This window comes from Sedimenticola selenatireducens DSM 17993, from assembly GCF_000428045.1.
Taxonomy (GTDB): Bacteria; Pseudomonadota; Gammaproteobacteria; order Chromatiales; family Chromatiaceae; genus Sedimenticola; species Sedimenticola selenatireducens.
The window spans coordinates 285,958-342,455 of record NZ_ATZE01000001.1; the positions used below are offsets into that span (position 1 = coordinate 285,958).

The following is a 56,498-nucleotide window of genomic DNA, read 5'->3' on the forward strand; positions in this document are numbered from 1 at the left end:
CCACCAGCGGAATAGTCACCTTCGTGATCTGAGGATCACTATCAAATAGAGAGCGGCAGATTCAAGTATTGTGCCATCAATGAAGGTGCCCCTGCACTAGCCCAATGAGATAGCGCGCCATGCTGACATATCCAAGTATAAATCATGAGGTGATCTCCCTCGGTCCGCTAAGCGTTCACTGGTACGGTATTATGTACCTGGTGGGCTTTACCGGCGGCTGGTGGCTGGCTCGCCGGCGCGCAGCGCTTCCCGAGTCAGGATGGTCCCGTCAGCAGGTGGATGACTTGCTATTTTATGTTGTGCTAGGTGTGATACTGGGTGGCCGAATCGGCTATGCCCTGTTCTACGGTATGGAGTATTTTTTAGCTGACCCCCTCTCCTTGTTCCGTATCTGGGAAGGGGGGATGTCGTTCCATGGAGGACTGCTGGGTGTATTGGTCGCGATGTGGTTCTATGCCCGGCGTCTGTCCCGCCCTTTTTTCCAATTGACGGATTTTCTGGCACCACTGATCCCGGTAGGCCTTGGTACCGGCCGTCTGGGTAACTTCATTAACGGCGAGCTATGGGGTGCGCCAGGTGATGTACCCTGGGCGATGAGAGTCTCCTGCGAACGTTTCTCCGCGCTCTGCCAGAGTAAGCTGCAACTCTCCCCGACTGCAGAGTTCACTCCACCGCTGCACCCCACTCAGTTGTACGAGTCGCTGCTGGAGGGCGCTGTGTTGTTCGCGCTGTTGTGGCTGTACTCTTCCCGGCCACGGCCGTTGATGGCGGTATCAGGACTGTTCCTGGTCGGCTACGGGATGTTCCGTTTCGGCGTGGAGTTCTTGCGTCTGCCCGATGCACATATTGGGTATCTCGCATTTGACTGGTTTACAATGGGGCAACTGCTCACACTGCCTATGCTGGCAGGTGGGTTGTTGCTGCTGTTCATGGCTTATCGCAATCCAGGATCGGTAAACTGATATGTACCAATTTCTTACGCTTTTGCGCCAGGTACACGATCACTCACCCTGAAGAAAGACTGGACTGGTACCTGGCCTCTCAGCTTGTTCGGCATATCAGATGCGAATTGGTTTGGTCCAGGGCTTTCCTATGGTTATTGCTAACAAAGTTCGTTTGCGCTCGATTATTCACGAACTGCTTTCCATGATGGATCCGGTAGAGATGCTGAATTTCAATTATAGGGAAGCAGCTTGAGAGCGTACGTTCGATTTATTCCACCTTACGGGCAGATAGTTGGAATCGGTCTATCTTAATTAAGCAAGGAATTAATCCTTCTAATCTGTTAGGCGATAATAGAGTGTATGAAATTTTAACAATTGTGATACTTACCGTGGCCGCTGGAATCTGTATTCCCTTAGGTGGACTAATAGCCAGTTTCGAGCGTTTTCATCCCAATTGGCTCGAGTTGGAATTCAGACATTTTATAATTGCGTTTGGTGGCGGCATTCTTTTAGGCGCTGTTGCTATAGTGCTGGTTCCTGAGGGTGTGTCCGGCATGAATGGTTCAGCGGTTGCCATTCTTATCATATTGGCAGGTGGGTTCACGTTTTTTCTTATTGAACGAGCTTTGGGATTACGGCGCCGAGAAACGCCACAACTAATGGGCATGTTGTTGGACTATGTGCCTGAGGCCATCGCTTTGGGTGGTTTAGTGGCCTCAAGTTCTCCCATTGCTCCATTATTAGCTTTACTTATAAGTCTGCAAAATCTTCCCGAGGGCTTTAATTCCTATAGAGAAATTATTTGTACTAAAGAATGCAGTCCAAAGAAGACTCTGTTTTTCATGAGCAAGTTGGTAATAATCGGACCGATTGCAGGCCTCATTGGGTATTACTTTCTTTCAGAATATCAAGCTGTATTGTCAGCGATAATGTTATTTGCATCAGGTGGCATTCTCTATCTTATTTTTCAGGATATCGCGCCTCAATCACGACTAAATAAGCATTGGATGCCACCTCTTGGTGCTGTTGTAGGATTTTGCGTTGCTTTGTTCAGTAAAATGATGGTTATAAATGCCTAACTTGGGTGTACAAAAAGTTTGATCGCGTCAGCCTGTCCTGGTTTATGTGGAGAGCCATTGTGTGGCTAGAATGGGAGGAATCAGCGAGCAATTGATCTAGGCTCTATTTCTCAAGGGATACGGGCGTTCAAACTGTACCGAATATCTTTATTGAGTGACTGGAATATGACTTCTGAGGAGCGTGAATTGACTAAGGACAAGAGTGCAATTCAAACACAACAATCGGTCGAAGAAGTATTTGAATACATTATTAGAACCGACCTGGATTACATAAATAAATGGGCTCCTGTGGCCTTTTCAGGAAAGGATACCGAAGGTGTGCACCAAATGCGTGTGGGTCTTCGGCGCATGCGATCAGCTTTGACCCTGTTTACTCCGGCCATACCGCGCAAGAATACGAAAAAACTGGCGGGAGAGATGCGCTGGGCTGCAAGGCAACTCGATCGCGCCAGAGATCTGGATGTCTACATCGCGGACAATCTCTCGTCTAAAAAAGCCACGAAGGATAAACAGACAAAGAAATTAAGGAATGTTGCACTTAGGCACCGGCAAAAAGAATACAAAAAGGTCAGAGGTTTTCTTAGAGGTCAGCGTTTTCGTGCATTCAACGACAAACTCATTCGCTGGCTGAACAAGAAGGGATGGCGGCAAGGTCTTTCCAAGGCGGAAAAAAATGATCTATCCTGTGAGATTACCTATTTTGCTAATCTGGTATTGGATGATCATCGTTGCAAAGTGTTGGGTACCGGAAGAGATATCCGACGAATGGATGATGAAGATCTCCACCGATTGCGGATTGAATGCAAGAAACTACGCTATGCCACCGAATTCTTTGCGCCTCTTTATGGAACAAAGATGACCGCCTTTTCGAAAAAACTCAAACAACTCCAAGATGTATTGGGGGTGCTTCATGACTGCTATGTCATGGGAGGACTGCAAAGCAGTCTGCTTAAAGGAAAAAGATCCAAAAAACTTGTTGTGGTTGCCAACAATCTGATGCATCAACGTAACAAATCCGCATCGGATCTTAGGGAGGTACTAATCGGAACCTGGGAGAATTATAGAACGGCCAAACTACCCTGGTTGGATTAATGATTATCAGCTTCGATAATTTGCCATCATGGTCCAACTTCAGGGTTGAATTGCGAACACGTGATTACACCGTGTTCTGTGATCTCTTTGGGTTATGGACGTAACTTCTTGTCTCTAAATATCGTAAATGACATTCGGAATGTAACGGGTGACAAACAATGCATGCAAGATACCTCATCGGATTACTTTTTCTGTTTATTCTGGCACCGTTGCGGGCAGCCATTCCCCTGGTGGATGCCGACTGGTTGTTGGCCAATCTGAATAAACCGAACTTGGTGGTGCTGGATCTTCAACCCAAATCGATCTACCAAAGATTTCATGTTCCCGGAGCCGTCAATAGCGACTATAAAGACTGGCGCAAACCAGATGCCGGAAAGATCCCGGGGATGATTCCTCCGGTCAGCGCGCTTGAACAGTTGATCGGTAGTCTTGGGATAGACAATAACACACATGTGTTATTGGTGATCACCGGGCGTAGCGCGAGCGAGATGGCTTCGGCCACGCGAGTTTACTGGACCTTCAAGGTTTTGGGTCACGACGAAGTCTCAATACTCGATGGCGGCCTGATCGCGTATGCCGAAACGAAAAAAAGACCCATTGAGAACCAACTCAACATACCGAGCCGGAAAACCTTCAAGGCCAATCCCAGGCCCGACTATCTGGTCAACGCCGATCAAGTCAAAAGTGTGTTGGACACGGACATCAGCCTTGTCGACAGCCGTAGCAGTGCCGAATACATGGGCCTGCTGCACGGTGGTGACAAGGAGCGTCCCGGAACAATACCTGATTCGGTAAACCTGCCTTATGACTGGCTCACAGTGAATAGCGGTGCTCGATTTCATACTATCGACAACCTGAAGCGCATCTATGAATTTGTTGGTGTGCCGCTAGAGGGTGATCAGATTTCCTTTTGCCATACAGGCCATCGTACTGCGCTCTCCTGGTTCGTCTCGCACGAGTTGCTGGGTAATAAGAGTGCCCGTCTGTACGACGGCTCTATGGCCGAGTGGGCTGTCGATCCATCTCTACCAATGGAGCAAAAGATCAAACTTGATTGATGTTGAAGCATGAATTCTGGGCTTCCGATCTCCGATAGAACGCTTTAACGCAGTGTTGCGCTGATCGGTTGAAGTCGCAACGCATGCTGGCCTTCACTGGAGAAGCGATTAACCGTTGCAAATACTATCTGAGAGGAGTTCAAAGTCGATGCATTCGGATAAGTGGATGAAAGGGGATGCAGTTACGCGGTTGAACCTGCATCCCCAATGTCTCTGGACTAGTTTGAAGTGTAGTGTCGTTTTCTTCACTGAAACTTTTGCTACCTGTGCAATGCCTGCCCGGTAGAAAACTCATCCGGTGTCACATCTCCATCACGATCAAGATCGATTTCTGAAAACTGGATCAGAGGAAAATGGACGTATCATTGAGGTTGAGCGAGAAAGAGAGCGAGAAAGAGAGCGAGGACGAGACCCCTACGAAATCAAACTTGTCGGTTCCGATGGCCGTGTACGTGAGATCAAGGTCGATGTGGAAAGCGGAGAGGTGATCGATCGCGATTAGCAGCCAGCAAAAAAGGGAAGTAGTGATGATAAAAAACAAGCAATCACTTCGGTCGCTGATCGCCTTTCTGGTGACCTGGGCTTTTGTAGTGCTCACGGTCACCGGGATTATCCTCTATATCATACCCCACGGGCGTATCGCTTACTGGACCCATTGGTCCCTTGCCGGACTCGGAAAGGAGCAGTGGGGTTGGGTCCATATGATGTTCGGCGGGATCTTTATCGTCACCGGTGCACTGCATCTCTACTACAATTGGAAACCTTTCAAAAAGTATCTGGCCGAACGGGTCAGAGGAAAGTTGAACCTGAGCCATGAACTGGTGGCTTCACTTCTGCTCACGGATAACTCCGGTCCTGCAGTTGAGCTACGGGAATGACTGTTTCAATTACACAGGACATTGATTGAGGAGGTAGCAATGCCTAGAATCAGGTCCTGTCCTGGTTTAGGGCTCAGCACCTAAGATACGCAGGATACGCACCAGTTCCCAGTTGCCCTTCTCTAGCGCCAAGGTTAGTGCGGTTGCACCGGACTTGTCCCGGGCATTCATGTTCGCATCTGCTTCGGCCAGCAGTTTGACGATAGCTGTATGGCCATTTTCTGCGGCATACATCAGGGCTGTCTGGCCATACTTGTCAGCCACATTCTGGTCGGCTCCGACGAGCAGCAATTGATCAGCCAACCGTGGGTAGTCGTAGCGCGAGGCAATCATCAGGGCATTCCATCCGGCGCGGGTGCGTGCAGTGATATCGGCACCATGTTCCAGCAGCAGGGCGGCTATGGCAGCGTGGCCGTTCTCCGCAGCAAAGGTCAGTGCCGTGCATCCAGCCAAGGTGCGCATGTTTACATCGGCACCATGTTCCAGCAGAAGCGTTACTGTCTCCATGCTGTCGGCCTCGACGGCTAGCATCAGTGCGGTTTTACCAAACTGGTTCTGGGCATCGACTTCGACGCCGCTGCTGAGAAACTCGCGAACGCTGACTGTGTCACCTACTGCTGCGAAATTTCGAAATTCCCTCTCAGGCGTAACCTCAGCCGCCAGGATTAACTCGGCGAACATTAATGCCGCCACGAAGACTATTGAGGCAAACTTAGACATGGTCCTTCAGAAAAAAAATTAGAGATTTATAATATACTAATTATGTGCATTTTTAATTACTATTGTCTTAAGAGTTCTTTTTGACACAGATAAGGAGAGGTACTCAGATCCTTTTTTCTTCGAAAACAGCCCAATCACTCCGCCTCCCCCCAACAAGGCCGACCAGGAGCATTGTTCAGGGTGTTGATTTGTGCTGAACATTTATCCATAGAGCTGGTTATCTGCATTGACCGGTGACCCATAGTCTCGAGAGAAAAAGTTCAATACTTTAAGCAGTTTATAAGAACAGGGTAGGTCACTAGAAACTGTAAATCCCGGGTCAATACTCAGCGCAAACCAACAATTGAATGAAAGATGGTTGAGCAATGGACTAAAATTCCACTGCTCAACAAGCACGGATGCATATGCATGGCGAATTGATAGCCACATTGCTGCGGGACTTTTGCGGGGATGAGTCCAGCACAGTACTGCTTGGTTATGCGAAGTCTTGCAACGGACGTCCGGTAAGTTGTTGATAAATAAATAGTAAAGAATCGGTATTGCCGCTTTTTAATCCATTGGTCGAAGGTTCGAATCCTTCACGGCCCACCATTGTTTATCGGTGTGTACCGAGCACATAGGTCACACTTTATACCGGAGAGATAGGTAACACTTCGGTCAAGAAAGGGTTGGGCGCTGGCTCAACCCTTTCTTCGTTTTCATCAAAAAATCCTAAGTCATATTGCATAAAGCTGACCAGCCAAATTTTGTCACTGACCTCGCGAATACCCACATATTGACCGGCGAACACCGTACTGAGATTAATTTTTCGGCGGCCGATGCAGATACGTCCGCACTTCGTGATTTTTACGGTGCGATCATGAAAAGGGTATTCAGGTACTTCGGGAACGCGATATTCACGGGTGGAAGGTGTATACAGCTCACCGGGGTACTTCATGCCCAGTGCCTGGTGAGGGCGCTGGTTATTGTAGACCTCTAAAAATTGGTCAAATCGTTCTTGCTGCTGAAGAAAATTGAACGCAGGCGGCTTTGTGGCCTCCTTCTTCAGTGTTAAATGCATGCGCTCATGCCGCCCGTTCTGCTGCGGTTGTCCCGGCTGAATCCGCTCGATAGCGATGCCCAGGCGCAACCACCAGACGGAGAGTCGGCTCAGACCAAAAAGCGCATTGGGCGAGGCGAAAGGCACGCCGTTATCGGTGCGGATAGCCTGCGGTAAGCCAAATTGTTTAAAGGTCCGCTCAAAGACAGGAAAAGCGCCTACTTCCTTGGTGGACTCCAAGCCTTCACAGGATAGTAGATATCGTGAGGCGTAATCCGTCATGGTTAGCGGATAGCAATAACAGCGATTGCCTAACAGGAATTCGCCCTTGAAATCGGCACACCAGAGTCCATTGGGGGTTTGACTGTCACGTAGCGAGGTGCCTTGAGCCTTTGGGTGGTGCCGTTTTCTGCGTGTGACCAGGCCGTGTCGATCAAGCACGGCATGGACCGTACTCTTGGCTGGCGGCCGAATCATTGGATAAAGGCGAATCAGTTTCTCGCGGATTTTAGGTGCGCCCCAACTCTTATGTTCCGTCTTGATCTTGAGAATGGCGCGTTCAATTTGGAAGGGTAATTTATTGGCATGCCGATAGGGGCGTTTGCTTTGGTCCTCCAGCCCTGCTAATCCTTCATTTTTATAGCGATTGAATAGCTTATAACCTGTTTTACGGGAAATGCCGAACTCCCGGCAAAGGGGAGCCATTTTTTCACCGTCAAGCAGACGGGCAACAAATCTAAGGCGTTCTTCCATACGGTTACACTCTTTCCAGGGCATTTGAGATTCCTCCCAAATACCGTCATGTGTAACCTATGTCTCCGGTATCGTCTGTAACCTATGTGTCAGGTAGCACAAACGAATCCCGGACCCAGCGTCCGGGTTTTTTGTGTCTGGTGGCAAGATTCGAACCTACGACTTCAAACAGCCTGGTTCGACAGCGTAGCGAAGCGAAGCTGCATGAGGGGGCGTAGCCGCCGAGTCATCCTTCACGGCCCACCATTGTTTATCGAAACCCGGACCCCAGCGTTCGGGTTTTTTGTATCCGGTGGCACAATTCGAACCTTCGGTTTCAAAGAGTCAGGTTCGACAGCGAAGCTGCATGAGGCGGCGCGGCCGCCGAGTTATCCTTCACGGCCCACCATTGTTTATCGAAACCCGGACCCCAGCGTCCGGGTTTTTTGTATCCGGTGACGTGATTTGAACCAGTGAATTTAAAAAGGCAGCGAGGATGGACACGCTGTGCTTTTGTCTATCCTGCAGGGAGCAGCAGTGTGGTGCCGAATTTGCGGCGAATTAAATGCCACTGAAAGATGGGGCCTGGGAACCGGTTTACACCCACAGGCAGGAGAGTAACTCCTGTTTATTACCCAGGATCTCAATTTCCCGAGTGCGGTTGCGGATAACCCCCTCCTCTTGCAGTTTGGAGAGTGCCCGGCTGAGGGATTCCGGACGCAGGCCCAGATGGATGGCGATATCGCCCTTGGTCATGGGCAGGGTCACGGTCCTTCTGCCGTCGGCAGTTATATTACCCTTTCTCTGGTAAAGATCATTCAGAAACAGCAGAAAGCGCCTGTCTGCGCTGAGATAGCGTCCCTGTACGATGGTCCGGTTGGTATAACGGAGTCGTTTGCCGAGTAGCTCGAGGATTTCATGTTGTAATTCGGGGATCTGGCTACAGAGGGACTCTATTTGATCAAACGGCAGTTCGCAGATCCAGGTGGTCTCGAGTGCCACGGCGTCACTCTGGTATTTGATATCGCCCACCGCTTCGATCCCTATGAGTTCACTGCTGAAATAGAAACCCTGGATCAGCGGGGTACCATCATCCAGGGACGATTCGATTTTAACTGAGCCGGATTGTATGGCGAAGATCGATTTGAATGGATCTTCCATCTTGAAAATGGTCTCACCAGCCTGGAACGGCCCACGCTTTCGGATGACGCTGGAGATGGTATCGGTCTGGCTTTGATCCAGATCAGCGCCGATGCACTTCCTGGGAAGTGTGCAGTTATTACAGTCCCTGCCGGTATTGACCAGGTGCAGTCCGCATTTACTGCCCTTTCTTTCAGCCATTCCTCACCTCTGGGTATTAGAGCCGCAGATTTTTTTATCATTCTTGTGTGGGGATAAGCATAGCGGATGGCAGCTTAATTACATCCTCTTTATTCGCGGGGTATTGGGTCTGGATAGGATGCTTTCGGGTAGTAACGGGAATTGTGTGAATAGCCCGGGACTCCAGGGTAATCAAAAAAATATACGACTGCCAGGGTATTATCTGGACGCAAGCATGGCCGGTTGTAACGGGTTCGGTTTTGTCGGGCGGAAATCTGCCAGGCTATCCAGCTGGCTGGTAACCTTGTCCAGCTCCTCTTCCGCCTGCAATACCCGTTGTTTCTTCACCGCTGCGTAGAGAATACCGCCCGGCAATGCCGCAATAATCAGGGCGTCGGTGGCGGTGAAATGGTTCTTCTCAATGACCTGACTGAGATTTTCCTGGCGTTGTTTCAACTGTTGATTGAGGGTGTCGATTTCACTGGCGAGCTGTTTCTGATTGACCACGGGCAATGAATAGATAAGGCCGGTATCGGCTGCTTCCAAACTGCGGTTTGCAGTCCAGGAAGCGTGATTATCATCGGTCTGGGCTGTGGCGGCCTGTATGGCCGGCGAGAGCAGGCACAGGAGCAGGCTTATCAGTACGGGCCTGGACAGATTGGCGCGGTGTTGGTTGTTGAATGTGTGCATAATGGTCCCCTTGTGAACGGGATACCCTTGAACATCAACATTTCGGTAGAAATGAAATCGGGATATCGGTTGTGCGTAGGTTGTAAGCTAGCCCCTGCCGGGGTAGCGTTACGTGAACCGGATCAACCTCAGTGAGTTTTTTCTTCTTTTTGTGATGAATAGGTCTGGCGAGCCGTGCACTGTGCCGTAATTTCTGGGATAGAGATCACTCTACCCAAGACAGCCGGTCTGCCGCTGTCATTGGGCAGTGGATATAAAGCTTGATGGAGTCTACTGGTCGGTGTGCTTTTCCGGGCATCCGGAACAGGGATTGTTTTTCTTGTGGCGGGGGCGATTTTTTGTGCCGATGAGAAAAGCGCTGATCAGCACGAAGAGTGCGAGTGCAACGAATGTCAGGTTGTCGAAAATCATAGGGATAGCCTCACGGTTACTACATAAGAGGATAAGTAGATACTAATATATATGACGGACATATTCTCGGTTTGTTTAATTGAATTATTTTATTGGTATTAAAAAATAACTAATGAAGTTGGTTGATTCTGTTGTACGCAGACAAAGGGGGCTGTTAATGATGCGCTATTTTTTCCTCGGATTTCTGCTGGTCGCGTTGCCGCTGTCGGCCCAGCAAACACCCCAGGTGCTGGGTTATGGCGTGAAGGGTTGTGATCACTATAACGAGGTGTTTGAAGGTTGGGAGAATGGACAGGGTGATCAGATCGCGGAGTATATCCATTACCGCGACTGGCTGGCCGGACTGGTTACCGGGCTGTCGCTGGCTACCGGGAGTGACGTGCTGAAGGGTGTCGAGGTCAAAGGGGCGATGCGGCGCATTCAGGTCTATTGTGACGAACACCCGACGGATGATTTCTTTACCGCCTCGATGGATCTGATCAGGATACTCAGCGGGTTAAAGTAGCCGGCAGGTTGAACAGCCGACGGGCGTTGGCCGTAGTTTCCTCAGCCAGTCGTTCAGCCGGAATCCCTTTTAGGCTACTGATGGCGTGCAGCACCTCGGGCAGGTATGCCGGTTCGTTGCGCTGGCCCCGGTGTGCCGCACCGGGCTGGTCGGGGGAATCGGTTTCCAGCAGTAACGAGTTGGTTGGCAACCAGGCGATCAGGCTATGCAGGCGGTGGGCGTTGGCATAGGTGGCCGGTCCGCCGAAACTCATCATAAAGCCCATGTCGATTAACCGTTCGGCCTGTTGCTGGCTGCCGGAAAAACTGTGCAGGACACCCGTGAGTCCGGGGAAGTGGCGCAGTGTCAGGACCACCTGCTCAACCGCCTTGCGGGCATGGATGATCACTGGTAGTCGAAATTGCTGGGCCAACTCAAGTTGAGCTTCAAAGAACTGCTGTTGCCGCTGCTTGTCGGGTTTTGGAATGTAGAAATCCAGTCCGCATTCACCGACGGCAATTGCGTGGCCCTGCGCCAGTCGCTGTGACAGCGCGGTCAGATCCTGTTCACGATGGTGCGGCATAAACATCGGATGCAGGCCGTAGGCCGGATACAGTTGTGGATAACGTTGGCAGAGTTGCTGTAGCGCCGCCCATCCCGAGGCCTGGATCGCCGGCACAAGCAGGGTGCTGACCCCGGCTTTTTCCGCCCGCTCCAGCATTTGCTCGAAGTCGGCCGCAAAACTGCTGTCATCCAAGTGGCAATGGCTATCGATGATTTCCATATTGATCAGTATAAACAACCAGCGGATTGCATCACATCTACTGTGCAATCCGGGTTGCCATGTTAAGGTTTAGTGGCGACAGATGAACGACTGTCGTGCGACTTATTTGACTGACTGGCAGGTGAAGGGGTTATGAAGGTTGTCTCATTTAATACCAACGGTATCCGTGTCCGGGAGCATCAACTGGCAAGGCTGAAGGAGCGGTACGATCCCGATGTCATCGGCATCCAGGAGACCAAGGTGCAGGATTCCGAATTCCCCATTGCGATGGTTGAGTCCCTGGGCTATCGGGCACACTTTTACGGTCAGAAAGGACATTACGGGGTGGCGTTGCTGTCGAAGCAGGAGCCGCTGCTGATTCAGAAAGGGTATCCATTTGATGCACCGGATGCCCAGCGCAGGATTATCTGCGGTGAATATGCCACAGCTTCGGGTCAGACGATCAAGGTGGTCAATGGCTATTTTCCCCAAGGCGAGAGCCGTGACCATCCGGTCAAGTTTCCTGCCAAGCAGCGGTTTTATGCGGACCTGATGCGCTATCTGCAGGAGAGTTTCTCTCCGGATGAGCGGGTGCTGGTGATCGGCGATATGAATATTGCCCGGCTGGACCGGGATATCGGCATTGGCGACGACAATGCCAAGCGCTGGCTGAAGAGTGGCAAATGCAGCTTTCTGCCCGAGGAGCGGGAATGGATGGACGGTCTGCTGGGATGGGGGCTGTCGGATACCTATCGCACGCTTTATCCCGAGATATCGGATCGTTTCAGCTGGTTTGACTACCGCAGCCGTGGTTTCGACAGGGAACCGAGGCGGGGCTTGCGCATCGATCTGATCCTGGCCAGTCCGGTGCTGCAAAACTGCTGCACGGATGCGGGAATCGCCTATGATATAAGAGCGATGGAAAAACCTTCTGATCATTGTCCGGTGTGGGCTGAATTTTCGATCTGATGACTATGGAATCACAGACGCAGTTTCTTAACGACTGGGAAGATGGGGGAGTGGAGGCGATCAAACGCGCCTTTAATCTCAGCGACAACAGCTTGGCCGGGATTGACCTGTTGCTCGCCTCCTATTCGCGCGATGCCTTCTGCGGTGAGGCGTTCGTCCTGTTTCGCCAGGGTATGGCGCTCTACGAGGTAAATGCCAGCCACGACTCCAGCGACTGCATGGCCGGGCAGTGGGAACCGGAAGAGACATTGCTGATGGCGCTGGAGTTTCGTCTGGAGCGGGGGCGTCTCGGACTGCGCACCGATGGCAAAAACCTGTTTGCCGATGAACTCCGCTTCCTGCTGGCGGAGCTGAAAGCCAACGGATTCAGCTGAATCCCAGTCGCGTGAACAACCGGCTGATCTGACGCTCAAACCAGCCCAGCAATCGCCGATGCAGCGGGGTGGCGAACAGCCAGCTCAGGGTGATCAGTCCGAGGCTCAGGGCACCGACGATTTCATCCGTGACCCAGTGTGCACCGCTCATCAGGCGGGGCATGGTGAATATAACCATAAACAGCAGCGCCAGCAGGCCGTGAATGCGTGGCAGATAGGCGACAGCGAATCCGGCGCACAGCAGTAACACCAGGCCATGATCGCCGGGAAAACTGTCGGACGAGTAGTCCTTGGTGGGTATGTCGGGCACCAGTTGGGTCAGGCGCAAGGCTTCGGGGAATTGCGCCGTGGCACTGGGCCGCTCAATCGGCAACTCCTTGCTGATGGCCAGCATCAACAGCAGGGTGATGAACATCATCAGTCCCACGGCAATGTAGTGTTGCAGGCGTTTTCGGTCTCGCAGGAGCGCCTGATGGGCGAACAGCAGCAGCATGGCGACTGCCGCGACCAGGTCGAACGCCCGGTTATTGGCGACCGCCCAGAGACGCCGCCACCCCTCGCTCCAGTCCAGTGAACGGTTCATCGCCCAGAACAGCTGTTCGTCCAGTGCCTGCCAGAGGCCGCGGGTGGGCTCGACCAGCCAGCTGAGCATCAACAGCAGTGCCAGCAGGTTAGCCAGGATCAACGGGGTCTTATGCCAGCCGGCATTCATGGTGTCATTCAAAACCTGGTTTCCTGTTCAAGGGTTGCCGTCAGGGCGTCGCCCGCATCGGTGAGCTGTTGCAGACGGACATCAACCACCTGGTTTTCCAGATCACTTCCGGGCAGTAGCGGGATACTCACCCGCAGAAAATTTGGTGTATAACCGCTCCAGCCCGATGCCGGGTCTGCCGGGGCGCTCTCCACTAGCACTGGAAAACATCGTCCCGAAAAACGCTTCAGGGTCTGTTGCTTCAGTCGTTCACCCAGCTGGTGGAGCGCCTCGCTGCGCTGGCGTATCACATCCCGTGGAATGGGGTCCGGGAGCAGGGCGGCCCGGGTGCCGGGACGCGGGGAGTAGGCAAAGATATGCAGGTGGCCGAAGCCGATCTGCTCGACAAACGCCAGCGTCTGTTGCCACTCCTGGTCGGTCTCGCCCGGGAAGCCGACGATGATATCCGTGGTCAGGTTGATGTCCGGTACCCGGCGACGGGCCTGTTCGGCCAGTCGTTGGAACTCGTCGTTCTTGCAGCGTCTGGCCATACGCTTCAATACCGAATCCGCGCCGCTCTGGATCGGCAGATGGAGATGGGGCATCAGGCGGGGATTCTCGAACAGGTCCCAGAAGTTTTCCGGCAGATCCCAGGGTTCCACCGCCCCCAGTCGCAGGCGTTGGATGGCGGTCCGCTCAAGCACGGCCCGGATCAGCTGATAGAGATCGCTGCCGGTATCACTGCCGTAGCCGCCGATGTGTACGCCCGTAAGAACAACTTCATGAAACCCCTGTTGTACCCGGTCGTTGATCTCGGCTACCACCTGGTCGATGGGTCTTGAGCGCTCTTCCCCCCGTGCCACGGTGACAATGCAGAAGGTGCACTGGTAGCGGCAGCCATCCTGGATCTTGATAAAGGCGCGCTGTCGTCCGTGGCTGAGCAGGCTGGATTCGCCCGGTGTAGTGGCCTGTTCCGGCATGGCGTGGAGATCCAGTTCCCGGGTGGCGATCTCCACCAGGCGCTCCTTGTCCCGGTTGTCCACCACCAGGTCGACTCCAAGGGAGCGGACATTTTCGTTCGAGTTCAGGGTCGCGTAACAGCCGCTGACCACCAACTTGGAGCGCGGATTATGACGTTGAGCGCGATTTAGCAACTTGCGTGATTTGCGCACCGCCTCGCCCGTGACCGCACAGGTATTGATCACCACCAGATCGGCGTCGGCCAGCCTCGGGGTGATCTGGTGGCCACGGCTTTCGAAATCGCGGGACCAGGTCTCCAGTTCGGCTTCGTTGAGGCGGCAGCCCAGGGTTTTCAGGTGTATACGCATCTGGTTGATCGGTTTGGCGGTACAGAATCTGCGCAAGTTTACGGTTGTCTGCGACGGATGCAAGCGGTCGGCGGTAAATCCGCCTGCGGGCAAAGGCTCACCGGATGAGCCCGTCACGGTTTAAGCTCTGGGAATCAACGGATCTATTCAGTTAACATGCTGTAACTATTTAAAAAATAACCGACAGTCGGGCCATCTGGCGGCGGAGGTATAAGGGTAACCCATCATGAGTCCATTGTTACAACAGCTGGTAATTTACCGTGATGTCATCCTGCTGACGGTGGCGCTGTTGCTCCTGCTGCTGGCGTGGGGCCTCTGGCGGCGGCAATCGGCACTGTCCGGTCGGTTTGCCGAGCAGAGTCTGCAGACGCAATCCGATGCCGAGCGTCTGGAAGCGCTGGTGCGGGAGCAGGGCCGGCAACTGGGCCAACTGCTGCAGGATGATCGCGACCGGCAACGGGAGGTTGCCCACCGACTGCAGCAGCAGCTACAGCGGCAGACGGCCCACTCCCATCAGATACTCGAGCGGCGGCTGGGGGAACTGCAACAGGCGCTTCTACAGGACAGCGGCCAACTGAAGATCAACCTGACCGAGCGTTTCGAACAGCTGCAGCAGCGTGTCACCCAGACCCTTGCGGAGGGCCGGATCGCCCAGCAGGAGGGGTTGGCTCAGGGGCTTGAAGGGGTTGGGCGCCAGTTGATGGAAGGGCTTTCACGCACTACGGATGCACTGGGCAAACAAGTCTTGATGTTGACCGAAAGCACGGATCAGCGGCTGAAAGAGATCGGCGGCCTGGTGGAGAAGCGTCTCCATGAGGGGTTCGAGAAGAGTAATGAGACCTTCAGTCGGGTGTTACAGCATCTTTCGCGGATTGACGAGGCGCAGAAACGTATTACCGAACTCTCCTCCAACGTAGTCAGTCTGCAGGAGGTACTCGCCGACAAGCGTTCGCGCGGGGCTTTCGGTGAAGTGCAGTTGAGTGCGCTGGTCGCCAACCTGATGCCGGAAAACAGCTACGTCCTGCAATACACTCTCGGCAATCAGACGCGTGTGGACTGCATGCTGTTTCTGCCGGAGCCGACTGGAAAAATCGGCATCGATGCGAAATTTCCCCTGGAAAGCTATCGGCGAATGACCGATAGCGACGCGCCAGAGCAGGAGCGTAGTCGCGCCACCAGCCAGTTCCGCCAGGATATTCGCAAGCATATCGATGACATTGCCGACAAGTATATTCTCCCGGGAGAGACCTCCGATGGGGCGGTAATGTTCATCCCCGCCGAGGCGGTCTTTGCCGAGATCCATGCGCACTACCCCGATCTGGTCGATGCGGCTTGCCGGCGACGGGTCTGGCTGGTCTCGCCGACCACCATGATGGCAATTCTGACCACGGCACGGGCCGTGTTGAAGGATGCCGATACCCGTGAACAGCTGCACCTGATCCAACACCACCTGCATCTGCTGTCAAAGGACTTTGGGCGTTTCCAGGGGCGCATGGATAAGCTCGCGGTGCATATCCGGCAGGCCCATGACGATGTGAAGGATGTGAATATATCGGCTCAGAAAATCAGTAAGCGTTTCGTCCAGATCGAGCGGGTTGAGCTGGATGACCTGCCTGTCCCTGTGGCATCTCCTGCTGTCGAGGAGGGGAGCGGCCAATAACGCGGGCGCTTCCGCCCTGGTGGGAGTGTCGGTGATGACCCGCTAATCAGTTTGCTGCTTGCCAGGTGCCATCAGGCTGGCGACAGGCAGTGCCGTAGACTGTCTCAGTGCGGCCGTCGATCACCGCCTCAGTGGTATATTCACGACAGGGACCACTGGTAGTCTCATAAGTCCTGGTAGGGGTTACCTGGTAACTGTTGCCGCTATCGGGATTGCGCCAGCTTGATGTCCGGTTGATCGGGTTGGACTCCAGTGCCTGTTGTGACCGGTAGCGGTCATTGTCATCCATCTGCTGGCCAATCGAACCGCCGATATAGGCGCCCGCCAGGGTGCCGACAATAATCGCAGCGGTGCGGCCTGATCCCCCGCCGACCTGATTGCCCAAAATGCCGCCCGCGATACCGCCAAGTACGGTGCCGGTGTCCCTTTTGCTGAGGTTTTCACAGCCAGTCAGCAGAAATAGCAGTATCAGCAGGGGAATAAGCCATCGTGAATACATAGTAGACTCCAGTAAAATCCGACTTGGTGATTTCCATACTTCTAATTATACGCCGTTCGGTGGCTGCTTTGACTGATAGCTTTTCCAGTTTGATATCCGGTCGGTTGCCACCAGATGCCCTTAACTGTCTGGTCAATGCTGTTATCAGCGTTGCGTCAATGTTTGTTTTCATGCCGGTTCAGGATGATACCCGGTCTGTTTTTGTCACAGAATCATCGATCAGTCGCGGCTGCTGGGATTGGACGTGGTTTTTAAGCTATATTGAGCTGAGAATGCATTTGTAAGAACGGTGCATCAGAAAAGAATCAATGGAGGAACGGGGATGCTGATTTATAAAAGAGGGCTCGTGTTTGCTTGGGTATTGTTTACCCTTGGTTTTCTGTCGGTCGCCCGGGCTGATTTTGTCGCCTTTTCAGTCACCACCGAAGGCGAACGGCTGCCGTTGCCGCAAGATGTCGACAGTATCGATGTCGAGTATCTGGTGAATGTTGAATGGGGGCAATACAGCGGTAACAAGACCCGGATCGGCGTGCTTCAGGTGGAGAACAACTCCAGTGCATCATCCGTCAACGTGATGGGCCCCGGCGGCGCAGTGACCTACAACGCCAGTAGTGGGGGCGTGCCGGTACAGGGAATCGAAGCGATACTGACCGATGTAATGCATCGAACCGGTCGTTTTCGCATGGTCGAGCGCAAGGTACTGGATCAGACACTGAGAGAACAGGATCTAGGTGCCTCCGGGCGCATCGCCAAGCCTTCCGCGGCCAAGGTGGGCCAAGTGCTGGGTGCCGAGTACCTTTTTCAGGCTGTGGTTACCAACTATGAGGCCGGCGTGGAAGAGAAGGGCGGTGGCCTGGGTGGCCTGATCGGGGGCAGCGCCGGTGCACTGCTGGGCGGTCTTTCAATGAAATCAAGTAAAGCGATCATCGGGATGAATTTCCGGCTGATCAATGCCGAAACCAGCGAGATTATCTATACCGATCAGGTGCAGGTCGACCTCTCTTCATCCGGTCTCAATTTTGGCGGGCTTGGTTTCACCGGCGGTGTCGGGCTGGGTGGCTTTCTCTCCGACTATTCCAAGACGCCCATAGGTCACGCGGTGATCGCGGCTGTCAACAAGGGGGTGTTTGACCTGGTTCGGCAGGTTGGCAGTCAAGCACCCAGTGGATCGGTGGTGCAGGTGAAGAACGGAAATGTCTATCTCAATCTGGGTGATGGCGCTGTCGCCGTAGGTGATATGTTGACCCTGATGGAGCGCGGGGAGAAGCTCATCGATCCGGACACCGGTATCGCGCTGGGTGGTGAGGATGAACCCATTGGCGAACTGAAAGTGACTTCGGTTAAAGAGAAATACTCACTGGCCAAGCCGGTGGGCATCAAGCTTTCAAAGATCAAACGGGGTAACAAGGTGGTCTCTCAGCGCCAGTCCGATCCGCTGAAGTACGCCAGCTCTTTTGCACCGCCGAAAAAGAGTGGTGGATTCTTCAGTGGTGGCGGCAATAACACCAACTCCGGATCCAACAGTTGGGGTACCGGCCCACAGAATTAGTATCGGCGGGCATGGAGAGTGCCGGCCCGGGCACTCTCCGCGTTCTGATTCAGCACTGTTCCCAGGGTAGTCCGTGGTAGCGCCAGCCATTGAGAGAACTGCGCTGATGGTGGTCGTTAAGCTCTCCCTCGAACCCTTCGTCAACGTGAAATACACGGTGGAAGTCCGACTTGATCAGTACCTTGCCGGCTTCGAGGGAGCGTTTGCCACTACGACAGATCAGTATGACCGGTGCACAGCCTTCATCCTCACTGCAGGTGGCTCCACCCAGCACCAGTTTGCGAATGTCGGTCACAAAATGGGGGTTGACTGTCCAGTCGGGTTCATCAATCCAGGCTACATGGACGGCCCCCTTGGCATGACCGACAAACAGAAACTCCATACTTGAGCGGATATCCACCAGGATAGCCCTGGGGTCATCTTCCAGCATCTGGTAAGCCTGTTGCGGATTCAGCGGAATTGGTTCAGCGTCGCTCATCTCTCTACTCCTGGTTTGATTTCGGTATGCCTGAGGCCGGGGTATAATACCGACAATTCTGTGCCTAATAAATATATCTTATGCGTGACAAGATTATACTTTCCATTTTAGCCTTTTTTTCTTGGTTGCCACTCTCTGCGGCACAAGGCTTGGGAGGGCTGATCGGGCGCATCGCTTTTCTGGTACCCAACAAGGAGCGGCGGATAGCCAGGATCAATATCAAGACCTGCCTCCCTGAGCTGGATCCGGTGCAGCGGGAGGTCCTGCTTAGAGACAGCATGATCGAGACCGCCAAGGGACTGGTGGAGATGCCCGTGGTCTGGGCTTCTCCACCCAGTCACTGGATTGACCGGATGCAGCCGGGGGAAGGAGCCGGGCTCTTCGAGTCGGCGATGCTCCAGGGTAGAGGCGTGATTGCGGTCGGCCCGCATCTCGGCAACTGGGAAGTCGGCCTGCACTACCTCACTTCGCTGGCAAAAGTCACCGCAATCTACCGGCCGCCCCGACAGGAGGGGCTGGATGGCCTGCTCAAGCAGGGTAGAAGCAAAGGTGGGGCGACACTGGTGCCGGCGACCCCACAGGGCGTGAAGGCGCTCTATGGTGCGCTCAAGCGAGGGGAGATAATGGCCCTGTTGGCGGATCAGCAACCCAAGGCCGCAGGGCGTCAGGGTGGGGTTTTTGCTCCCTTCTTTGGGCATCCGGCACTGACCATGGTACTGGTTGGTCGTTTGGCGAGAAAGACCGGTGCGCCGGTGTTGTTCTGGTTTGCCGAGCGCCTGCCAAAGGCTGAAGGCTATCGAATGCACTGGTTCGAGGCGCCGGAGGAGATCTACAGCGACGATCAGGAAAAGACGGCGGAGGCCCTTAATCGAGGCCTGGAAGCCTGTATCCGCAAGGCGCCGGCCCAGTATCTCTGGAGCTACAAACGATTTACCAGTCAACCGGATGGGGTGATTTCGCCCTATTACAAAACGGTCTCCTGACGCTCCGCCCAAGACGAGAGACCAGTTCTTGTTCTGAGCATTTCCGGATCGGGTTGGTTTGCTGTTCTTGAGCAGTAGGCCGGGGGCTGAGTGTTCCCTCGCCTGCACTGACGTTGGATGTGCCACAAGCCAAAATGCCGCTGCCTTCAATAAGATGAACACCTTTTTTTACTGATTTCCTAAAGTGTTGTTTCCGGCTTGCCGTTAATTAAGCCAGAGTGGGTTGACGTTGATGGCAGGCGGAAAGGTTGCTGTCTCTGATTTGAGAGACTTTTAATGGTGAAGCGACGAGATGTTCGAAACAGATTATTGAGATTATTTGTTGGCGTGCTGCTGATAGCGGCCTGCAGTGCCCAGGCGGCCGAGATGGGTGGGAAGTCGGATGCCCGGATACTGATCGATATCTCCGGTAGTATGAAGCAAAATGACCCGCAAAACCTTCGGCGGCCGGCTCTCCGCATGTTGGTGGGACTGTTGCCCGAGGATGCCAGGGCCGGTGTCTGGACCTTTGGCCAGTACGTCAATATGCTGATACCTCTTGGCCAGGTGGATGCGGCTTGGAAAAACAAGGCGCGCGCCGAAGCCGGGAATATCGCCTCTCCGGGCCAGTTCACCAATATTGAAGATGTTATCAAGCGATCCATCGCCGACTGGGAAGGGTCGGCCACCCTGTATCAGCGTCACCTGATCCTGCTGACCGATGGCATGGTCGATATCAGTAAAAATCCCAAAAAGAACGCTGCTTCGCGACAATATATTCTCGAACAACTGCTGCCCAAATTGCAGTCTCATGATGCCCAGGTGCACACCATTGCACTCTCCGAGCGGGCCGATCACGAGCTGATGCGGACCCTCTCCCGGGAGACCGGTGGCTGGTATGAACAGGTCAATGACGCCGAGCATCTGCAGCGGGTATTCCTGCGTATCTTTGAGAAGGTGGGGCGCCCGGATACCGTGCCGCTGAAAGATAACAAATTTCTGGTGGACAGCAGTATCCAGGAGGTAACGCTGCTGGTGTTTCGCAAGGAGTCGGCTGAGCCGACGCAGGTTATTACGCCCTCCGGAGCGCAGTTTGATGCGAAGAGTGCCCCGCAAAATGTCAGCTGGCACCGGGATATTGGTTATGACCTGTTGACCATCTCCCATCCAGAGACCGGCGAGTGGCGTATACAGGCGGCGATGGATCCGGACAACCGGGTGATCGTGGTGACGGATCTGAAAATGCGCAGCAGCCAGTTGCCCAGTCGTTTCGTGCTGGGTGAAGTGCTTCCCGTGACCGTCTCTTTTACCAATCAGGGCAAACAGATCACCCGTAAAGACTTTCTGGATGTGGTGAATCTGAAAAGTGGTCATACGGATAGTAACGGTACTGGAGAAGCGCGGCCGATATTTGATGATGGTCAGGATGGTGATAAGGCGGCCGGAGACGGTGAGTTTACCCTTCAGGTTGGACAGGGGTTGGCGGCCGGTAAAGTCGAATTGGTAATCCTTGCTCAAGGAAAAACCTTTCAGCGTGAACAGCGCCAACTCTTTGAGCTGGCGGATCCGATTCCCATGCAGGTAACATCGACCGATGAAGGGGAGACAAAGGTTCGGGTGCAGCCGGATGCGGAGTTGGTGGATCTGGAAAGCTTGGAAATCAAGGCTGCTCTGGTGTCGCAAGCAGGTGAAGAGCAGCCCGTTATGCTCTTGCCCTCTGCGGAAGCGGGCGTGCTGGAGACCAGTATTGCCACACAGGAGTTGCTGGGGGATTGGACGCTGTCCATTTCCGCCACGGGACAAACGAGGTCCGGCACCGAGCTGGATCTGACGCTAGACCCAGTGCGGGTGCGAGGTACGGCCACTCCTCCTGCCGATCCGCCTGAAGAAGTGGTGGAAAAAACACCGGAAGTGCAGGAACCGGCTGTGGAGCCTGCGACGATGCAGGCGCCCCTTGCAGATGAACCGGCTACAGAGGAGGATAATTCTACCTTCCAGGTTGCACTTTTTGGTGGTATCAATCTATTACTGATCATTCTGGTGGTGCTGGCTATCTGGATTATGCGGCGTCGTAAGCAAGAGCCGGAATTCCAACTGGTCGAAGAAGATCAGCTGGTTGAGGAGGCGACAGCAAAATGATCGAGGTGAGTAAATTACTGCTGCTGGTATTGGGCGAACTCCTCCTGCTGAGTGTCGTCTATGCGGGCATTGTCAATTTTCTTGCCTTGTCAAAACGCCGTCGTGAACGCTCGGCGATCAAGAAGCTTGTTGCGCGAATCAAGGAGGATAGTGATCGACGTGAGGCTGAAACACGCGCGATCATGAAGGAGCGGTTTGGATTAACTGATGAAAAACTTGACAAGGCTGTTCATAAGATTGCCCGTGAAGAGAAGGCATTCTACCAAACCCTTATTGATGTATTCCTGAGACGAGATACCGAGGCGGTGCAGAATCTGAGTGTCGATTACGAGAGTTCTGTTGATGCCTACAGGACGATTGAGATCCCCGACCGGGCAGAACCTGCAAAAGATGGTGAAGAGTCGGATGATCGTTCAGAAGAGCTGATTTTGCTAAAGGCTGAAAACCAGCGGCTGACGGATGAGTTGCAACTGACCATGAATACCATGGGGAACATGCTGAGCGAATATACGCAGATGTTCGCCGGTGGTGCCGATGTCAGTCTGGACAGGGAAAAAATGCGGGAAATTATCGCACCTGTCGCTGACGAGAGCGGCGATTCAATGCCAACCATGGTGGAGGAGGATACGGATTTAGCGGATGCGCTTGCCCTTCAGGATTCCGACCAGGAGTCGGATGATGAGGGTGCAGGAGTGGCTGCCGAAGAAATATCGGCGGATGACAATGACCTGAAGGCACTGGATGAAGAGCTGGGAATGCTGGATCTTTCAGCTGAGGATCTTGCCAAGGATGACCATACGCCGGCAATCGATCTGGATGAAACAGTTGTCGTTTCTCTGGATCAGGACACCGTGCCGACTGACGAGATAATAGATCTGGATGACGAGGTGGTAAATCTGGATGATGTGCTGGATGATCCTGATACAAAGAATTCGTAATTTTTCCGGATTATGCGCCAGATCCAGCCAGGGTCGAATACGTTCATTCGTAGCTAATATTTTTATTGAATACTGCTGGGCCGGATGGGTAAACAGGTAGCACTCCGGTCCAGATTTCTACCTGTCAGGCCTTGCAAGGCATACCTCCCTGTATTGCCCTGCAAGTCAGAAGTCATCAGCTGACCGTAACCGCGGCGGACTCACTGTTACCCTTGTTGTCCACCCAGGTCAGTGTCAACTCATCTCCCTCCGCTGCCCCCTTGTACTTGAAGGAGATATAGGGGTTTTTAGAGATGCCGCCACTCCATTGGGCGGTAAGCACCTCTTTACCGGCTGATGAGCAGGTAATTTCCTGAATGAAATGCGCTGGAATGGTTTCACCTTTACTGTCTTTACGGTTACCGGTTTCCATTGGGTGGGTCATCAATGCCTTGACGGTAACCACATCCTCTTTGAGTTTGGCGCGTATTTTGATGGAGTTGCTTGCCATTGTTCAGTCCTCATAAACCTGTTCTGATCCGATTGGCCCGGATAAATCATCACCCGGGAAGCCGGAGATACTTATCCGCCACAGCCACCGATGGTGACCTTAACCTCTTTACCCGCCTTATAGAGCTTACCGTCCGATTTGACCACGGCGATTACATCACCGCTCTTGCCCATTTTGATGCGGGAGGATACGAAGCCTTCGGCGCCCTCCTTCAGATTGAAATTGGCGATCAGCGGGACCGGGTTGTTGGCGGCGATAATGGCGATTGACTCGACTCCGGGGAGCGTGGTGGATACGGTCACCGGTACCACGGCACCATTTTCCGCGATGTCGGGGGCCTTGATAGTGATGTCGCCACTCTCTTCCGCACTATCCGATCCCATCAGGGAGCTCAGCGCGCCGGGAATATCTTTTGCGGTAAAAGCCTCTTTTGGCCAGGCGGCCAGCACTGCTTTTGGGGTCAACAGGCCCGCGCCGATAGCGATACCGATTGCACTGCTGGCAATAGTGCCTTTCAGTAACATCCGACGTGTTAAATCTGTCTTCATTTCTATCTCCTGTCTCAACAGAGGGAACGTGTTTGTCTGTCGTTAAGAGGCGTCATACGTCTGGCGCAAAAGGCCCAAACCGAGTGTCTGTTTTCAAAAGAGGTCCGGGGGATGGGGCTGCCCGTGATCCGGGAGCTTTTGAAGCTGCAAGCGCTGTGTGACATCCCAAAGGTGTGTTGGGTATGTTTCAATCGACTGCTCTATTCACGCTCTTTGGTAGGGGCGTTTATAAGCAAGAGATATGACCACATAAGCGGTTTATGTGCTGCAGAATCAATCCTGGTTGACCTCGATCGAAAGGTCTGTGTGTATAACCTCCAATAATGTCCATGGCCAGCGGATTGACGGATTATGGTTGTTATAAATAGTACGTTCCGCCTAGCTGGTGCCGTAGGGCAGGACCAAGCATAACCCATGCCTTGATCATGGAAAAGAGGGATATTACTAACCTCGCCGCTTATCTGTTACGTGCTTCTAGATCGCTTTTCTCTGCGCGGATCTCTTTTAGCCGGGCTGCCATTCTGGCGCTTTCGTAATAGCCGAGATCCCGGTCTTTCAGGGCGATTTCCAGTTGGATCACCGCAGAGTTGAGGGCTCCGGTATGGTAATAATACTCGGCCAGGTACTGGTGCCCCTGGGTTTTGTCACCAGCGTCTCCGGATGCCTGGGCCAGCAGTTTGTAAAGCAGGGCGTCGTCTGGTCGTCCGGTCAGTTGCTGTTCCAGTATCTGCTTGACCTCTTTCGGACGGCCGATATCCAGTAATGCCTGGGCATAGTAAATGGAGAGCGGATAGTTGCCCGGATGTTCGCCAAGCCCCTGCTTGAGTAATCCGACTCCAAGCGTCGGTTGCCCGGAGAGTTTTTCAAGCTCCGCCTTGGCGACGATATATTCAATCTGGTCCGGCCTGTTACTTAGCAGGCTGTCAATGATCTTCCGCGCCTGCGTATATTTTCTGGCGGCGATCAGTACGAGGGTATAGCCATAATTGTGCGCTTCCTCATTACGATAGCGACCATCGTCCAGGGCCTTGCTGTAAAACTCAATGCCTTCGCTTGGCTCGTTAAATGCCATGACGCGCAGGCGCTCCCTGGCAAGGTGATAGACCAGCGAGTCGCGGCGTTGTTTATAGGGGAAAGCGTCGGCCCGGCCATAGGCATCTGCAATTCGATTGCTGGTGACCGGATGAGTGCGCAGAAATTCCGGGAGCGTCCCATTGTCGTAGAGTCGTGATGCCTTGCCCATCCGTGAAAAGAACACCGGCATGGCAGTTGGGTCGAAACCTGCGGCCGCCAGGGTCCTGATGCCGATGCTGTCGGCCTCTTCTTCGTGGGAACGGGTGAAATTGATCTCTCTTTGCATCATGCCCGCCTGTACCCCGGTCGCCGCCGCAACCCCGATATCAGGATTGTTGGTGGCGGCGCCAATAACTACTGCCGCAATGGCAACGGCGGCTGCAGGTAGCGACATGCTGCTTACCGCATCGTAGGTTCTCACCAGGTGCTTTTGGCTGACATGGGCTATTTCGTGTGCAATCACCGAGGCCAGTTCACTCTCCGACTCCGTGGTGGTGATCAGTCCGCTATAGACACCGATATGTCCTCCGGGACCGGCAAACGCATTGACCTGGGCGCTATTGATCAGAAAGAACTCGAACCTGCCAATGGCATCCTCATTGGCACTGGCCAGCTGTTCTCCCAATGACTGGATGTAGGCTGACAGCAGCGGGTCCTGGATCACCGGCATTGTGTTACGGATGCTGCGCATGAAGGCGCGTCCCAGGCGTTGCTCATCGGCCGGGGTCAGGACATTGCCTGACGGGTTGCCGATATCCGGCAGCGCCAGTTGTTCCCCCGCCTGGACCGCAGGCGGCGCGGATGCAATCAGCAGCACGCACAGCCAGCTGCTCAAGAGTGATTTTAAAGTTGAGAAATGAAAACGAGTCCGGCGCATGCCTTGAGAGACAAGGCGTGTGACGAATAGTTCAGCCAACTGCAAGTTGGGGAGGGCGTTTGAACTCACGATAGTCCCTGTTACCGGTAATATTTGTTTCTTCAGGCGCAGACAATATATCAGGATTCGACAGCCTGGGCAGGGAACCGGGGCCGGGACCAGACTGGATCGATCACCTGGCCCCGGCGTCAGGGATGGTTTCTGTGAAATTGTTCCCGATTAATCGAAAAGATTCTTCACCACGCGGGTGAGTTGTTTCAGCAGTTCAGGCGCATCGCTGTCCATCACCTGATCGATCACCCAGCGATTGACCTGGCTTTCACCCATTGCCTGCTGTATCTCATAACCGAGGTGGCGCAGGAAGGGGTAGGTGGGACCCTCATCGGTATAACCGAATTCGGCATACTCACTGGCCCGCAGGTTGAATGTCTCAATGAAGGAGGTGCGGTAGTCGCCTTCCCCCAGCAGGGTGCGGCTGTTCTCTTCATAGTGGTCCGCCAGTTTCAGCACCAGCGCGGTAACCAATTCCCTGCGCTGCTCATCAGTGATGGATTCAAACAGCATTCGCTCGACAGCCAGGGCCTGGAAGATCAGGTATTCCACTATAACCGCCAGTCGCTGGGCGTCATCACGGTAGGCAAACTGCTTGCTGTGCAGGTTAACCGCCTTGTCCACACCCAGACGCCAGGCGTTGAAGGCGATGGCGCCACCGATCTCTTCCAGAGTTCGTTCCGAATCCTCTTTGTGCCACTGGCTCTTGAGTCTCAAAGCCATACTGTTGTCCTCGTTGCGGGGTGCTGAATCAGTTGACCCAGTGTGAATATTAGTTCGAATTAATATAGCACAGAGTGGCGAGCGTTTTAGCGGATATGCAAAAAATCGCGCCGATGGAGGGTGTTCGAAATGCCAGGAATTGATCTGCCGTAAGGTGATGTTACCTGCCGGCATGGATAATGGCGGACCTTACACAAATCCAGACCAGGAGCCCGCCATGCAATATCCCGCATTTTTTGATCAGATTGAACCCTTGGTGCTGAGAGATCCTCTGGCTGAACTGTTGGGTGCATTTGCCGATGGGGTAATGCAGATCCACTATCTAGATGTGGTGCGCCTGGCGGGACACTCCTGCCCGACGGTGGCGGGGGCCTATCTGATGGCCCGGACGGGCATGAAGGTACTTTATGGGAGCGATATGCCGGTCCGGGGTGAAATTGCGGTGGAGATGCAGCAACCCATTGGCGAGGGTGTCACGGGGGTGATCGCCAATGTACTCTCTTTCATTACCGGGGCCACCGATAAAGGTGGATTCCACGGGCTTGCCGGGCAGTTTGACCGGCGAAACCTCCTATCTTTCGATAGGGACAATCCAGCCCCGGTTACGTTGATCAGAAAGGATACGGGGCAACGGGTTTCACTGGTTTATGACGCCAGCTTTATACCGGCCGATCCCCTGATGGGAGCGCTTTTCCCGAAGGTGCTGACGGGGAAGGCAAGTGCCGATGAAGCGAAGCGATTCGGTGTTCTGTGGCAGCGGCGTGTCGAGGCGATTCTGTGTGACTATGCAGATGATCCACGATTGGTGGTTTTGCAGGCTGAGTATTAATGAAAATGGCAATATACCGTTACTTGTTACGTGAGAACGGTACTTGTTAAAAACCGATGATCTGCCAATTTAGTGGCTGAAGCCGCTTGACACGCGATTATTCAAGCCAAATCAACAGCAACACATAACCGGGACAAAGCCAATAAAATGGATGGTGATCTATGCGCCACCATCCATTTTCGATATTGATCAATACCCGCCCTTGCGTTTGGTCTCAGGAAGACCGGCAATCTTGCCCGCCTGTTTGGCCGGGCCCATGGGGAAGTGTTCATACAGGGTCTTGGCATCTACCTTCGCCACATCGGTCCAGACCGATTTGAAGTGTTTGACCATGTTGCGCTCGTTGGGCTGGTTGCCATTGTTGTTGAAATACTCGTCGCGCAGGTAGTTGATCACTTCCCAGGCCTTGTCCGACAGGTTGACGCCTTCCGCTTGTGCGATAACGCCTGCCACATCTTCGTTCCAGTCTTCATGATTCACCAGATAGCCGTTATCAGTGGCCTCTATGGTGTTGCCGTTGAGTTGGTAGGACATTGGATACCTCCGGTATTGTTATATCGTCATCCCTGTCACCTTATATTGGGTGATTTCGTTGGCATTGGATGACGGTCAATTAAGGATATTAATGAAAGCTTATATGTTATAGGGGCTGGTAGTAAAATTAAACTGTTTTTTTACCCGGGTTTTGCAAACGCATTAGAAGGATTTCTGTGGCAGAAACAGGCCGCAGCCAAGCGCGCGGTGCGGACCAAGTCCCTGTTCCTGAAGGGTGACGGCATCCTCATAAGAGAGCTCGGCCACCATCAGGCTACGGGTGTGGATCGGGCCATTGGGACTCTCCAGCGCGTGGGACTTACCGCACAGGATCTTTTTAAATCGCAGACCCATCTGCTTCAGTTCATCCACTGCCCAGGCAATGAACAGCTCTTCCGGCAGATCCGGATCCGCGGCGATATGGCGAGCATAGAGGAAGCGGGTCATGGCCAGTGGTTTTTGCCGAATCCCCTGGATCTCCATCGGATGTCCGTCGATATCCAGGGTGCTTCCTACCAGTTTTGCGGCGGCGTCGGCCAGTTCAGCCGGTAGCCTGAGGATCAGCGGGGTCCGTTTGGAAAGATGCAACAGCGCATCCTGGTCTTCCGGCCGCTCCCAACCGTTGCCGGATTCCGCGCCATGAATCAGGTGCAGGCCCGCCCGCGGTTCCTGCATGAACCAGGGGAGGTGCTGCTGAATCGCCTGGGCGAGAGCCCAGGCATGATCGACCGGCAGTGTCGGACAGCTGATGCGGAACTGAAGATCAATAACATCTTCAGGTACGATAAAGCTCTCTTCGGTGGTCTCTTCATCCCAATACATCATTTTGGTCCTGCCAGTTGATTAATCCGGGATCTGTGCACGCAGGGCGTCGCGGTCATACCACCAGTTACCATTGACCAGAACATCAAGCACCTTGGCCAACCGGGGCAGAAATTTGTCTGGCTGATCCAGCTCCAGCTGTTGCACCCAAAAATCGAATATCTCCTGCTCCTCGACCTGACTGTGGCGGCGTGCCACCTGTCCCAGCAGTTGATTGGTAAAGAACAGCAGGTTTTCCCGGCTCTGCTCGTCGGCGCGCAGGTCGACTATATAGTTGGCCACAGCGGCCGCCACAGCGGCGCCGTCGGATCTGTCGGGTGTTTCGTCGATCAGATGCTGCAGCATGGCGACGGTCAGCTCCGGGTCAATCGGGAAAGTGACTCCCAGCCAGATGCCATGTGCCAGTGCGATTACTGAATCGGCTTGTTCGGACTGGAACAGGATGTCACAGGCCTCTACGGCGTGCTGCCAGAGTTTTGCGTCCAGGGCGCGATCAAACAGGGTATGCGCCAGAGTGGATGCCTCGTCAAACCGGTTCAACTCCAGCAGGGCATAGCCACTGTCCAGTTCCAGCTGCAGCCGCTCGGCCAGTGGGGCGGTTTCATCCAGGTCTGCCAACTGCTGCTGCAGATCGGCAAGTCGCATTTCTATCTTCTGGGTTGACGGCACCGCATCCTCGGCGGAGTCGTTGTCACCCATGATGGTCTCGGTCTGCAGATATTTCACGCAATCAATTCCTTAAAATTATAGACGGCTTCAGGTAAATGCGGCTTCCAGGCGATCTTCCCAGTCCTCCGGTGTATCGCTGAAGGGCGGCTTGACATCGATACGAAAAAACATCTCCGACTGGCGGCGTATCTTGATGACCTCGATCAGCTCCGCAAAAGAGTCTACATCGGGACTTTGTATCAGGACCTCACTCAACAGGAGCATGGGGTTACCTCTTAATATGGCAATTGTAAGGCAGTATAATGCCGACGTTTTCAGATGTTTCTGAATACCCAAGTAAACCGGTTGGGCAATTATTGAACCCCAGGAATTGTGCCCTAAGCAAGCCCAAATTGGCACAAGGTAAATGCTGCGCTGCACTATCCAGATGGGCTAGGTAAAATAAAAATCGATAAAAAACAAAATCACAACTGTTTGATTTTAAACAATATTTAATGTTAGCGACTTATTGTTTTCATATATTACCAGATTATCATATATCCCATAGTGGATATGCCTTTTTTTACCCTTCCCCCCCATTAGCGGGGTATTTTTGCTGCATAAGTGAATCCTAAAATGCAACCCATGTTTTGGAATAAGGGTGTGTTGTCCGAGTCGGATTACAGATCCTGGATTTCCCGCTTATCTAGTGTTACCGGTCAATTATACCGACAGGTAATTCGGATAAGCTGGAGACCACTATATAAATCGAGATCAATGGGAGAATAACTGATGGCGAAACCGATGCATGACACCCCCATGCTTGATCAGTTGGAGAGCGGCGTCTGGCCGAGCTTCGTAACCGGACTCAAGCGCCTGGCTAAAGACAACGACATGATGGTTGACCTGCTCGGCCAGCTTGAGACCTCCTACGAAACCAAAAAAGGTTACTGGAAAGGCGGAACCGTGGGTGTGATCGGTTATGGTGGTGGTGTTATTCCCCGCTTTACCGAGCTGAAGGATGAGAACAACAAACCGAAGTTCCCTGCCGCAGCCGAATTCCACACCCTGCGCATCATGCCGCCCCCAGGCATGCACTATGATACCGGCACCATCCGCAAGTTCTGCGATATCTGGGAGAAATATGGCTCCGGCCTGATCGCCTTCCACGGCCAGTCGGGCGACATCATGTTCCAGGGTTGCACCACCGACAACGTCCAGCCCGCTTTCGATGCCATCAACGAGATGGGCTTCGATATGGGCGGTGCGGGTCCGGCAGTACGTACCGGCATGTCCTGTGTGGGCGCCGCGCGCTGCGAGCACTCCTGCTTTGATGAGGCGCGCGCCATGCGTACCAATGTCAACGCCAACCTGGATGATATGCACCGTCCGGCCCTTCCCTACAAACTGAAGTTCAAAGCCTCCGGTTGTGCCAACGACTGCATGAACTCCATTCAGCGTGCCGACGTCTCCATGATTGGTACCTGGCGCGACGACATTAAAGTCGACCAGGCCGAGGTGAAGAGCTATGTGGCCAGCAAGGGTCGCAAGTACGTTATCGACAACGTAATCACCCGCTGTCCTACCCAGGCATTGTCTCTCAATGATGACGATACCCTGGCGGTCGACAACCCCAACTGCGTCCGTTGCATGCACTGCATCAATGTCATGACCAAGGCGCTCTCTCCCGGTGATGACCGTGGCGTCAGCATCCTGGTGGGCGGCAAGCGCACCCTGAAGATCGGTGATCTGATGGGCACTGTTATTGTCCCATTCCACAAGCTTGAGACCGATAAGGACTTCGAGTGGCTGGAAGAGCTGGGTACCGAGATTCTCGAGTTCTTCGCCGAGAACGCACTGGAGCACGAGCGCACCGGTGAGATGATCGAGCGGATTGGTCTGACCAACTTCCTGGAAGGCCTGAATATCGAGATCGATCCAAATATGATCAATCAGCCGCGCACCAATCCCTACATCCGTACCGACGGTTGGGAAGAAGAGGCGGCCAAGTGGAATGAGCGTCAGGCTGCTCAGTGATTTTTCAGGTGAAGGCCCGCCGTTGATCGGCGGGCCGGCAAACCGGAAATATGCCGGTTTATACACAATAGATTCAGATACTAAGAGTTTTTGGAGGTAACAATGGCTGAAGCACCTCGCATGCCCGATGAGACAGGCGTTCCAGAGATCGAGCCCTATCTGCACCCTGTCCTGAAGAAGAACTATGGCAACTGGAAGTGGCATGACCGCCCGCGTCCCGGTGTTCTTCATCACGTGGCCCACAGTGGTGATGAGGTTTGGACCGTACGTGCCGGCACCCAGCGTCAGATGGATGTCTACACCATTCGCAAGCTGATGGATATTGCCGATGATTTCGCCGAAGGCTATGTCCGCTTTACCATCCGTTCAAATATCGAATTCATGGTCTCGGAAGAGTCCAAGGTTCAGCCGCTGATCGACAAGCTGCTGGCAGAGGGCTTTCCGGTCGGTGGTACCGGTAACTCGGTCTCCATGATCTCCCACACCCAGGGTTGGTTGCACTGCGATATTCCGGCAACCGACGCCTCCGGTGCGGTCAAGGCGTTGATGGATGAACTGCATGAAGAGTTTGTCCGTGAAGAGATGCCGAACCGCGTGCGTCTGACCACCTCCTGTTGTCAGATCAACTGCGGTGGCCAGGGTGATATCGCCATCAATATCCAGCACACCAAGCCACCCAAGATCAATCACGATCAGGTTGGTAACGTCTGTGAGCGTCCCTCGGTTGTGGCGCGTTGTCCGGTAGCAGCTATTCGTCCCGCTGTCGTGAATGGCAAGCCGACCCTGGAAGTGGATGAGCGCAAGTGTATCTGTTGCGGCGCCTGCTTCCCGCCCTGTCCGCCGATGCAGATCAATGATCCGGAACACTCCAAGTTTGCGATCTGGGTGGGTGGCAAGAACTCGAATGCTCGTTCCAAACCGACCTTCCACAAGCTGGTGGCTGCGGGTATCCCGAACAATCCGCCACGCTGGCCGGAAGTCTCCGCGGTAGTGAAAAACATCCTCCGTGTTTACAAGGAAGATGCCAAGGACTACGAGCGTATCGGTGAGTGGGCTGAGCGCATCGGCTGGCCGCGCTTCTTCGAGAAGACCGGGCTGCCGTTCACCAAGTACCATATCGATAACTGGCGTGGAAGTCGTGCGAATCTGAATGCATCCGCACACATCCGCTTCTAAGTTGATTGGCTATAAGGGAATCGATAATGAAATTTGCGATTCAAGTAAACGAAGGTCCTTATCAGCACCAGGCGGCTGATTCGGCCTATCAGTTCACCAAGGCCGCACTGGAGAAGGGGCACGAGATCTTTCGCGTCTTCTTCTACCACGATGGTGTGAATAACGCGACCAAACTGACCACTCCGCCCCAGGATGACAGGAACATCGTCAATCGCTGGAGCGAGCTGGCCGAGCAGCACAACCTGGATATGGTGGTCTGTGTGGCAGCAGCGCAGCGTCGAGGTATCGTGGACGAGGGCGAAGCCAAGCGTAACGGCAAAGACGCCGAGAACATCGCGCCCGGCTTTCGTATCTCGGGTCTTGGGCAGTTGGTTGAAGCTGGCATCCAGGCGGATCGCCTGGTTGTGTTCGGCGACTAAGTGAAGGGGTAGAGAGATGTCCGAAGAAGAGATGATGGACGACGAGGTCGTCAAAAAATTCATGTTCGTCAACCGGCGTGCCCCGTATGGATCCATTTACGCCCTGGAGTCGCTGGAAGTGGTGCTGATTGCCGCTGCATTTGATCAGGACGTGAGCCTGCTGTTCAGCGATGACGGTATCTACCAGCTGAAGAAGGGGCAGGAAACTGCTGAAGTCGGCATGAAAAACTTCTCACCCACCTACCGGGCCCTGGAGATGTATGACGTTGAAAAGTTGTACGTTTCACAGACCGCTATGGACGAGCGCGGCATCAGCAAGGATGACCTGATTGTCGAGGTGGAAGTTCTGAATGATGAGGCCCTGGCGGACCTTATGGATGACCAAGATGTCATCTTCAGTTTCTAAGAGGTGGGCAAGATGAGTATTTTACACACGGTAAATAAATCACCTTATGAGAAGAACTCCCTCGACAGCTGCCTGAGTCTGGCCAAAGAGGGCAGTGCTGTGCTGCTGATTGAAGACGGTGTTTATGCCGCGCTCAAGGGGGCGGCAAAAGAGCCGCGGATGAAAGAAGCCGCCCAGAAGATCAAGCTGTATGTTCTGGGACCGGATCTGAAAGCCCGCGGTATGGCGGAAGATAGGGTGATCGAAGGCGTAGAGATTGTGGACTATGCCGGCTTTGTTGACCTGGCGGCAACGCATGACAAAGTGAATGCGTGGCTCTAGCCACAACTAATTGGTTTTTTTACACGAGTACATTACTGGAGAGTGAATCATGGCAATTGAAGTCAACGGCAAAACTTTTGAGACGGATGAAGAAGGTTACCTGACCAATCTGTCCGACTGGGAGCCTGGTGTGGCAGACGTCATGGCCAAAGAGGATGACCTGGAACTGACCGACGAGCACTGGGACATCATTAACTTCCTGCGCGAGTACTATGAAGAGTACCAGATCGCTCCGGCTGTACGCGTTCTGACCAAGGCGGTCGGCAAGAAGCTGGGCAAGGAAAAAGGCAACAGCAAATACCTGTACGCCCTGTTCCCCTACGGCCCAGGTAAGCAGGCGTGTCGTTTCGCCGGCCTGCCCAAGCCGACCGGTTGTATCTAAACCGGTATTGTCGGGAATTGGTCACCCTCCTGTAGTGAATTGGAGGGTGTATCAGGGTGACCTCCTCCGTTTTGGAGGAGGTGGCTCTGTGCAACGGAAAGCGAGGTTTCCAGATACTGACACACTTCGTTGAAGTGCTTTGCATACCGGCGGGCTGACGCCTTCCGGTTATAAGAATAGCTTGAGGATCGCAGGAACATGTCCACTGTCTATGCGTTGCTGTTTATCGTAGCGACCGTCGTGCTGGTGATTGGCCTGGCAAGAAAGATTGCCCAGTATGCCAGGACGCCGGCTCCCTTGAAGATTCCTACCACTCCGGCCCCGGTTACTCAAACCGGTGTGGTGATGCGCATGTTCCGTGAAGTGGTGTTTTTCGAAAGTCTTTTCAAGAGTACCAAATGGACCTGGGTTTTCGGTTGGCTTTTTCACATGGCGCTATTTGTCGTTTTGTTGCGCCACCTGCGTTATTTCATGGACCCCGTCTGGCTGCCGATCCAGCTTATTCAGCCAATAGGAGTTTATGCCGGCTTTGCAATGCTCGCCGGTCTGGCAGGCCTTCTGGTGCGCCGCATCTTCGTTGATCGGGTACGTTATATTTCGGCCCCTTCGGATTATCTCTGGCTACTGGTTCTGCTCCTTATCGGCATTAGCGGTTTGATGATGAAGTTCGTTTCGCACACCGATATTGTCATGGTGAAACAGTTTTTCACCGGTCTGATGGGTTTCAGTATCGGCACATTGCCTGTTGATTTCCCATTGATCATACATCTGACGCTGGTGGCGTTGCTGATGATCCTGTTCCCATTCAGCAAGCTGCTGCATGTGCCGGGCATATTTTTCAGCCCGAGCCGCAACCAGGTGGATAACCCCCGTGAAAAGCGTCACCTCGCCGAATGGGCGAAGGCGATGGAAGAATAAACGCAGCAGCAATCGACTGAACGCCGAAGAGGGTATTACATGGCTAAGGCAGAATTCGATGTACCGGAGCTCCAGGAGTATGTGGATGTGCCGGAACTCGTGGAAGGCACAATGGCGCATCTCAGCCCGTTTGTCGCCAAACCGGATCACAACATTCCGTTGGGTTTTCCGGGTGAACTGGTAGATGACTGGCATGATAAGGCGCTTGAGAAACTGGATGATCTGCGTTCGCGCTATCGTTCCCTGCAAGTGTATCTGGATGCCTGCGTTAAGTGTGGTGCCTGTACCGACAAGTGTCACTACTATCTCAGCACCAAAGATCCGAAGAACATGCCGGTGGGCCGTCAGGATCTGCTGCGCAAGGTCTATCGCCGTTACAACACTTTTGCCGGCAAGTACTTCCCCTGGCTGGTTGGCGCCAAGGATCTGACCCGCGAAACACTGGATGAGTGGTACAGCTACTACCATCAGTGTTCCCAGTGTCGCCGCTGTTCGGTGTTCTGCCCCTACGGTATCGATACGGCAGAGATCTCCATGGCTGCCCGTGAGATCCTCGACAGCGTCGGCTATGGCCAGAAGTACTGCAACGAGATCATCGCCAAGGTCCATGAGAAAGGCAACAACCTGGGTCTGCCGGGTCCCGCTATCCTGGATACCCTGGAGGGTCTGGAAGAGGACGTCGAGGAAGAGACCGGCGTGGCGGTCAAGTACCCGCTGGACGTGAAGGGTGCCGAGATCCTGCTGGTGACCCCCTCTGCTGACTTCTTCGCCGAGCCCCACGTGGACGGCCTGATTGGCTACGGCAAGGTATTTCATGAAGCGGGCGTCAGCTGGACTCTCAGTACCACTGCCTCCGAGGCGGGCAACTTCGGCATGTTCATCGGCAGTTATGAGAACATGCGCCGGGTCGCCCTGCGTATTCGCCAGGCTGCGCTGGAACTGGGCGTCAAGCGGATTGTATTTGGTGAGTGTGGTCACGCCTGGCGTGTCGCTTACGCATTCCTGAACACCCTGGCCGGCCCGTTTGATTTTCTGGATCCCCGTTATCCGGTACCGCAGCACATCTGTGAGTACACCTATGACCTGATCCAGCAGGGCAAGCTGAAGTTTGACAAGTCCGCCAACGATGATATGACCCTGACTTTCCATGACTCCTGCAACGTGGCCCGCGCCACCCGCATGGGTGACAAGCCGGGTGGACAATTTGATATTCCCCGTGCAGTCATCAAGGCGGTTTGCAACAACTATGTGGACATGGATCACGAGACTATTGGGGAGAAGACCTTCTGCTGCGGCGGCGGTGGCGGTCTGCTGACGGATGATTTGATGGAAATCCGTGTCAAGGGGGCGCTACCACGCATGACCGCCTTGCAGAATGTCATCAAGGATGAGGGTGTAACGCACATGGCCGCCATCTGCGCCATTTGCAAAAGCCAGTTTACCAAGGTGTTGCCTTACTACGGCATGGACATGGATCAGATTGTCAGTGTCCATCAGCTGGTCAGCAACGCCATTGTTCTCACCGGACAAAATACCGATGAGGACGAAGACGATGCGAACGGTGATGCATAAAGGGTGTTGAAAGAGTTGAGGTATAACGCGCCGGTGATCCAGTCATTGGCGGTGTTTTAAAAATTATATAGGTTGAGGAGAGAATTCCATGGCAACTCCTACGGAACAGATGAACACAAAACTGAGTTTCCGCCGCTATAAGGAAGGCGATAACGAGTGGGACGATTTTAGTGAGAAGATCTTCAGGGAAGATACCTCATACAAATGCCCGACCTACATTCATAAAACACCCCCCTGTCAGGGCAGCTGTCCTTCCGGTGAGGATATCCGTGGCTACTTGGCGATTGCCCGCGGTTAGGAGAAGCCACCCGAGGGTGTCGAGCGTGACGAATACATGTTCCGCCGCTCCACCGATGCCAATCCTTTCCCGTCCATGATGGGCCGGGTCTGTCCGGCGCCCTGTCAGGACGGCTGTAACCGCAATGACGTGGAAGATTTCGTCGGTATCAATGCCGTCGAGCAGTATATCGGTGACTCTGCGATTGCCAACGGCTACAAGTTCACGCCCGGTGCGGATATCGCCAAGAAGGTAGCGGTCATCGGTGGTGGTCCCGCCGGTATGTCAGCCGCTTACCAACTGCGCCGCATGGGCTACGGTGTCACCATCTTCGACGAGAACGAGGAGCTGGGCGGCATGATGCGCTATGGCATCCCCGGCTATCGTATTCCCCGTGACAAGCTGGACGCCGAGCTGAACCGGATTGTCGAAATGGGCGTGGAACTGCGCCTCAAGACCCGGGTTGGTCGCGATGTTGCCGCAGCCGATGTGGAGAAAGAGTTTGACGCGCTGCTCTGGGCCCTGGGCTGTCAGAGTGGACGTGGCCTGCCGGTCCCCGGCTGGGAAGGTACCCCCAACTGCGTCACCGGCGTCGCCTTCCTCAAGGCCTTCAACGAGGGTCGTATGAAGGTCACTGCTGAAAAAGTTGTCTGTATCGGTGGTGGCGATACCTCCATCGATGTGGTCTCGGTAGCCCGTCGCCTGGGACATGTGAAGCACAAGAATCCGACGGATCGTCCGGAACTGGTGGTACAGGATGGTTATGTCGCCCATGATGTGGCGGTAACTGCCGACGCCCAGGGTTCCGACGTTACTCTGACCTCGTTGTTCACCAAGGACAAGATGATGGCGGCTGAGCACGAAGTGCAGGATGCCACCACCGAGGGCGTCACCATCCTGGACGGTGTCATGCCACTGGAAGTGATTGTTGGTGAAGATGGTCGTGCCACCGGTCTGAAGGTGTGTGACTGCACCATGGATGGTATGAAACCTATCCCGGTTGAAGGCACCGAGCGTGTGCTGGAAGCGGACCTGATCGTTTCGGCCATCGGCCAGGGCGGCGATATGACCGGCCTCGAGGATATGGCCAACGATCGCAACCTGATCGATGCCGACAAGTTCTTCCAGGTGCCGGGAAAACAGGGTCACTTTGTAGCCGGCGATATCATCCGTCCCCATCTGCTGACCACCGCCATTGGCCAGGCCTCGATCGCCGCCGAGAGTATTGATCGCTTCCTCAAGCAGGAAGAGCTGGCTAAACGCCCCAAGGTGGACGTACACCACTTTGACCTGCTGGATAAGCTGCACGAGGCGGGCAAGGATCCGGAGCATTTTGATTCGAAGGTCGGTGATCAGCGTGGTACCGATGGCGCCAAGTACGCGGTGCACAACTTTGAGAATCGGGCCGAGCAAGAGGTGATTCCCTCCAGTGATCTGTTCCTGGGCCACTTCTCCTTTACTCCACGCAACAAGCGTAGTGAAGAGGTGCCATCCGCCGAAGTGGTGCTGGGGCATTTCCATGAACGTCTGCACCCCTACAGCGAGGAGCAGATGGTGGCCGAAGCGAAACGCTGCATGAGTTGTGGCATGTGCTTCGAGTGTGACAACTGCGTGGTTTTTTGTCCCCAGGATGCAGTGTTCCGGGTCAAAAAGACCGATGCGACCACCGGTCGTTACGTGGATACCGACTACAACAAATGTATTGGTTGCCACGTCTGCAGCGATGTCTGCCCAACTGGCTATATTCAGATGGGCCTGGGTGAATAGGAGCAGTAATGGGTAGTTTATCCGGCATCAGGCGATTTGCTGGGATGGTCGTGGGAGGAGCACTCATGCTCCTCGCCACCGGCGCCATCAGCGATTCCGCGGTTACAAAGGGTTCCAAGGCGGCTGGCCTGGATACTTGTGTAGCACCTACTGCAGCGATGCGGCGAAACCACATGGACTATCTCAAGCATGATCGCAGGGAGACTGTTCATAAAGGGATCAGAAACACGCAGTACAGTCTGGCTGAGTGCGTGGAATGTCATGCGGAAAAAGATAGCGCCGGCGCCTATAAGCCGGTGAATGCCGACGGCCAGTTTTGCGAATCCTGCCACAGCTATGTGGCGGTTAATCTCACTTGCTTCCAGTGTCATCGCAAGACACCGGAAAACATGAGTGGCAACGGCACGGCAATGCGGGAAGGTGATCAGCGCCAGGTGTTCGGCCTGTTGCAGTCCGTTGACCAGCCGCTATCCCTGAGCCGGGATGAACTGACTCGTCTTCATGCCAAGATTGAGGGGAACTGATCATGAGCATTAATAATGACCAGCCTGATCTGCAACGGCGTGATTTCATCGGCAAGACGGTGCTGGCGGCGGGTGCTGCCACCGTTGCTCCCGGTGTGCTGCTGACCGTTGCCAATGCCGGTTCTGATGAGGGTGTCAGCAGTGCGGTTCGCTGGGGCATGCTGATCGATACCAACAAGTGTGTCGATGGCTGCAGCGCCTGTGTCGAGGCGTGCGACAAGGAGAACGGTATCGATCTTATCGAACGTCCGCAGGGACAGTCGGATGAGATGTGGAACGCCCAGCGGCCACAATGGATTCGCAAGGTTAAATTGCGTGATACCCAGACTGGTGAAATCTCCAATCTGCCGATGATGTGCCAGCATTGTGAGCACCCGCCCTGTGTGGATGTCTGTCCCACCGGCGCCTCATTCAAGCGTGCAGATGGTATCGTCATGGTGGATCGGCATATCTGTATCGGCTGCCGCTACTGCATGATGGCCTGCCCCTATAAAGCCCGTTCATTCATCCATCAGGATATTGCCGAGCAGCTTACCAGCGCACCCAGGGGTAAGGGCTGTGTCGAGTCCTGTCATCTCTGTGCCAACAGGATCGATGCCGGGCGGGAAACTACGGCGTGTCAGGATGCCTGTAACCAGGAAGGCCACAAGGCCATTCTGTTTGGTGATCTGAAAAACCCGGATAGCGAAATCGCCAGAGCGCTGAAGGCGCAACACAGTCGTCAGATTCGGGCCGATCTCGAACTGAATACCGGCGTTCGTTATACCAATGTCTAAGCGGTAGGGAGAGAAGTCGATGATAAAAACACAATACCGCGAGCTCTACTGCAGTTCTCCCCGTTACTGGGGCGGACTGGCCTCCCTCGCTTTCATTATTCTGGTGGGTCTGGGCGCTGCCTTCTATATGGAGCATAACGGCCACTTCGTGACCGGCATGAGCAATCAGATTGTCTGGGGACTGCCTCATGTGTTCGCTATCTTCCTGATCGTTGCGGCTTCGGGTGCCCTGAACGTGGCTTCCATCGGTTCCGTGTTTGGTGGCCCGATGTACAAGCCGCTGGGTCGTTTTTCGGGTCTGTTGTCGATCGGATTGCTGGCCGGTGGTCTGGTGGTGCTGTTGCTTGACCTGGGACGTCCCGATCGACTGATCGTGGCCATGACCACCTATAACTTCAAATCAATCTTTGCCTGGAATATTATTCTCTATACCGGCTTTTTCACTATTGTCGGTCTCTACCTTTGGGCAATGATGGATCGCAAGTTTGAACAGTTCAAACGCCCGATCGGTTTTGCCGCTTTCTTCTGGCGACTGGCACTGACCACCGGTACCGGCTCCATCTTCGGTTTTCTGGTGGCCCGTGAGGCTTATGACGCCGCCATCATGGCGCCCATGTTCATCATCATGTCATTCAGTTACGGTCTGGCATTTTTTATCATTACCCTGATGGCCGCCTACTGGTGGGCCGACCGCAGCATTGGTGATTTGCGGCTGGCGAAGCTGAAAAATCTGTTGGGGGTTTTTGTCGGTGCAGTGCTCTATTTTGCGCTGGTCTATCACCTGACCAACCTGTACGTCACCCAACATCACGGTGTTGAGCGTTTCATCCTGCTGGATGGCGGCATCTATACCAATATGTTCTGGATCGGCCAGGTGGTGATCGGCGGAATTATTCCCCTGTTCCTGCTCTACTCACCGGCTTTTGCGACGTCCCGGTTTGCCATTACAGTGGCTTCCCTGTTGGTATTGATCGGCGGTTTTTTCCAGATCTACGTAATCGTGATCGGTGGTCAGGCATTTCCGATGAATCTGTTCCCGGGCAAGGAGGTGCTGGAGAGCAGTTTCTTTGACGGCGTCGTGGCGGGGTACTCGCCGTCATTGGCCGAAGCACTACTGGGTATCGCCGGTGTGGCTGTTTCCATGATCCTGGTGGCAATTGGCGCCCGAATGCTGCGGGTATTGCCGGAAAGCCTGGAAGATCCAGCTGAGGGCGAATGCGTCTGAGCATTGCGGTACCCGCCTGTCGCATGATCAGGTAAAAGCATCGCGGCTGAAGCCGCTCCTGCGTTCTCATGCAGGAGCTGCTTTGGCCGCGAGGATAGCTTTTCCTCTACCACCATCGTTTTCCCCGCTTTACAGGCATAACCGGAAGGGTGACTATAGGCTTCAGACAGGCCGTCGCAGCCTGGCCAGCGGACTGGAAACAGCGTCACTGAACTGACCAAGACTTATGTCCTATTTCTTCATCTCTGCCGCCCACAAGTCTTCAGGCAAGACGACATTGTCGATTGGTCTGACGGCTGCCCTGTGTCGGCGTGGCATGCAGGTGCAGACGTTCAAGAAAGGGCCCGATTATATCGATCCGCTCTGGCTTACTGCTGCCAGTGGCCGGCCGTGCGTGAATCTGGATTTTTTTACCATGTCCAGGCAGGAGATCCACGATGAGTTCGGGCGCGCCATGGCCAAGGCCGAGATCGGTGTCATCGAGGGCAACAAGGGTCTGTATGACGGATTGGATCTGGATGGCAGTAACAGCAACGCCGCCCTGGCGGCCCAACTGCAGGCACCGGTGTTTCTGGTTATTGATGCCCGGGGTATGACCCGCGGTATTGCACCGTTGATCCTCGGCTATCAGGCGTTTGATCCCAATGTACGTATTGCCGGTGTTATCCTGAATAAGGTCGGTGGCAGCCGGCACGAAGCCAAACTCTGTAACGTGATCGGTCACTATACCGATCTGCCGGTAGTCGGCGCGGTGCACAGTGCCCCTGAACTGGTCATCGATGAGCGCCACCTGGGGTTGATGCCGAGCAACGAGAGCGAGCTGGCGGAAAAGAAGATTGCCCAGTTGGGGGAGCGGGTCGCCGATCAGGTGGATATCGACCGGATACTCGCCATTGCAGCTGATGTGCCGGCGCTGGATTTTACCAAACAACCACAGATCCAGACTTCCACCGGGCAGTTGCGTATTGGCTACCCCAGGGATCGGGCATTCGGTTTTTATTATCCTGGCGATCTGCAGAAGATGTGTGACCTGGGGGTTGATCTGGTCCCCTTCGACACCCTGAACGATACCCAACTGCCTCCGGTGGACGGACTGTTCATCGGTGGTGGCTTTCCCGAGATGGTGATGGAGGCGCTGCAGGCCAATGTTTCACTGCGCCGGGAGATTCGGGAGTTTATCGATCAGGGCGGTCCGGTTTATGCCGAATGTGGCGGGTTGATGTATCTGGCCCGCAGCCTGAAATGGCAGGATCGGCGGTGTGAGATGGTCGGCGCCATCCCGGGTGACGTGGTAATGCATGAGCGACCCCAGGGCAGGGGATATGTGCGCCTGGAGGAGACCGACGAGAATCCCTGGCCAAAAGTGCCGGGATGCAGCGCAGGCATCGCGGCGCATGAGTTTCACTACTCGGCCTTGGAAAACCTGGATCCGGAGATCCGTTTCGCCTACAAGGTAACCCGGGGCACCGGGATTGACGGGATCCACGATGGTATTGTTTATAAGAATCTCCTGGCCAGTTACACCCACTTGCGGGATGTGGGTGGCAATCACTGGATCGAACGTTTCCTGGCGCATGTACGCCGCTGCAGGGGAGATGACGGTACAACACAACAGACAGGCGTCGGCTGAAGGGAGACAATAGCCAGAGTGCCGCAATATAGTTTGAAAGGGCAGGTATAACCGGGATAATCTCGACACGGGATCATCCCATAGCAGTATGGAGCATTCTCATGTTTGAAATCACAGAAAATGCCGCTGAGCAGGTACGCAATGCAGCAGAACAGGGTGGTACGGAGGGTATGGCTCTGCGTATGGCCGCCAGGATGAAAGAGGATGGCAGTATCGATTACCTGATGGGCTTCGATGAGGCCAAGGAGGATGATCTTCGCATCGTCAGTAACGGTATTGAAGTCGTGATGGAGCCGCAATATGTGACGTTGCTGGATGAGGCTGTGATGGACTACGCGCAACTGGACGACGGCGAGATGCGGTTTATTTTTATCAATCCCCATGACGCCAACTATTTGCCGGCGCCCAAGAGCAGATCCAGATAGCATTGTCTGGTTGAAACTGACCGGAGAGGGAGTTTATGGGACAGCAGTGATCCTGTTTTGTTTTTTCCAGACAGGCGGTTCTGGCACTATTTCGATTCAGTCTTATCTTGAATAACCAAGTAAATAGGTATACTATTTTTAACACAACTCATAACCGAAGGTAGAGGTGTGGTATGGATAATCAGGTACAGGTTACGCTCGACAAGGCAGTCTATGACCAACTGGTCGGATTGCAGACTGGATCGTTTCATGACATCAACACAGTGGTCGAACGCCTGTTGTTCCACGGTGATCGCAAGGTCCGACTGGAAGCGGACGAGCCGCACTACACCATGGAGCAGGAGCTGCAGCGGGAGCGGGACGGTGTGTTCGCCAGTTCAGGTATATGTTCCTGAGCGTGCGGAGCTACTAAGGATTAAGGATGGGTAAAGGCATACCGCCTTTACCCATTATCAAATGCAGCGCCTCTAATCGGTTTTTCCTTCCCGCACCACCCATCCTGTTGACCGGCAAGCCGGTAATAGTCGCTTACTCTTCCTGGTGATGGACATGCTGCTGGTGTTTTTCCGCCAGGCTGCGCTGGACGTTATCCGGTACCGGATCATAGTGACTGAAGCTGATCTCATAGGTACCTTCGCCGCCGGTCATGGATTTCAGCTTGGTGCTGTAACTGTCCAGCTCGGCGAGCGGGGCCTGACCACTGATCAGCATGCGACCATCCGGCGTCATCTCGGTATTGTGAATTCGCCCCCGCTTGACTGTCAGGTCTGCAGTGATATCGCCCATGGCGTCACCGCTGGCGGTGATGCTGATATTAACCACGGGTTCCAGTACCATTGGCCGTGCCTTCTCCAGGGCGTCATGAAAGGCCTTCTTACCGGCAGTGACGAAGGCGATCTCCTTCGAATCCACGGCATGGTATTTTCCATCGTACACCGTCACTTGCAGGTCCTGGATCGGGTAACCGGCGATAAAACCCTCTTCCAGCGCCAGCCGTACGCCTTTCTCCACGGCGGGGATAAACTGGCCGGGTATCACGCCGCCCTTCACTTCATCGACGAATACAAACCCCTCGCCACGGGCCAGGGGGGCCACCCGTAGCGATACCTCGCCAAACTGGCCGGCGCCCCCAGTCTGTTTCTTGTGCCGATGGTGTCCTTCCGCAGATGCGCCGATGGTTTCGCGGTAAGGGATGCTCGGGGGGTGGGTCTCCACCGAGACGTTATAGCGTTCGTTGAGCTGTTCCAATACCACCCGCAGGTGCAACTCACCCATGCCGCGAATCACGGTTTCGTTGGCCTGGGCGTCGTGTTCGATTGCCAGGCAGGGATCTTCCGAGGCGATCTTCAGCAAGGCATCGGAAAGCTTCTGCTCATCCCCCCGCTTCGTTGGTACCACCGCCAGGCCGAACAGTGGCATGGGGAACTGCTCCGGTTGCAGATGAAAATTATCCTCGTCGTGAGAGTCGTGCAGGACGGCGTCCCGGAAGACCTCGTCAACGCGGGACACGGCGCAGATGTCACCAGGAATCGCCTGGGCCATCTCCGTCTGGTTGTTGCCCTGGATACGATAAAGGTGACTTGGTTTGAACGGTTTGCGGGAGTCGCCGATAAACAGCTGGGTATTGGTGGTGACTGTCCCCTGGTAGACCCGAAACATCCCCAGCTTGCCCCGAAACGGGTCATTGCTGACTTTGAATACGTGGGCAATCACGTGCTTGTCCGGATCGGGAAGCACCTTTGCCGGCTGTGTCTTCGGCGGTTCTCCCTTGAGAAAATGGGGCGGATTGCCCTCGGTCGGATCGGGCAGCAGGCGAGTGATTATCTTCAGCAACTGTTTGATCCCGGCGCCGCTCTTTGCCGAGACAAAGCAGATCGGGATCAGGTGTCCGTCGCGCAGTGCCGCCTCGAAGGGATCGTGCAACTGATCCGATTTCAGCTCTTCGCCCTGCTCCAGGTAGAGTTCCATCAGCTGCTCATCCATCTCCACTACCTGATCGACGATATTGGTATGCGCCTCGGCCACCGAGGAGAAGGCGGTCTGATCGCCGTCCGGGGTAAAGAAGCAGTCCACCACCTTGCCCTGTTCGGCTGCCGGCAGGTTGAGCGGCAGGCAGACATCACCGAAAGTCTCGCGGATCCGATTCAGCAGTGCCTCCAGGTTCAGATGGTCGGCGTCGATCTTGTTAATAATGATAATGCGGCACAGGCCGTCATTTTTAGCATGCTCCATCATCGCCAGTGTGGCCGGCTCAATGCCGGTTTCCGCATTGACCACCACGGCGGTGGTCTCGGCCGCCTGCAGGACGCCGAAGGCGCGGCCGAAGAAGTCGATCAGTCCCGGGGTGTCAAGCAGATTGATATGGGTGTTCTCTAACTGCAGATGGGCCAGGGCCGCATCCAGCGAATGTTCGTAGCGTTTCTCCTGGGGATCGAAATCGCAGACGGTGTCGCCCCGTTCGATGGAACCCTGGTTCTGTATCACGCCGGCGTGATACAAGAGGGCCTCGACCAGCGTCGTTTTACCGGCGCCTGATTGGCCCACCAGGGCGATATTCCGGATATCCTGGGTGGTGTAGGCAGGCATTATGCTCTCCTCGGAAGTTTAATAACGGCTTTTTAGAATCTCTTGTTATCCCACTGGAAGATGGCCACGGATGCCATGACCCGGATCAACAAGTGGTCGCGGTGGAGTGCCGCTCTGTTTCTTCTGAGTGTAGTCGCTGGTGACCGGGGGAGAAGGCGGATGTCAGCCCCTGCGTCCCTTGAAGGCGGCGACCTGCTGGATGATCCGGTCGAAGGGGAGGCTGTCCAGGGTGCCGTAGTGCTGGCGTGCGTTACTGACCAGGGTATGGATGTCCGGGACAAAGCGTATCGCCTCCTGGTGTTTTTCCATCACCTGATCGAGTCCGCGCAGACCGCCCACCTGGATGCGCAGCGCCTGGGCATGGTTGAGTACGCTGCTCTCATGGCTGGCTTTCAGGACAAAACGGCTGTGGTGACGCAGCAGATTCAGCAGGTCTGCGCACTGGGACTGGGCGCTGTCTGATTTGCAGTGTATGCCTTCCCGTTCCGCCAGATTGAACTTTTCCGATTGGGAACAGCCGGCATGTCCGGCGAACAGGCATTTTTCGAACAGGCAGGCGCGTTCGTTGATCTGTTCGTAGGTCTTGCGGTAGGCGTCCTGATCCATGCTACTTCCTGGTAAAGCTGTGAATCATGCGCCGGTCCCGCTTGCTTGGCTTGCCCTGGGCGGGACGGGGCGCGGCGGCCCGCAGCAGGCGCTGCTCTTCTATCTGCCGCTGCCGGTTGAGCAGGCTGGACTCACTCTCCTGATAGAAGTTGACGGCCTCGCTGGCCGGGCGGCGCTGTTTGGGAAGCTCCCTGATCTCGATCTGCCACTCCAGGGACTCCTTGTGAATGATGAGCCGGCTGCCGACGGTGACGGTTTTGCCCGGTTTGGTGCGCTGGCCGTTGAGATGAACCTTGCCACCGTTGATCGCCTCGATGGCAAGTTGTCTCGTCTTGAAGAAGCGCGCCGCCCAGAGCCATTTATCCAGACGCATTTCCGGCGCTCTCTCCCCTGCGTTCATGTGATGATATCCGGCTCACCTTGTGGTTCCAGACCGAGCAGGGGATCCAGCTTGCCCATCATGTCCAGTTCGGCCATATCGTCATAGCCGCCCACATGGTAGTCATCAATGAAAATCTGCGGCACGGTGTTACGCCGGCTGCGCTGAATCATCTCTCGCATCCGCTCGCGGTTGCCCTCGATTTGAAGCTCTTCAAACGCCACCCCCTTGCGGTTGAGCAGCGATTTGGCGCGCATGCAGTAGGGGCAGATGGCAGTGGTGTACATCACGACTTTTGGCATGTTCGATCTCTAAATTACAGAGGAGGTGCCATATCCTATCAAGCACTATGAGGGGGGTCCAGGTAACGCACATTCCCGATGTACCTACAGAAAAAGTGGTATATGAGGGTATAGTATGGACCCCCTGATCAAGAGTGCCGAGACCATGCAGCGCTATATTCTGAATCATACCTATTGGCTTATCCCTCTGGTGCTGTGGACGACAGTGGTCGGCATATCGTTTGCCTGGAACTGGAATGTGCTGGACCGCCACTCCCGGGAGATCGCGGCAAACCGCGCCGAGTTTGTTTTCAAGATGGTGGAGTCTGTGCGCCTGTGGAATGCGCGCCACGGCGGCGTCTATGTTCTGGTCGACGGTGAGACTCAGCCCAATCCGTACCTGGAAATAGGGGAGCGGGATATCAGTACCCCCTCCGGTAAGCCACTCACCCTGCTCAATCCCGCCTTCATGACACGCCAGCTCACTTATGTGGTAGAGGAGTTGTCGGATATCCGGGTCCATCTGACCAGTCTCAAGCCGATCAACCCGGACAATGTCGCCGATCCCTGGGAGACCCGGGCGCTGCAGGCGTTTGAGGCCGGCTCGGAGCGGGTACAGGGCCTTGTCGGACAGGGCCAGGATGCGGTCTACCGTTTCATGGCGCCACTGATTACCAAAAAGTCCTGTCTCAAGTGCCATGAGAAGCAGGGCTACGAGGTAGGGGATATCCGCGGTGGGGCAAGTGTCACTTTCAAGGCCGCATCGCTGCTGACGCCGCAATATGAACAGAAGTGGAATATGGCCGGAATCCATTTTGCGGTCTGGCTGTTGCTGTCGGGTCTGACACTGTTTGCCCTGTCCCGTTTCCGCACCCAGATGTTGTTGCTGAAAGCGGCCAAGGAGCAGCAGGACCGGGTGGTTGAGCAGCGCACGGCCGAGTTGAGGCAGCAGGTGCAAGACCGGGAGCAGGCCGAGGAGGAGCTGAGGCTGCTGATCGACTCATCCGGGGAGGGTATTTACGGAATCGACAAGGAAGGTCGCTTTACCTTTATCAACCCGATGGCCCTGCATCTGCTCGGCTACAGCGATGCCGACAGCATGATTGGTCAGAATGTCTGCGATATGGTGTGTCACACACAAACAGATGACAAAGCCAGCGGGGTGGAGGTGTGTGGATTGCGGTCCGCATTGGAGGAGGGGCGTGTGGCGCACAGTGAAGAAGAGTATTTCCGGCGTGCGGACGGCCAATTGTTCAGGGTTGAATTCCGCTCCCACCCGCTGATGCGTGAAGGCGAGCTGCTCGGTGCGGTGGTCACCTTCGCCGATATCACCGAACGCAAGACGCTGGAGGAGAAGATCTGGCGTCAGGCCCATTACGATGCGCTGACCAAATTGCCCAATCGCAGTCTGTTTCACGATCGCCTGAACCAGACCCTGCTTAAGGCACAACGCCAGGATGAGTCGTTTGCACTGCTGTTCGTGGATCTTGACCGGTTCAAACATATCAATGATAGCCTCGGTCACGAGGCGGGCGATCAGCTGCTCAAAGAGGTGGCCCGGCGCCTGACCGCCTGTGTGCGCGACAGTGATAGCGTCGCGCGTATGGGTGGCGATGAGTTCAATATCATCCTGACCGGCATCGCCAACCGGGAGGGGGTGGAGCGGGTGGCAGGCGAGGTGCTGGCACAGATGTGCCGGCCGTTCGACCTGGCCGGCACCCAGAAGTGTATCTCCGCCTCCGTGGGTATTGCCTGTTATCCTGATGATGGCGACAGTGCGGCCGAGCTGCTCAGAAATGCCGATCTGGCGATGTATCGGGCGAAACAGGGCGGACGTGACCGTTTCAGCTTTTATCAGTCATCACCGGTGGAGTCGCCTCCGACCGGGAAATAACCTTGATTCTGCGCTTGTCGTGCCGTCTGCCCCGGGCTGCGGATGAATACTGCTACTCCATCCGGGGTTGAATAGTGGGATAGAATCCTGATCTATTGCTTCAGTAACCATTTTCAGTCAGCCAGAAGAGACCATCCATGCTCAGAGACACCCCCAGTACCGTCTACCTCAAGGATTACCAACCCCCGGAATTTCTTATTGATCAGGTGAGTCTCCAGTTTGACTTGGGGGAGGAGGGGACCCGGGTGCGCTCGCGGCTGGAACTGCGCCGAAATCCCGCTGCCGAGAGCCGGTCAGCGGACCTGCGTCTGCACGGCGAGCAGCTGGAACTGCTCTCCCTTGCGCTCGATGGCGAGCCACTCGCTCCTGCCGCCTATGCCCAGGATGACGAGGGGCTCACCATCAGGCAGGTCCCGGACCGGTTCGTGCTGGAGAGTGAGGTGCGCATCCTGCCGCAGCACAATACCGCGCTCGAAGGTTTGTACAAGTCGGGTGGTATGTTCTGTACCCAGTGCGAGGCGGAGGGCTTCCGCAAGATTACCTGGTTCCTCGACCGGCCCGATGTGATGAGCCGCTTCACCACTACCATCACTGCCGATAAACAGCGCTACCCGGTGCTGCTTTCCAATGGCAATCCGGCCGAGGCTGTCGATCTGGCGGACGGTCGCCACCGCATCACCTGGGCCGATCCGTTCCCCAAGCCGGCCTACCTGTTTGCCCTGGTGGCGGGGGATCTTCGTTTCATCGAGGATAGCCACACCACGCCCTCGGGTCGCCAGGTGGCGCTGCGCATCTACGTCGAGCCGGAAAACATCAATAAGTGCGCACATGCCATGGCATCGCTGAAGCACGCCATGCGCTGGGATGAACAGCAGTATGGCCGCGAGTACGACCTGGATATCTACATGATTGTGGCGGTGAACGATTTCAACATGGGGGCGATGGAGAACAAGGGGCTGAACATCTTCAACTCCAAGTATGTGCTGGCCTCGCCGGCCACCGCTACCGACCGGGATTTCCAGGGTATCGAGTCGGTCATCGCCCACGAGTATTTCCACAACTGGACCGGCAACCGCATCACCTGCCGCGACTGGTTTCAGCTCAGCCTGAAAGAGGGGCTGACGGTATTCCGGGATCAGGAGTTCTCGGCCGACATGGGATCCCGGGGAGTAAAGCGGATTGAGGATGTGCGGCTGCTGCGCGCTCACCAGTTCGCCGAGGATGCCGGTCCCATGGCCCATCCGGTGCGACCCGATTCCTACATGGAGATCAACAACTTCTACACCGTGACGGTGTATGAAAAAGGCGCCGAAGTGGTGCGCATGCAGTCCAACCTGCTCGGCCCCGAGGCTTACCGGCGCGGCACCGATCTCTATTTCGAGCGTTTTGACGGACAGGCCGTTACCACCGATGACTTTGTGCAGTGTATGGCGGATGCCGGCAAGCGTGACCTGACTCAGTTCAAGCGCTGGTACAGCCAGGCCGGCACGCCGGAACTCAACATCCGGGGCGAGTACGATGCCGTGCGTCAGACTTATTCGCTGACGGTCGAGCAGCACTGCCCGGCCACTCCCGGCCAGCCGGACAAGGCGCCGTTCCTGATCCCGCTGGCGGTGGGTTTGCTGGACAGTAAGGGCGCCGATCTGGCGTTGCAACTCGAGGACGAGTCCACGCCCATCCGGGGCACCCGTATGCTGGAGCTCAGCGAGCGCCGCCAACAGTTTGTGTTTGAGCAGGTCCCCGAAACCCCGGTCCCGTCGCTGCTGCGCGGCTTCTCGGCGCCGGTGAAGGTTCACTTTGATTACAGTGATGCGCAGCTGATGTTCCTGATGGCCCATGACAGTGACGGCTTCAGCCGCTGGGATGCTGCCCAGACCCTGAGTCAGCGTATTCTGCTGCAGTTGGTGGCTGACCCGAACAGCGCCGTGCCGACGGGATTCATCGACGCGTTTCGTCAGGCGTTGACCGATGGTTCAACCGATCCGGCACTGCTGGCCGAGGTGTTGACCCTTCCGTCCGAGAGCTACCTGGGTGACCAGATGGCCGAGGTGGATGTGGCGGGGATTCACCAGGCCCGGGAATGGCTCAAGACCCTACTGGCCACCGAGCTGAGAAATGAACTGTTGGCGGTTTACCGGGCCAACGAGGTGCCGGGTGAATATCAGCCGGACGCCGCGTCCATCGGGCGGCGCAGCCTGCGGAATCTCGCCCTCGGCTACCTGATGCAGCTGGACGATGAGACCATCCAGCAGCTCTGTGTCGAGCAGTACCGGGCCGGGCACAACATGACAGACGTGATCTCCGCGCTCTCCCTGCTGGCCGACCGGGATACCCCGGAGGCGGCCGAGTTGCTGGAAGCGTTCTACCAACAGTGGCAGGGTGATCCGCTGGTGCTGGACAAATGGTTCAGCCTGCAGGCACTGTCGAAACGACCCGATACCCTGCAGCGGGTCCAGGCGTTGCTGAAACACCCCGCCTTCTCCATCGCCAATCCGAACAAGGTACGTGCCCTGATCGGAGCCTTCTGTTCCGGTAACGCGGTGCGCTTCCACGCGGCGGACGGCAGCGGTTACCGTTTCCTGGGAGACCGGGTGCTGGAACTGGATGGCCTCAACCCGCAGGTGGCCTCACGCATGGTGCGCCTGATGGCCCGCTGGCAGCGCTATGACCCGGCCCGCCAGCAGCAGATGAAGGCGCAGCTGGAACGCATCCTCAAGACCGAAGGGGTCTCCCGGGATGTGTTCGAGATCGCCTCCAAAAGCCTGGAGTAGCAGCCGCTTCAGTACAGATCGGGCGCTGTTTTGGCGGGCGTGTCCCGCCCTGTGGTTTAACGGCTTGGACGCCACAAACAGCACTGTAATGGTAATTTTATGTCCGCTTGATTAGTATCTGGCCCTGATGTGAAAATTCCGAGACTCCCGGGACAAGGGCAGGATATAACAAGATGAAAGCGCAATCGCTCCAGTATCAGCTGAAGGATTCAGAATCGATCGGGGAGGTGGTGACGGCGTTAACCGGGCAGTTTCAGTTGACCGGCGAGCCAGAAAAAACCGTACGGCATATTCTCCATGACAGCTTTGACTGGCGACTGTTTCAGTCCGGACTGCAACTGGATGAGGCGCGGGGAGCGGGTCTGCATGAGCTGACCCTGCGCAAGCTGGAGGATGATTCCGCCTGTGAGACCATCCGTCTGGAGGGGCCGGTAGCGGGATTTTTTCACGACTATCCGCCTGGTCTGTTGCGTGACCGGCTCGCCACGACGCTGCAGATGCGCACCCTGCTGCCCCAGGTCGAGATCCGCCGCCGGGAACGCCTGCTGAGGCTGCTGGATGGCGAGCAGAAGACGGTGCTGCGGATCGCCCTGCAGGAGCAGAGCGCCCGGCCCCCGGGACGGGGCGAGTATCAGCCGATGGCCGCGCTGGTCCGACTGTTGCCGGTACGCGGCTATGACAAGCCACTCGCCCAGGTCAGCCGTTTTCTCACCGCCGTCCTGGAACTGAAACCTCAAGTTGATCCGCTGATTGTGCTGGGCCTCTCTGCCATTGGCCGGCAACCGCTGGATTACAGCTCCAAGCTCAATTTCAATCTGCAGCCACTGATGCCGGCGGGCGAGGTGGCACGACAGATCCACCATACCCTGCTGAATACCCTGGAGGCCAATCTGCCAGGTACCCGGGCCGATCTGGATTCGGAGTTTCTGCACGACCTGCGGGTGGCGGTGCGTCGCACCCGGTCGGCGCTCAGCCAGATCAAGGGGGTGTTTCCCGAGTCGGAGGTGGAGAAATACAAGGAGCGGTTCGCCTGGATCGGCCAGCTGACCGGCCCCACCCGGGACCTGGATGTCTACCTGCTGGGTTTTGATGATTATCGCAACAGCCTGCCGGAACCGTACCGCCCCGATCTGGAACCGCTGCACGCGTTTCTCCAGACCCATCAGAAGAGCGAGCAGCGGGCCATGGTGCGCAAGCTCAATTCACCCCATTTTCACACCCTGTTGAAGGAGTGGCGCGCCTTTCTGGCCGCACCGCCCGGTACGGAATCGGCCTGCGCCCATGCCCATAAGCCGATCGGCAAGCTGGCTGCCAAGCGCATCTACCGCACCTTCGGGCTGGTGCTGAAGGAGGGCTTGGCCATTAATCCCCATTCCCCACCAGAGGCGCTGCACGAGTTGCGTAAGAGCTGTAAAAAGCTGCGCTACCTGCTGGAGTTTTTTCAGAGTCTGTATCCCGAGGACCGGATCAAGCCGTTGATCAAAAGCCTGAAAGGCCTGCTGGACAATCTCGGCGACTACCAGGATCTGGAGGTGCAGGCTGACAAACTGCGTGAGTTTGCCCACCAGATGGTGGCTGAGGGCGAGGTGCCGGCCGATACCCTGCTGGCCATGGGTATGCTGGTGGATGGCCTGCTCAAGCGGCAGCAGGCGAGCCGACTGGTGTTTGCCGACCGTTTCGCCCTGTTTGCCGGCCGCGAGCAGGTGGCTGCTTACCAGACCCTGTTCGGGCCGGACAGAAAAAAGCGTGATGTGGCCGGAGAGCAGGCATGAGAATTATCGGCGTCTACAACATCAAGGGCGGTGTGGGCAAGACCGCCACGGCAGTGAATCTCGCCTACCTGTCGGCCCAGGCCGGACTGCGCACCCTGGTATGGGACCTGGACCCGCAGGGCGCGGCCAGTTACTACTTCCGCATCAAACCCCGTATCAAGGGGGGCGGACGCAAGATGCTCAAGGGCAAACGGGAACTGGATGAGCTGATCAAGGGAAGCGATTTCGACAACCTGGACCTGTTGCCGGCGGATTTCTCCTATCGCAACATGGATCTGATGCTGGGCGAGGCCAAGGGCCCGGTTAAACAGCTGTTGCGGCTGTTGCGGCCACTGTCGCAGGAGTATGACCGCATCTATCTGGACTGTCCGCCCAGTATCTCCCTGGTCTCGGAAAATATCTTCCGCGCGGCCGATGCCCTGATGGTGCCCACTATCCCCACCACCCTGTCGCTGCGCACCTATGAACAGATGGTGGAGTTCCTGGAGGGACACAAGGTCGGAGATGTGCAGCGGATGCCGTTCTTTTCCATGGTGGATCGGCGCAAGCGCATGCATCTGGATATGATCAAGCGGCTGCCTGAACGTTTCCCCGAACTGCTTCAGGCCCATATCCCCTACGCCAGTGATGTGGAACGCATGGGATTTTATCGCGCCCCACTGGGGAGTTTTGCCCCGCGCAGTGCCGCCGGTATCGCCTATGAGGCACTCTGGCGTGAGCTGGAAGCCGCGTTGAAAAGCTGATCATCGGTAGGTTGGGGTGAGCCTGCGAACCCCAACGGGGAAGGCATATCTGTACCAAAATGTTGGGATTCGTTCCTCATCCCAACCTACAGAGTCCGCTCTGGAGCGTGGAAGAACTCCGGTTCCCGAATCGATCAACTCACCAGGCCGTTGTTCTCTTCGTAGGGCTTGTAGTGCTTGATCTTGCGGCGGATATTGCGCTGGACAATCACCCCTTCAATTTTATGGTTGGTTCCGGACAAGGGTATGCTAGGGTACTGCGGGTTCAGCGCGACCAGCTGCGCATGACCCTGGCCGTCGCGGATCCATTGGCGGAACAGTCGCTCGCCATCCACGGTGATGATGACGTAGGCGCCGCTGGCACACACCTCGGAGGGTTCGATGACGATGATACACTTGGCCGGAAATTCCGGTTCCATGCTGTCATCCAGTACCTGCAGGGCGTAAAGTTCGTTGTAACTGCAATCTTGTGTCATAGCTGTTGGCCCAGGAATTCCGCTGTATTAGTAAATTATTAAACAGTCTCTCTATATGGCACACAATCGTCAAGCCCAGGCGCGTCCCCACCGTGATCGACGCGACTGGAAGAACCTCAGAAATATGCTTCCCTACCTCTGGAATTACCGGGGGCGAGCCCTGCTGGCCCTGGGCTGCCTGGTGTCGGCCAAGGTGGCCAATGTGGGTATTCCCGTGGTGCTCAAGGAGATTGTCGACGGTATGGAGCGCAGTCAGCAGACGCTGCTGATCCTGCCGGTAGCCCTGCTGATCGGCTATGGCGCCCTGCGGATCAGCAGCACCCTGTTTAATGAGCTGCGCGACGTGGTGTTTGCCCGGGTGCGTTACCACGCCATGCGGCGACTGGCCACCGAGGTGCTGACCCATCTGCACCGGCTCTCGCTCGGGTTTCATCTGGGACGCCAGACCGGCGCCATCAGCCGGGACCTGGATCGCGGTACCCGCAGCGTCAGCTCCATCCTCAACTACATGGTGTTCAGCATCATCCCGATGGTGGTGGAGTTCTCGCTGGTGGCGGTGATCCTGCTCACCAACTATGACCTGATCTTTACCCTGGTCACCTTCGGTACCGTGGCGGTCTATATCGCCTTCACATTTGCCGTGACCGAGTGGCGCATGGATTACCGCCACACCATGAACCGGCTGGAGTCCCAGTCCAATTCACGGGCGGTGGACAGCCTGATCAACTACGAAACGGTCAAGTATTTCGGCAATGAGCAGCTTGAACTGGAGCGCTTCGATAGCACCCTCAACGAGTGGGAGGAGGCGGCGGTAAAGAGCCAGAACTCCATGTCCATGCTCAATTTCGGCCAGGGGGGCATTATCGGTCTCGGTGTGACCGCCATCATGTTCTTCGCCGCCGGCGGCGTGGTGGACGGCAGCATGTCCATCGGTGACCTGGTGCTGGTCAACGCCTTCCTGTTGCAGCTGTTCATCCCGCTCAATTTCCTCGGCATGGTCTATCGCCAGATCAAATACTCCCTGGCGGACATGGATCTCATCTTCAAGCTGATGGAGCAGCAACCGGAGATACAGGATCGCCCGGAGGCTCCGCCCCTGCAACTCAAGCGGGGCGAGGTGCGTTTCCAGCATGTCGGTTTCTCCTATATACCGGAGCGGGAGATCCTGCGGGATGTGGATTTTACCATTCGCCCTGGCGAGAAGGTGGCGGTGGTGGGGCACAGCGGGGCCGGCAAATCGACCCTCTCCCGGCTGCTGTTCCGTTTTTACGATGTGACGCACGGAGCGGTGCTGGTGGATGGCCAGGATGTGCGGGCGGTGACCCAGGAGAGCCTGCGCCAGGTGATCGGGGTGGTGCCGCAGGATACCGTGCTGTTCAATGACACCATCTACTACAACCTGGCCTATGGGCGCCCCGAGGCAACCCGGGAGGAGATCGAGGCGGCGGCGGGCATGGCCCATATCCGGCATTTTATCGAATCCCTGCCGCAGGGTTATCAGACCCTGGTGGGAGAGCGGGGGTTGAAGCTTTCCGGTGGCGAGAAACAGCGCATTGCCATCGCCCGGGCGATCCTCAAACAACCGCGGATTCTGGTCTTTGACGAGGCGACCTCGTCACTGGATACCCAGACCGAGCAGGCGATTCTGGAAACCATGCGGGAGGTGGCGCAGAACCACACCACCCTGGTCATTGCCCACCGGCTCTCCACTGTGGTGGATGCCGACCAGATCCTGGTGATGG

The 56,498-nt window shown here is 55.3% G+C and carries 58 protein-coding genes and 1 pseudogene (2 of these 59 only partly in view); 37 read left to right on the plus strand and 22 right to left on the minus strand.

Annotated elements, in window-relative coordinates; translation table 11 throughout:
* From A3GO_RS0101415 to A3GO_RS0101450, 7 genes are all read left to right on the plus strand, one after another.
* Positions 1-15, plus strand: the 3' end of a protein-coding gene (locus A3GO_RS0101415; RefSeq protein WP_029131876.1) for a hypothetical protein. It extends 171 nt beyond the left edge of the window; the window shows 15 of its 186 coding nt (coding positions 172-186); its start codon lies off the left edge, out of view; the stop codon is at positions 13-15.
* Between the two features lie 104 nt (positions 16-119).
* Entirely contained in the window at positions 120-962 is an 843-nt protein-coding gene (lgt, locus tag A3GO_RS0101420; protein WP_029131877.1) for a prolipoprotein diacylglyceryl transferase, read from the plus strand.
* 338 nt (positions 963-1,300) lie between these two features.
* A complete protein-coding gene (locus A3GO_RS0101430; RefSeq protein ID WP_029131878.1) occupies positions 1,301-2,023 on the plus strand; it encodes a ZIP family metal transporter in 723 nt (240 codons plus the stop codon).
* A 165-nt stretch (positions 2,024-2,188) separates the two neighbouring features.
* Positions 2,189-3,115 carry a CHAD domain-containing protein gene (locus A3GO_RS0101435; RefSeq protein ID WP_029131879.1) on the plus strand — a complete coding sequence of 309 codons (927 nt, stop codon included), beginning with the start codon at positions 2,189-2,191 and terminating at the stop codon, positions 3,113-3,115.
* Positions 3,116-3,273: 158 nt separating this feature from the next.
* A complete protein-coding gene (locus A3GO_RS0101440; RefSeq protein WP_029131880.1) occupies positions 3,274-4,173 on the plus strand; it encodes a sulfurtransferase in 900 nt (299 codons plus the stop codon).
* Between the two features lie 298 nt (positions 4,174-4,471).
* Positions 4,472-4,675, plus strand: coding sequence for a PepSY domain-containing protein (locus A3GO_RS26800; RefSeq protein WP_157606664.1), 204 nt, complete (start codon positions 4,472-4,474; stop codon positions 4,673-4,675).
* A gap of 25 nt (positions 4,676-4,700) precedes the next feature.
* Positions 4,701-5,051 (plus strand): DUF4405 domain-containing protein, encoded by a 351-nt coding sequence (locus A3GO_RS0101450; protein ID WP_029131881.1) that lies wholly within the window; start codon positions 4,701-4,703, stop codon positions 5,049-5,051.
* A gap of 66 nt (positions 5,052-5,117) precedes the next feature.
* Here the strand turns inward: A3GO_RS0101450 and A3GO_RS22095 are convergent, their stop codons facing one another.
* The 4 genes from A3GO_RS22095 to A3GO_RS0101470 all read right to left on the minus strand — a co-directional run bounded on the left by A3GO_RS22095 (position 5,118) and on the right by A3GO_RS0101470 (position 9,552).
* Positions 5,118-5,771, minus strand: coding sequence for an ankyrin repeat domain-containing protein (locus A3GO_RS22095; protein WP_084609651.1), 654 nt, complete (start codon positions 5,769-5,771; stop codon positions 5,118-5,120).
* Between the two features lie 628 nt (positions 5,772-6,399).
* Positions 6,400-7,563, minus strand: a complete 1,164-nt coding sequence (locus A3GO_RS0101460) for an IS481 family transposase (protein ID WP_335339995.1) — start codon at positions 7,561-7,563, stop codon at positions 6,400-6,402.
* 576 nt (positions 7,564-8,139) lie between these two features.
* Complete coding sequence (locus A3GO_RS0101465) at positions 8,140-8,883, minus strand: Crp/Fnr family transcriptional regulator (RefSeq protein WP_029131883.1); 744 nt, start codon at positions 8,881-8,883, stop codon at positions 8,140-8,142.
* A 198-nt stretch (positions 8,884-9,081) separates the two neighbouring features.
* Positions 9,082-9,552: a hypothetical protein gene (locus A3GO_RS0101470; RefSeq protein ID WP_029131884.1), complete on the minus strand. Its 471-nt coding sequence runs from the start codon at positions 9,550-9,552 to the stop codon at positions 9,082-9,084.
* Between the two features lie 321 nt (positions 9,553-9,873).
* Here A3GO_RS0101470 and A3GO_RS26805 point away from each other — a divergent pair, with 321 nt between their 5' ends.
* Together A3GO_RS26805 and A3GO_RS25120 are read left to right on the plus strand one after the other, a co-directional pair.
* Positions 9,874-9,990 carry a DUF2769 domain-containing protein gene (locus tag A3GO_RS26805; protein WP_418064549.1) on the plus strand — a complete coding sequence of 39 codons (117 nt, stop codon included), beginning with the start codon at positions 9,874-9,876 and terminating at the stop codon, positions 9,988-9,990.
* 130 nt (positions 9,991-10,120) lie between these two features.
* Positions 10,121-10,468 (plus strand): hypothetical protein, encoded by a 348-nt coding sequence (locus tag A3GO_RS25120; protein ID WP_051301724.1) that lies wholly within the window; start codon positions 10,121-10,123, stop codon positions 10,466-10,468.
* Here the strand turns inward: A3GO_RS25120 and A3GO_RS0101485 are convergent.
* On the minus strand, positions 10,452-11,231 hold the full coding sequence (locus A3GO_RS0101485; protein ID WP_029131885.1) for a TatD family hydrolase: 780 nt from the start codon (positions 11,229-11,231) through the stop codon (positions 10,452-10,454). The two genes, A3GO_RS25120 and A3GO_RS0101485, sit on opposite strands and share 17 nt — an antisense overlap.
* Before the next feature lie 132 nt (positions 11,232-11,363).
* Here A3GO_RS0101485 and xthA point away from each other — a divergent pair, with 132 nt between their 5' ends.
* Together xthA and A3GO_RS0101495 are read left to right on the plus strand one after the other, a co-directional pair.
* Positions 11,364-12,179, plus strand: a complete 816-nt coding sequence (xthA, locus tag A3GO_RS0101490) for an exodeoxyribonuclease III (RefSeq protein WP_029131886.1) — start codon at positions 11,364-11,366, stop codon at positions 12,177-12,179.
* Between the two features lie 5 nt (positions 12,180-12,184).
* On the plus strand, positions 12,185-12,553 hold the full coding sequence (locus A3GO_RS0101495; RefSeq protein WP_169720349.1) for a hypothetical protein: 369 nt from the start codon (positions 12,185-12,187) through the stop codon (positions 12,551-12,553).
* On the opposite strand, the gene A3GO_RS22105 is transcribed toward A3GO_RS0101495, so the two are convergent.
* Together A3GO_RS22105 and mtaB are read right to left on the minus strand one after the other, a co-directional pair.
* Positions 12,546-13,277 carry a phosphatase PAP2 family protein gene (locus A3GO_RS22105; protein WP_084609653.1) on the minus strand — a complete coding sequence of 244 codons (732 nt, stop codon included), beginning with the start codon at positions 13,275-13,277 and terminating at the stop codon, positions 12,546-12,548. The two genes, A3GO_RS0101495 and A3GO_RS22105, sit on opposite strands and share 8 nt — an antisense overlap.
* A complete protein-coding gene (mtaB, locus tag A3GO_RS0101505) occupies positions 13,274-14,608 on the minus strand; it encodes a tRNA (N(6)-L-threonylcarbamoyladenosine(37)-C(2))-methylthiotransferase MtaB (protein ID WP_335339996.1) in 1,335 nt (444 codons plus the stop codon). The genes A3GO_RS22105 and mtaB overlap by 4 nt, the downstream gene beginning before the upstream one ends.
* Before the next feature lie 190 nt (positions 14,609-14,798).
* Between mtaB and A3GO_RS0101510 the strand changes: the two genes are divergently transcribed.
* The gene (locus A3GO_RS0101510; RefSeq protein WP_051301725.1) at positions 14,799-16,232 is read left to right on the plus strand and encodes a DNA recombination protein RmuC; all 1,434 of its coding nucleotides are present in this window, start codon (positions 14,799-14,801) and stop codon (positions 16,230-16,232) included.
* 46 nt (positions 16,233-16,278) lie between these two features.
* On the opposite strand, the gene A3GO_RS0101515 is transcribed toward A3GO_RS0101510, so the two are convergent.
* Complete coding sequence (locus A3GO_RS0101515) at positions 16,279-16,731, minus strand: glycine zipper 2TM domain-containing protein (RefSeq protein ID WP_029131890.1); 453 nt, start codon at positions 16,729-16,731, stop codon at positions 16,279-16,281.
* A gap of 322 nt (positions 16,732-17,053) precedes the next feature.
* On the opposite strand from A3GO_RS0101515, the gene A3GO_RS0101520 reads away from it, so the two are divergent.
* On the plus strand, positions 17,054-18,280 hold the full coding sequence (locus A3GO_RS0101520) for a CsgG/HfaB family protein (RefSeq protein WP_029131891.1): 1,227 nt from the start codon (positions 17,054-17,056) through the stop codon (positions 18,278-18,280).
* 49 nt (positions 18,281-18,329) lie between these two features.
* Here A3GO_RS0101520 and A3GO_RS0101525 read toward each other — a convergent pair whose 3' ends face one another.
* Positions 18,330-18,758, minus strand: a complete 429-nt coding sequence (locus A3GO_RS0101525) for a rhodanese-like domain-containing protein (RefSeq protein WP_029131892.1) — start codon at positions 18,756-18,758, stop codon at positions 18,330-18,332.
* A gap of 80 nt (positions 18,759-18,838) precedes the next feature.
* Between A3GO_RS0101525 and A3GO_RS0101530 the strand changes: the two genes are divergently transcribed.
* The 3 genes from A3GO_RS0101530 to A3GO_RS0101540 all read left to right on the plus strand — a co-directional run bounded on the left by A3GO_RS0101530 (position 18,839) and on the right by A3GO_RS0101540 (position 22,797).
* Entirely contained in the window at positions 18,839-19,741 is a 903-nt protein-coding gene (locus A3GO_RS0101530; RefSeq protein WP_029131893.1) for a lysophospholipid acyltransferase family protein, read from the plus strand.
* Between the two features lie 309 nt (positions 19,742-20,050).
* Positions 20,051-21,859 carry a VWA domain-containing protein gene (locus tag A3GO_RS22110; protein ID WP_169720350.1) on the plus strand — a complete coding sequence of 603 codons (1,809 nt, stop codon included), beginning with the start codon at positions 20,051-20,053 and terminating at the stop codon, positions 21,857-21,859.
* On the plus strand, positions 21,856-22,797 hold the full coding sequence (locus A3GO_RS0101540; RefSeq protein WP_029131894.1) for a hypothetical protein: 942 nt from the start codon (positions 21,856-21,858) through the stop codon (positions 22,795-22,797). Before A3GO_RS22110 ends, A3GO_RS0101540 begins: the two co-directional genes overlap by 4 nt.
* A gap of 175 nt (positions 22,798-22,972) precedes the next feature.
* Here the strand turns inward: A3GO_RS0101540 and soxZ are convergent, their stop codons facing one another.
* The 4 genes from soxZ to A3GO_RS0101560 all read right to left on the minus strand — a co-directional run bounded on the left by soxZ (position 22,973) and on the right by A3GO_RS0101560 (position 26,560).
* Positions 22,973-23,287 carry a thiosulfate oxidation carrier complex protein SoxZ gene (gene soxZ / locus A3GO_RS0101545; RefSeq protein ID WP_029131895.1) on the minus strand — a complete coding sequence of 105 codons (315 nt, stop codon included), beginning with the start codon at positions 23,285-23,287 and terminating at the stop codon, positions 22,973-22,975.
* A 71-nt stretch (positions 23,288-23,358) separates the two neighbouring features.
* Positions 23,359-23,835 (minus strand): thiosulfate oxidation carrier protein SoxY, encoded by a 477-nt coding sequence (gene soxY / locus A3GO_RS0101550; protein WP_029131896.1) that lies wholly within the window; start codon positions 23,833-23,835, stop codon positions 23,359-23,361.
* 457 nt (positions 23,836-24,292) lie between these two features.
* Positions 24,293-25,726 carry a M48 family metalloprotease gene (locus A3GO_RS0101555; RefSeq protein ID WP_051301728.1) on the minus strand — a complete coding sequence of 478 codons (1,434 nt, stop codon included), beginning with the start codon at positions 25,724-25,726 and terminating at the stop codon, positions 24,293-24,295.
* A gap of 279 nt (positions 25,727-26,005) precedes the next feature.
* The gene (locus A3GO_RS0101560) at positions 26,006-26,560 is read right to left on the minus strand and encodes a hypothetical protein (protein ID WP_029131898.1); all 555 of its coding nucleotides are present in this window, start codon (positions 26,558-26,560) and stop codon (positions 26,006-26,008) included.
* 217 nt (positions 26,561-26,777) lie between these two features.
* Between A3GO_RS0101560 and A3GO_RS0101565 the strand changes: the two genes are divergently transcribed.
* Positions 26,778-27,389 (plus strand): FmdE family protein, encoded by a 612-nt coding sequence (locus A3GO_RS0101565; protein ID WP_029131899.1) that lies wholly within the window; start codon positions 26,778-26,780, stop codon positions 27,387-27,389.
* Between the two features lie 189 nt (positions 27,390-27,578).
* On the opposite strand, the gene A3GO_RS0101570 is transcribed toward A3GO_RS0101565, so the two are convergent.
* The 4 genes from A3GO_RS0101570 to A3GO_RS0101585 form a co-directional block, all read right to left on the minus strand.
* Complete coding sequence (locus A3GO_RS0101570) at positions 27,579-27,923, minus strand: TusE/DsrC/DsvC family sulfur relay protein (RefSeq protein ID WP_029131900.1); 345 nt, start codon at positions 27,921-27,923, stop codon at positions 27,579-27,581.
* Between the two features lie 162 nt (positions 27,924-28,085).
* Positions 28,086-28,748 carry a type I-MYXAN CRISPR-associated protein Cas6/Cmx6 gene (gene cas6, locus A3GO_RS0101575; RefSeq protein WP_245621638.1) on the minus strand — a complete coding sequence of 221 codons (663 nt, stop codon included), beginning with the start codon at positions 28,746-28,748 and terminating at the stop codon, positions 28,086-28,088.
* 18 nt (positions 28,749-28,766) lie between these two features.
* The gene (locus tag A3GO_RS0101580) at positions 28,767-29,471 is read right to left on the minus strand and encodes a hypothetical protein (RefSeq protein ID WP_029131902.1); all 705 of its coding nucleotides are present in this window, start codon (positions 29,469-29,471) and stop codon (positions 28,767-28,769) included.
* A gap of 30 nt (positions 29,472-29,501) precedes the next feature.
* Entirely contained in the window at positions 29,502-29,678 is a 177-nt protein-coding gene (locus A3GO_RS0101585) for a hypothetical protein (RefSeq protein ID WP_029131903.1), read from the minus strand.
* Between the two features lie 507 nt (positions 29,679-30,185).
* Here A3GO_RS0101585 and dsrA point away from each other — a divergent pair.
* The 15 genes and pseudogenes from dsrA to A3GO_RS0101660 all read left to right on the plus strand — a co-directional run bounded on the left by dsrA (position 30,186) and on the right by A3GO_RS0101660 (position 43,643).
* Positions 30,186-31,430, plus strand: a complete 1,245-nt coding sequence (dsrA, locus tag A3GO_RS0101590) for a dissimilatory-type sulfite reductase subunit alpha (RefSeq protein WP_029131904.1) — start codon at positions 30,186-30,188, stop codon at positions 31,428-31,430.
* Between the two features lie 102 nt (positions 31,431-31,532).
* Positions 31,533-32,606: a dissimilatory-type sulfite reductase subunit beta gene (gene dsrB / locus A3GO_RS0101595; protein WP_029131905.1), complete on the plus strand. Its 1,074-nt coding sequence runs from the start codon at positions 31,533-31,535 to the stop codon at positions 32,604-32,606.
* 26 nt (positions 32,607-32,632) lie between these two features.
* Positions 32,633-33,025: a sulfurtransferase complex subunit TusD gene (gene tusD, locus A3GO_RS0101600; protein ID WP_029131906.1), complete on the plus strand. Its 393-nt coding sequence runs from the start codon at positions 32,633-32,635 to the stop codon at positions 33,023-33,025.
* 16 nt (positions 33,026-33,041) lie between these two features.
* On the plus strand, positions 33,042-33,431 hold the full coding sequence (gene tusC / locus A3GO_RS0101605) for a sulfurtransferase complex subunit TusC (protein ID WP_029131907.1): 390 nt from the start codon (positions 33,042-33,044) through the stop codon (positions 33,429-33,431).
* A 12-nt stretch (positions 33,432-33,443) separates the two neighbouring features.
* On the plus strand, positions 33,444-33,752 hold the full coding sequence (gene tusB, locus A3GO_RS0101610) for a sulfurtransferase complex subunit TusB (protein ID WP_029131908.1): 309 nt from the start codon (positions 33,444-33,446) through the stop codon (positions 33,750-33,752).
* A 49-nt stretch (positions 33,753-33,801) separates the two neighbouring features.
* Complete coding sequence (locus A3GO_RS0101615; protein ID WP_029131909.1) at positions 33,802-34,134, plus strand: TusE/DsrC/DsvC family sulfur relay protein; 333 nt, start codon at positions 33,802-33,804, stop codon at positions 34,132-34,134.
* A 198-nt stretch (positions 34,135-34,332) separates the two neighbouring features.
* On the plus strand, positions 34,333-35,052 hold the full coding sequence (locus A3GO_RS0101620) for a respiratory nitrate reductase subunit gamma (RefSeq protein ID WP_029131910.1): 720 nt from the start codon (positions 34,333-34,335) through the stop codon (positions 35,050-35,052).
* A 39-nt stretch (positions 35,053-35,091) separates the two neighbouring features.
* Positions 35,092-36,624: a sulfate reduction electron transfer complex DsrMKJOP subunit DsrK gene (dsrK, locus tag A3GO_RS0101625; RefSeq protein ID WP_029131911.1), complete on the plus strand. Its 1,533-nt coding sequence runs from the start codon at positions 35,092-35,094 to the stop codon at positions 36,622-36,624.
* Between the two features lie 88 nt (positions 36,625-36,712).
* Positions 36,713-38,668 (plus strand): annotated as a pseudogene (locus tag A3GO_RS22115) (NAD(P)-binding protein).
* Positions 38,669-38,676: 8 nt separating this feature from the next.
* Positions 38,677-39,192, plus strand: a complete 516-nt coding sequence (locus A3GO_RS22120; RefSeq protein ID WP_084609657.1) for a hypothetical protein — start codon at positions 38,677-38,679, stop codon at positions 39,190-39,192.
* A gap of 2 nt (positions 39,193-39,194) precedes the next feature.
* Positions 39,195-39,968 (plus strand): sulfate reduction electron transfer complex DsrMKJOP subunit DsrO, encoded by a 774-nt coding sequence (gene dsrO / locus A3GO_RS0101640; RefSeq protein WP_029131912.1) that lies wholly within the window; start codon positions 39,195-39,197, stop codon positions 39,966-39,968.
* 19 nt (positions 39,969-39,987) lie between these two features.
* Complete coding sequence (gene nrfD / locus A3GO_RS0101645; RefSeq protein ID WP_029131913.1) at positions 39,988-41,193, plus strand: NrfD/PsrC family molybdoenzyme membrane anchor subunit; 1,206 nt, start codon at positions 39,988-39,990, stop codon at positions 41,191-41,193.
* Positions 41,194-41,419: 226 nt separating this feature from the next.
* Positions 41,420-42,823, plus strand: coding sequence for a cobyrinate a,c-diamide synthase (locus A3GO_RS0101650; RefSeq protein ID WP_029131914.1), 1,404 nt, complete (start codon positions 41,420-41,422; stop codon positions 42,821-42,823).
* Positions 42,824-42,924: 101 nt separating this feature from the next.
* Entirely contained in the window at positions 42,925-43,248 is a 324-nt protein-coding gene (locus A3GO_RS0101655; protein ID WP_037374391.1) for a HesB/IscA family protein, read from the plus strand.
* A gap of 173 nt (positions 43,249-43,421) precedes the next feature.
* Positions 43,422-43,643, plus strand: a complete 222-nt coding sequence (locus A3GO_RS0101660; RefSeq protein ID WP_029131916.1) for a hypothetical protein — start codon at positions 43,422-43,424, stop codon at positions 43,641-43,643.
* A gap of 133 nt (positions 43,644-43,776) precedes the next feature.
* On the opposite strand, the gene fusA is transcribed toward A3GO_RS0101660, so the two are convergent.
* From fusA to grxC, 4 genes are all read right to left on the minus strand, one after another.
* Positions 43,777-45,834: an elongation factor G gene (fusA, locus tag A3GO_RS0101665; RefSeq protein WP_029131917.1), complete on the minus strand. Its 2,058-nt coding sequence runs from the start codon at positions 45,832-45,834 to the stop codon at positions 43,777-43,779.
* 162 nt (positions 45,835-45,996) lie between these two features.
* Entirely contained in the window at positions 45,997-46,440 is a 444-nt protein-coding gene (locus A3GO_RS0101670; RefSeq protein WP_029131918.1) for a hypothetical protein, read from the minus strand.
* Position 46,441: 1 nt separating this feature from the next.
* Positions 46,442-46,840: an RNA-binding S4 domain-containing protein gene (locus tag A3GO_RS0101675; protein ID WP_029131919.1), complete on the minus strand. Its 399-nt coding sequence runs from the start codon at positions 46,838-46,840 to the stop codon at positions 46,442-46,444.
* On the minus strand, positions 46,837-47,121 hold the full coding sequence (gene grxC / locus A3GO_RS0101680; RefSeq protein WP_029131920.1) for a glutaredoxin 3: 285 nt from the start codon (positions 47,119-47,121) through the stop codon (positions 46,837-46,839). Before grxC ends, A3GO_RS0101675 begins: the two co-directional genes overlap by 4 nt.
* 115 nt (positions 47,122-47,236) lie before the next feature.
* Between grxC and A3GO_RS22125 the strand changes: the two genes are divergently transcribed.
* The 4 genes from A3GO_RS22125 (at position 47,237) to A3GO_RS0101700 (ending at position 54,280) form a co-directional block, all read left to right on the plus strand.
* A complete protein-coding gene (locus tag A3GO_RS22125) occupies positions 47,237-48,994 on the plus strand; it encodes a diguanylate cyclase domain-containing protein (RefSeq protein ID WP_051301730.1) in 1,758 nt (585 codons plus the stop codon).
* A 137-nt stretch (positions 48,995-49,131) separates the two neighbouring features.
* Positions 49,132-51,765, plus strand: coding sequence for an aminopeptidase N (gene pepN / locus A3GO_RS0101690; protein ID WP_029131921.1), 2,634 nt, complete (start codon positions 49,132-49,134; stop codon positions 51,763-51,765).
* Between the two features lie 173 nt (positions 51,766-51,938).
* Positions 51,939-53,537: a CHAD domain-containing protein gene (locus A3GO_RS25970; protein WP_157606666.1), complete on the plus strand. Its 1,599-nt coding sequence runs from the start codon at positions 51,939-51,941 to the stop codon at positions 53,535-53,537.
* On the plus strand, positions 53,534-54,280 hold the full coding sequence (locus tag A3GO_RS0101700) for a ParA family protein (protein WP_029131922.1): 747 nt from the start codon (positions 53,534-53,536) through the stop codon (positions 54,278-54,280). The genes A3GO_RS25970 and A3GO_RS0101700 overlap by 4 nt, the downstream gene beginning before the upstream one ends.
* 134 nt (positions 54,281-54,414) lie before the next feature.
* Here A3GO_RS0101700 and A3GO_RS0101705 read toward each other — a convergent pair whose 3' ends face one another.
* Positions 54,415-54,756 carry a S24 family peptidase gene (locus A3GO_RS0101705; RefSeq protein WP_029131923.1) on the minus strand — a complete coding sequence of 114 codons (342 nt, stop codon included), beginning with the start codon at positions 54,754-54,756 and terminating at the stop codon, positions 54,415-54,417.
* Positions 54,757-54,811: 55 nt separating this feature from the next.
* On the opposite strand from A3GO_RS0101705, the gene A3GO_RS0101710 reads away from it, so the two are divergent.
* A protein-coding gene (locus tag A3GO_RS0101710; protein WP_029131924.1) for an ABCB family ABC transporter ATP-binding protein/permease crosses the window boundary here: on the plus strand, positions 54,812-56,498 show its 5' portion. The gene runs 122 nt beyond the window's last position; only the first 1,687 of its 1,809 coding nucleotides appear in the window; the start codon lies at positions 54,812-54,814; the stop codon falls past the right edge of the window.

Coding starts and splice junctions, on each gene's coding strand:
- A3GO_RS0101705 (WP_029131923.1), bottom strand. CDS start 54,756: ATGACACAAGATTGCAGTTACAACGAACTTTACGCCCTGCAGGTACTG.
- A3GO_RS0101450 (WP_029131881.1), top strand. CDS start 4,701: ATGATAAAAAACAAGCAATCACTTCGGTCGCTGATCGCCTTTCTGGTG.
- A3GO_RS0101650 (WP_029131914.1), top strand. CDS start 41,420: ATGTCCTATTTCTTCATCTCTGCCGCCCACAAGTCTTCAGGCAAGACG.
- cas6 (WP_245621638.1), bottom strand. CDS start 28,748: ATGATGTATTGGGATGAAGAGACCACCGAAGAGAGCTTTATCGTACCT.
- A3GO_RS0101615 (WP_029131909.1), top strand. CDS start 33,802: ATGGCAATTGAAGTCAACGGCAAAACTTTTGAGACGGATGAAGAAGGT.
- A3GO_RS0101585 (WP_029131903.1), bottom strand. CDS start 29,678: ATGCTCCTGTTGAGTGAGGTCCTGATACAAAGTCCCGATGTAGACTCT.
- fusA (WP_029131917.1), bottom strand. CDS start 45,834: ATGCCTGCCTACACCACCCAGGATATCCGGAATATCGCCCTGGTGGGC.
- dsrO (WP_029131912.1), top strand. CDS start 39,195: ATGAGCATTAATAATGACCAGCCTGATCTGCAACGGCGTGATTTCATC.
- A3GO_RS0101515 (WP_029131890.1), bottom strand. CDS start 16,731: ATGTATTCACGATGGCTTATTCCCCTGCTGATACTGCTATTTCTGCTG.
- A3GO_RS0101495 (WP_169720349.1), top strand. CDS start 12,185: ATGGAATCACAGACGCAGTTTCTTAACGACTGGGAAGATGGGGGAGTG.
- A3GO_RS22120 (WP_084609657.1), top strand. CDS start 38,677: ATGGGTAGTTTATCCGGCATCAGGCGATTTGCTGGGATGGTCGTGGGA.
- dsrA (WP_029131904.1), top strand. CDS start 30,186: ATGGCGAAACCGATGCATGACACCCCCATGCTTGATCAGTTGGAGAGC.
- grxC (WP_029131920.1), bottom strand. CDS start 47,121: ATGCCAAAAGTCGTGATGTACACCACTGCCATCTGCCCCTACTGCATG.
- soxY (WP_029131896.1), bottom strand. CDS start 23,835: ATGAAGACAGATTTAACACGTCGGATGTTACTGAAAGGCACTATTGCC.
- A3GO_RS0101435 (WP_029131879.1), top strand. CDS start 2,189: ATGACTTCTGAGGAGCGTGAATTGACTAAGGACAAGAGTGCAATTCAA.
- A3GO_RS0101540 (WP_029131894.1), top strand. CDS start 21,856: ATGATCGAGGTGAGTAAATTACTGCTGCTGGTATTGGGCGAACTCCTC.
- A3GO_RS0101530 (WP_029131893.1), top strand. CDS start 18,839: ATGCGTGACAAGATTATACTTTCCATTTTAGCCTTTTTTTCTTGGTTG.
- A3GO_RS0101465 (WP_029131883.1), bottom strand. CDS start 8,883: ATGGCTGAAAGAAAGGGCAGTAAATGCGGACTGCACCTGGTCAATACC.
- A3GO_RS0101700 (WP_029131922.1), top strand. CDS start 53,534: ATGAGAATTATCGGCGTCTACAACATCAAGGGCGGTGTGGGCAAGACC.
- lgt (WP_029131877.1), top strand. CDS start 120: ATGCTGACATATCCAAGTATAAATCATGAGGTGATCTCCCTCGGTCCG.
- soxZ (WP_029131895.1), bottom strand. CDS start 23,287: ATGGCAAGCAACTCCATCAAAATACGCGCCAAACTCAAAGAGGATGTG.
- A3GO_RS0101655 (WP_037374391.1), top strand. CDS start 42,925: ATGTTTGAAATCACAGAAAATGCCGCTGAGCAGGTACGCAATGCAGCA.
- A3GO_RS25970 (WP_157606666.1), top strand. CDS start 51,939: ATGAAAGCGCAATCGCTCCAGTATCAGCTGAAGGATTCAGAATCGATC.
- A3GO_RS0101525 (WP_029131892.1), bottom strand. CDS start 18,758: ATGAGCGACGCTGAACCAATTCCGCTGAATCCGCAACAGGCTTACCAG.
- A3GO_RS0101470 (WP_029131884.1), bottom strand. CDS start 9,552: ATGCACACATTCAACAACCAACACCGCGCCAATCTGTCCAGGCCCGTA.
- pepN (WP_029131921.1), top strand. CDS start 49,132: ATGCTCAGAGACACCCCCAGTACCGTCTACCTCAAGGATTACCAACCC.
- A3GO_RS0101520 (WP_029131891.1), top strand. CDS start 17,054: ATGCTGATTTATAAAAGAGGGCTCGTGTTTGCTTGGGTATTGTTTACC.
- A3GO_RS22095 (WP_084609651.1), bottom strand. CDS start 5,771: ATGTCTAAGTTTGCCTCAATAGTCTTCGTGGCGGCATTAATGTTCGCC.
- tusD (WP_029131906.1), top strand. CDS start 32,633: ATGAAATTTGCGATTCAAGTAAACGAAGGTCCTTATCAGCACCAGGCG.
- A3GO_RS0101660 (WP_029131916.1), top strand. CDS start 43,422: ATGGATAATCAGGTACAGGTTACGCTCGACAAGGCAGTCTATGACCAA.
- tusC (WP_029131907.1), top strand. CDS start 33,042: ATGTCCGAAGAAGAGATGATGGACGACGAGGTCGTCAAAAAATTCATG.
- A3GO_RS0101460 (WP_335339995.1), bottom strand. CDS start 7,563: ATGGAAGAACGCCTTAGATTTGTTGCCCGTCTGCTTGACGGTGAAAAA.
- xthA (WP_029131886.1), top strand. CDS start 11,364: ATGAAGGTTGTCTCATTTAATACCAACGGTATCCGTGTCCGGGAGCAT.
- A3GO_RS0101570 (WP_029131900.1), bottom strand. CDS start 27,923: ATGTCCTACCAACTCAACGGCAACACCATAGAGGCCACTGATAACGGC.
- dsrB (WP_029131905.1), top strand. CDS start 31,533: ATGGCTGAAGCACCTCGCATGCCCGATGAGACAGGCGTTCCAGAGATC.
- A3GO_RS0101565 (WP_029131899.1), top strand. CDS start 26,778: ATGCAATATCCCGCATTTTTTGATCAGATTGAACCCTTGGTGCTGAGA.
- nrfD (WP_029131913.1), top strand. CDS start 39,988: ATGATAAAAACACAATACCGCGAGCTCTACTGCAGTTCTCCCCGTTAC.
- A3GO_RS0101670 (WP_029131918.1), bottom strand. CDS start 46,440: ATGGATCAGGACGCCTACCGCAAGACCTACGAACAGATCAACGAACGC.
- A3GO_RS22125 (WP_051301730.1), top strand. CDS start 47,237: ATGGACCCCCTGATCAAGAGTGCCGAGACCATGCAGCGCTATATTCTG.
- A3GO_RS0101675 (WP_029131919.1), bottom strand. CDS start 46,840: ATGAACGCAGGGGAGAGAGCGCCGGAAATGCGTCTGGATAAATGGCTC.
- dsrK (WP_029131911.1), top strand. CDS start 35,092: ATGGCTAAGGCAGAATTCGATGTACCGGAGCTCCAGGAGTATGTGGAT.
- A3GO_RS0101485 (WP_029131885.1), bottom strand. CDS start 11,231: ATGGAAATCATCGATAGCCATTGCCACTTGGATGACAGCAGTTTTGCG.
- A3GO_RS0101440 (WP_029131880.1), top strand. CDS start 3,274: ATGCATGCAAGATACCTCATCGGATTACTTTTTCTGTTTATTCTGGCA.
- A3GO_RS0101560 (WP_029131898.1), bottom strand. CDS start 26,560: ATGGCTTTGAGACTCAAGAGCCAGTGGCACAAAGAGGATTCGGAACGA.
- tusB (WP_029131908.1), top strand. CDS start 33,444: ATGAGTATTTTACACACGGTAAATAAATCACCTTATGAGAAGAACTCC.
- A3GO_RS0101620 (WP_029131910.1), top strand. CDS start 34,333: ATGTCCACTGTCTATGCGTTGCTGTTTATCGTAGCGACCGTCGTGCTG.
- A3GO_RS25120 (WP_051301724.1), top strand. CDS start 10,121: ATGATGCGCTATTTTTTCCTCGGATTTCTGCTGGTCGCGTTGCCGCTG.
- A3GO_RS0101510 (WP_051301725.1), top strand. CDS start 14,799: ATGAGTCCATTGTTACAACAGCTGGTAATTTACCGTGATGTCATCCTG.